Genomic DNA, 57,671 nt, shown 5'->3' with positions numbered 1-57,671 from the left:
TAAAATATGGATTACCGGTGGCGAACAGGATCTAGTGGATAACATCGTTCACCTGGTGTTAGCAAAACTACCCGATGCACCAGAGGGAAGCCGTGGAATTTCACTCTTTTTAGTGCCAAAGTTTCTTGAAGACGGCACAAGAAATACAGCATTTTGTGGTGGCCTCGAACATAAAATGGGTATCAACGGCTCTGCCACCTGCGTAATGAACTTTGAAGGTGCTAAAGGTTGGCTAATTGGCGAGCCTAACAAGGGTCTAAAATGCATGTTTACCATGATGAATGCCGCGAGAATAATGGTGGGTATTCAAGGATTAGGCTTGGCTGAAACCGGTTACCAAGTCTCATTAGCCTTTGCCAAAGAAAGACTACAAAGCCGCTCAATTGCAGGTACTGAATACCCTAATGAAAAAGCAGACCCTATCATTGTTCACCCTGATGTTCGCCGCATGTTATTACGACAAAAAGCGATTATTGAAGGCTCAAGAGCAATGGCTTACTGGACGGGTCTACATCTTGATTTAAGCCATGGGCATGCCGACTCAAGCCAGCGAGAGCGCTCTGACGATATCGTTCAGCTTATGACCCCTATCGTTAAATCATTCTTAACCGATGAAGGCTTCTTTAGCTGTGACCAAGCATTACAGTCAATGGGCGGAGCAGGATTCACGCAAGATTGGCCGGTAGAGCAGTTATTAAGAGACGGCAGAATACCTAGAATTTACGAAGGCACCAATGGCATTCAAGCGCTCGACCTTGTGGGTAGAAAGCTAACACTGAACAATGGAAGACTAGCTCATACCTATCTTTCTGAGATGAAAAACATGCTCGAAGGTGTCAGCAATAGCGGCCATTTAGCCTCAGCAAATAGCTTTATTGAAACACTGCAAGAAACACTAGGTTTGCTGATTATAAAAGCAGCCAAAGACCCACAAGAAGCTGCGGCAGCGGCCACGCCACTGCTAAGAATGTTTGCACTTACAACGCTGGCTGTATTGTGGGCAAAAATGGCTTCTCAGTCAGAAGACGCTGAAACGATGAATAATTATAGTGAAGCCTTTCTTTCCAGCAAGCGTAAAACAGCTAATCACTATTTCCGCTCCTATGAGCCAGAAATGATTGCTTTAGCTAAAGAAGTCGCCGCAGGCAAATCTACGTTAATGGATTTTGCTGAAGACGAGTTTTAAGCTATCAAGATCAAGTGGGGTATCAACCCTTAGATGCCCCACTTGTATTTTAGATTTAACATCACTTAAGCCAAGCGTGACAAATTAACAGGTCTCAGAGGATATGAACAATGTCAGCCCTAAATCGTTACTTCAAAGCAAGTGGACAAAAACAAAGGTTATCAATAAAGAAAAGCATTTTGTTATCACGGCGGTTGAGTTTGATGAAGACCAACGTGTGACTGAATGCATTGTAGAAGCCGTTATGAATAACAATGAATATTCTATTGATTGGCGAGAACTAAAAAATAAGAATGAGTGGCGAATGGGGTGGGTATAAATTACCCCCCCATGCTGCACTATTGAATGTAAACTAGGCTACTCGGAGGGCTTCTTCTTGGCTTGCGAGGTACTCATCGTAAGTACCCTGAAAGTTAACAATGCCTTTGTCTTTTATTTCTATCACTCGGGTTGCTAATGAAGACACAAACTCCCGGTCATGACTAACGAAAATTAATGTACCATCGTAATTTTCTAGTGCTAGATTAAGGGCTTCTATTGCTTCCATATCTAGGTGATTGGTCGGTTCATCCATGATCAATATATTGGTATCCATCATCATCAACTTGCCAAACAGCAATCTATTCTTTTCTCCACCTGAACACACTCTCGCCTTTTTATTGGCATCGTCTGCAGTGAAAAGTAAACGTCCTAGTATTCCCCTCACCATTAAGTCATCAAACTTCGGCGTGCGCCATTGAGACATCCAATCAAATAGGTTCAAATCAGAATCGAAATCAGCCGTGCTGTCTTGTGGGCAATAACCGATCGTGGCGTTTTCAGACCACTTTATAACGCCGCTATTGGCTTTCAGGTCATCCATCAAACAACGTAAAAACGTCGTTTTTCCCACCCCGTTTTCGCCAATCACAGCAAGCTTGGCACCCGCTTCTAATATTAGGTTCCCACCACTAAACAGCGTTTCACCGTCAAAGCCATGAGACAGCTCTTCTAGAATCAACGCTTGACGATGCAATTTCTTTTCTTGTTTGAGACTAATAGAGGGCGTCAATCGACTAGAAGCTTTGACCTCGTCTAACTTGATTTTATCTAACTTCTTGGCACGAGAACTTGCTTGCTTTGCCTTAGATGCATTGGCAGAAAAGCGATTAACAAACCCTTGCAACTCATCAATTTCAGCACTTTTCTTGGCATTTTCTGTATGCAGTTGCTCTCGAATTAGCGTGGATGCTGCTATAAAATCTTCATAGTTACCAGGGTATATACGTAGCTCACCGTAATCTATGTCAGCCATATGCGTACATACTGAATTAAGGAAGTGGCGATCGTGAGAAATAATAATCATGGTACATTTACGCTGATTCAGTACCGTCTCAAGCCATTGTATTGTATGTATATCAAGGTTGTTTGTCGGCTCATCAAGTAGCAATATATCGGGATTAGCAAACAATGCTTGAGCTAGTAGTACGCGCAATTTCCAACCAGGCGCCACTTGGCTCATTAAACCAAAGTGAAGGGATTCTTCAATGCCCGCATGTAGCAGTATCTCACCTGCGCGACTTTCTGCGGTGTATCCATCCATTTCTGCAAACTGACTTTCAAGTTCGGCCACCTTCATACCGTCTTCTTCAGACATTTCGGGCAGACTATAAATACGTTCACGCTCTTGTTTTATCTTCCATAGCGCTACATCGCCCATGATAACCGCATCTACTACGCTGTATTCTTCAAAAGCAAACTGATCTTGACTCAAGGTACCTACTTTCTGTCCAGCGGTAATCGAGACATTCCCCGATGTAGGTACAAGCGCCCCACTCAGAATTTTCATAAACGTCGATTTACCGCAGCCGTTAGCCCCGATTAAGCCATAGCGGTTGCCGTTACCAAATTTAGCGGAGATGTTTTCAAACAAAGGCTCAGCGCCAAACTGCATGGTGATGTTTGCGGTAGATATCAAAGAAGTATTCCTAGGAGCAACGAATAAGAGAGTGGACCAATAGCATGACTATGACACACAGGGGGGCGCACTATAGATAGTTAAGGGCTAAATGTCGAGGGATGCTGTACATTATTTACACAGAAATTGATAAGATATCGACTTAAAATTCGTTTATTCTAGTGTCCATGGGCGGCCTTCACAGCGGTCAAAATTAATGCAACTGGGCAGGCAACCTCTACAGGGCAAGCTCCTTTTGTTTTTTACCTTGTCCGTTAAAGACTGTTTCGAGTTTTGTTTGGTCTGCTGTTTTTCACGATCGTGCTGCATACTGTTTTTCTTCCGAACAATTGATAATATCTGACGAGTTAAAGTCGAGACTAAAAATACTCATACTGAATAACTGCAATATAATTATCCCCTTGCACCCTGCCATCTTTGCGCTTGGCAATATTGGTCAGGCCTTCAAAACGAGTCAGACGTTGTGATTCAATGTGGTAAGTTAACTCAATGGGGTCAACCAGTAAGCTTAAGAAAAAGTTACTCGGTTGTACCACATATACAACACTTTCAGTGGTCCGGCTTTTTTCCTTAACGTCAAGATTGACAAGCATTGCTCGAGATATCGCCAGAAATGCGAATGATATATCCTTATTTTGCAGCAAGGTTTCCCAGTTTTCGTAAATAAAACGATCAAACCCTGCATCAACGACCAAACCGTTTGTTGTTTCAATATTCACACTTTCTGTTGTTTCAATAGCGCCTAATTTAGACGTGAGTTTTATACTTTCTACTTTATTCTGAACGCTGATTTCACTGTTTGTTCTGTGGTCAATAAATGTAAACGAGGGAGCAATAGAATTTGCTTCAAAACTCACCTGCTTTGACGCAAATACATCGCCATTATCATCCAGGTACTGAACGCTACTTGAAGCATATTTGCCCTCTTTGTCTAGCGTGATGGTATGTTTTTCAAGATATATAAACTGTTCTGTTTCGGCATCATAAGCACGACCTTCAAACTGAAGAATATTATTACCATGACTAAAACCTGATATCGAAATTAGAAAAGAAAACGCAAGTGTTCGGATCACAATACCGCCCTCCTTACCATAAACTTGTTAAGCGCCTGCGGCCTTACAAGGTAAATTGTAATCAGCGCTATAGCTATCCACTCGATCGATATAAGGGCTAGTGATTGATTCGAAAAATCAATCACGCCATTGGCTCGCCCGGCACTATATGACATAGGCCCTGCTATTGCGCACCCAACAATAAACAAAGGTGTTTTCTTTACCAGCCAGTTCAAAGAGTGGTTAACCGTCAATGCAAACCCTACCCAGAGAACACACAGCCAAATGGGTACACTTCTTTCTGTTAGCAATAGAACATCACCAAAGCTGTGTATGCCGCTAACTTTAAACAATGTGTCTATTGTGATGCCTGAAAATGCAATAACCGCAACGGTTTTTAATTCGTTCAATTTACGAGGGCTGATCAAATAGTTGTGAAGAATCATTAACAATAATGGCATGACCGCCCAGTACCATTCGCTGAATATGGCTAAAAACCAACAACATTGAAATAATACGGCGTTAATTACAATGTGCTGGGTTTGTTGGTTTTTCATTGTCTACCCCTTACATCTGTTCGTACTAAAACCAACTACTGGATTATTTCTTTACGAAAGTCTGGCTTGGCAAATACAAGGTGAGATACACCAATAGTGCGCTCCATAAAGCCGCCTTCGCAATAACTAAGATAGAAGAACCACATTCTAATAAAGTCTTCGCTGTAACCTTGTGATCGAACTTTATCGAGGTTATCTGCCAGTGTTTTGCTCCAGGTTCGAAGGGTTGTGGCGTAATGCTCTGCAAAATCATCAAGATGAATAAGTCTCATATCACTTGAGTTCATTGAAGCCGTGTTCAATGCATTAATTGAAGGGATGCAGCTGCCAGGGAAAATATACTTTTGTATAAAGTCGACATCGTTCTTAGCTTTTTCATAACGCTGGTCTTCTATAGTGATTGCTTGAATCAACATAGAACCGTTTGGTTTTAATAGTGAAGCGCATTTTTCAAAAAACGTGTCATAGAACTGCCAACCAACCGCTTCTATCATCTCGATAGATACCAATTTGTCGTAGGTGCCTTCAAGCTTACGATAATCTTCCATCAGCAAGGTTATTTTGTCATCTAAACCTGCTTCTTTAACACGCTCTTTGGCTAATAAAAATTGTTGCTCTGAGATGGTCGTGGTGGTTACTTTACACCCATAATGTTTGGCTGCGTAAATGGCAAACCCTCCCCAACCTGTCCCTATTTCGACCACATGATCATCTGCGCTGAGCTGCAGCTTTTCACAAATTCTACGAAGTTTGTTTTCGGAGGCTTCTTGCATGGTTGCACCGGCATAAGGAAAAATGCCAGACGAGTACATCATAGTAGGGTCTAAAAAAACCTTAAAGAAATCATTGCCTAGGTCATAATGCGATGCAATGTTTCGTCTAGAGCCTTTCTCAGTATTTTGATTATGACGATGAAACCACTTCAGCATGGGTTTTGAGATTGAGGCAAACCCACCTTCAATTTGATCGAGAATATCCATATTCTTGGCCATGACTCTGACCAAACTGGTTAAGTCTGGGCTAGTCCAATCTCCGGTCATATAGGCTTCAGATGCACCAATACTTCCACCGGTTAAAATGTCGGTATAACAGTTCATATCATGGATATGCATTTCGCTGTAGAGGTCAGCGCCGGGTAATAAAGCCTCTCCGAAAGAGTGCCTAACGCCCTGCTCATATAACACTATCGAGCCAGTATGAATTTTCTCAAGCTGTCGCCAAACTAATTTTCTGGCTATCTGAGCCATACTGAACCGACTAGTTTTATTATTTTCCAATGCAGCTACTGAACTGTTCATAAAAAGCGCCTTACCTTAAGTCTTTTGTCGAATGAATATTAATGACTTACTCTCTATGTTTTGGGTGATCGTAAAACGGATTACGTTTAACCCAGAGCCTAAAAGCCTGCCAATAAATACCTAATATTACTTTTACGGTAATAATAGGATATTGGATCAGTGTTTTTGAAAGATCGTCTTCAAATGATTTTCTTTCGAGGTTTAACGTCGCATCAAAATGCTTTTCAACCGCATCATTGCCGCTACCCGACAAGGCTTTCATGGTGTTTTCCATATGGACGACTAGATGCGCTTTAGGCACGCCAAACACCCAACGATAGTCCATGTTCATGGGGTTAAACGGCGAAACATGAAACTTTTTACTAAAGCTGAAAATATGTTTATTGTCTCCACCGCTCCGGTAACCCATATCAGCCCGCTCTTCATTAACGGGCAAGACATAATCGTGTCGTTCTGCCCAAGGTGTATTGGTTATCTCTGCAAGAATGGCAATAAGGTTCTGTTGATCATCAAAGCAGTAGTAAAAAACAACAGGGTTAAAAACAATATTAAGGTAGCGCGCATGCATTAACATTCTTACATGGGCTATTTCAGGTGCTGTTTGGCCTTGTGATTTAAAGTCTTCGTTTACACGATTAATGACGGCTTGTTTGAGATCTGGCTGCTCTGGTGAAAAGTAGTCTTTACGCTTAAAGCTCACCAGATTAAATCGCTCTAAAGAGCAAAACCATTTGGTTGAAAAAAGTGCTGGCAGCTCATCTAGATCGATATAAAGCATAAATAGCGGGTAATTAAATGAATGAGCATTAGGCACAAAGCGACGGTGACGAATATTACCTGTGTAAATGGCACTCTGCATATTCTGACGAAGTATTCGTTCACTGGTAACGCTTTTATTCATAATGAAAGACCAAATGCTTCTGCAACTCTCAACCCACTATTAACACCGTCTTCATGAAAACCATTAAACCAATACGCGCCACAATAATGCGTTCGATTATGTCCACTTATTTCTGAGTGTCGTTGCTGTGCTTTTACACCATCAAGTGTGAACACAGGGTGACTATATTGATAACTATCGATAATTTTTGATGGATCGATCTCATGAGATCGATTGAGGGTCACTAGAAGTGTTTCTGGCGCATCGTCAAAGTTTTGTAAAATATTCATATTGTACGTGACCATCGCACAGTCATTGGCCCTTTGAGGAATATGGTAATTCCATGCAGCCCAGGCTAGCTTTTTCTTCGGCATTAGTCGTTCATCAGTATGCAGCACGACTTGATTCATTTGATACGGTAATTGCCCCAGTATCTCACTCTCTTTATCCGTTGGCTGTTCAAGCATTCTTAACGCCTGATCACTGTGGCAACCGAATACAACTTGGTCAAACTGATATTTTTTACCCGCGTCGTCTGTTAACTCAACACCCTTATCATCACGCGCAACAGAAACAATCGCAGTATTAAGTTTAATATTATCTTTGTAAGGGCGAGTAATAGGCTCTATATAAGATCTCGAGCCACCACTGATTACACGCCATTGAGGTCTATCGTCAACGCTCAACATGCCGTGATTGTTGAAGAACCTTAAAAAGAACCTGAGTGGAAATTCCATCATCACATCAACGGATGCTGACCAAATGGCTGCGCCCATCGGTACAATATAATAATTAACAAACGCTTCTGAATAGCCATGTTCTTTTACAAACTCACCTAGCGTTTGATCATCAGTAACCGTTTCGTTTTTCAACGCGTCTACTGTTTGCTTATTAAAACGAATAATGTCGAAGATCATCCTAATAAACGATGGTTTTGCCATATTAAGTCGCTGTGCGAACAAGCTATTTAAGCTGGTACCGTTATACTCTAATCCGGTATTTTCACACCGCACACTGAAACTCATATCCGATACTTCACTCTGTACTTTTAGCTGTGCCATTAGTTCTATAAAGTTCGGATAAGTCCAATCATTAAAAACGATGAAGCCAGTATTCACTGGGTATGTCTTGCCCCCTAACTCAACGTTACGAGTGTGCGTATGGCCGCCCAGATAGTCGTTGGCTTCAAACAAGGTCACATTATGCTTTTTACTTAATAGATAGCCTGCTGTTAAGCCCGCTATGCCTGAGCCGATGATGGCAATGTTTTGTTTCTGACTCATAATAATTCCTAGGGCTTTGTTAATTCTGTCTGTTGATTGTTATCGGTATGTGGCTGATGGTTTACATAGTTTGAGGTTTCTGAGTGACGTGATGCCTTTCCCACCAGTTTGAATCGAAGGCTATCTGGCAATAACGAAATAGTTTTTAAAATTCGTGTAAAGCGAGAGGGAAAGTGAATGTCAAAACGATTGGATTTGAGCCCCTTTACAATTCTTTCGGCGGCATCATCTACTTCGACAATAAAGGGCATGTCAAAATCATTTTGATCAGTCAATGGCGTTTTAACAAACCCTGGGCTAATCACTCTTATATCAATACCTTCATGCTGTAAGTCTAGCTTCAGGGATTCTACAAAATACCTTAATGCGGCTTTTGATGCGCCATAAGCACCGGCTCTTGGCAACGCCTGATAGGTTACGCTACTAGACATAATGGCAAGCTGTGGTGCACAACTGGGGTTCATTGCGCGGGCTGACCGAAGTAATGGTAGCGCTGCATTTATCACATTTAATGCACCCCAAAAATTAGTATCCATCACGCGTTTTACTGCAGCCATATCAATTTCATCTGAGTCAATATATTCACAGGTTCCGGCATTTACGATCACCTGATCAAGCCGCCCTACACGCTGTCGAATGTTTTCTGCCGCTGCAGTAACCGCAAATTCATCAGTAATATCCAAGTCAATTACTTCAACCGTTGCATTGGATTTTTGCGCTATTGATTCTAGTTTTGCTTTATCTCGAGCACTAATAAAAAGGGTGTTACTTCCGTTGTTCAGCTCTCGAAATAACGCTTCACCAATGCCTGTCGAGGCACCGACTATCCATATTGCGCGTTTTTTTTCTGTAGTATTCATACAATCGGCCTTTGGTCTTATGACAACGTTTATTAACCTGTATCACTCGATGCAACTACTTTCTACTTGCCACTTTTTACTTTCTACTTAGCCATGTATTTTTTAAGCTGCTTTATAACGGTTCCCAAAACAGGCACATGCTCATATAACAAGCTGCCGCCATCAAAGTAATCTTTGTGATAAAACACCTTGTCATCAAATCGTATTTCAGTTGAACCATCCATGCTAATATCGCGACCTTTATTTAGCCTGTCATGGGCGTAAGTCATGGTCCAGGTGAGCATGGCGCTGTCGTTTGATATCCACTGATCATGAAACACAAACTCGCTGCTTTTTAGATTTAAGTACAGTGCATTAAAGTACTCTTTCATTTCATCAAGTCCTTCGATACGATGAAAGCTATCTTGGAATAGAACATCTTGCCGGTATACGCCATCGACAATGTCGCTTTTACAGTTACTCGCATTCAATGTTTGGTACAGTGTTTTAAATTGCTCTACAACCTGCTCTGGTGATTTAGCTGAACTTGCCATTACCCTTTCTCCTCAGTACTGTTATCACCCGCCTTCACTCTATTTCGCTGACCTTCTTCTAATATACGAGCAGGCACTGGATTAAGATCACTCACAATACCTAAAAGAGACAAAAATTTTAGAATGTAGTATGAAATATCAACTTCCCACCAGTAGAAACCCTGCCTTGCAGAGACCGCAAAACGATGATGATTGTTGTGCCACCCCTCACCTAAAGTGAGCAGTGTTAACCATGGGTTGTTGCGGCTACGGTCTTTTGTTTCAAACCGACGAGAACCCCACACATGGCCTAAAGAATTGATGGTGAATGTGGCATGAAATAAAAGAGTTGTAGAGACGAAAAACACCCATACCAGCATCTGCCAACCATTCGTACCCGACTCGGGCCAATAATGGGCGATAAACTCACCTAAAAAGTAAATTAATACAGCAAAAATAGCCGGCACTAAAATATCAAAGCGATTTAAAAAGCGAAGCTCTGGGTATCGGGCAAGATCTTTAATCACTGAGTAGTCCGTTTTAAACCCCGCCTCAGACATAAACCACCCCACATGACTAAACCAAAAACCATGGGCAACAGGCGAGTGTAGGTCTTTTTCTTGATCAGAGTATTTATGATGCTTACGGTGATGAGAAGCCCACCATAACGGCCCTCTCTGGCAAGATGAATTACCCAGAACAGCAAACACAAACTGCCATGTTCGATTGGTTTTATAGCTTCGATGAGAAAATAATCGATGATAGAATGCCGTCACTGCAAACATTCTTAACCAAAAAAAGCCTAAACAAAACCACAAAGCGGTTGCGCTCCACCCCGTCCAAATTACCCCCAAACAAGCGACATGAACAGCCAAAAAAGGTATGCATCGAAACCAGTTTATTTTATGTGGCTCAACAGGGTCTGAGTTAGTTGAGCCTGCTTCTGCATCGATCCATCTAACGATATTTCTAAGCAGTTGATTTTTGCTAGACTGTTGAATACTCATGCTAGATGAACCTCTTCATCAGCAAACAAGTCTCTGGTTGGCTCAGACAATTGCTTGAACCACAACTTTGTCTGCGCAACCGCTGTCGCATGATCGACTATCGGCACAGCATAACCAGCGCTTCTAGCTTGCTGAAGACTGGGCTGATGAATTGACTTACTATCTAGCCCTGCGAGTTCAGGGACGTAGCGACGAATAAAATCTCCGTTAGGGTCAAAACGCTCCGACTGTCGTGTCGGGTTAAATATTCTAAAATACGGTACGGCATCAACCCCTGTCGAGGCGCTCCACTGCCACCCACCATTATTAGACGCTAAATCACCGTCTACTAAATTCTCCATAAAATACTGCTCACCCCAACGCCAATCAATGAATAAATGCTTGGTTAAAAACATCGCAGTGATCATTCTTAATCGATTGTGCATCCAGCCAGTCTCAGCCAACTGTCGCATAGCCGCATCAACAATCGGAAAGCCGGTACGCCCTTCAACCCATGAATTAAACAGTGCCTGATCATGCTTCCAAGGAAGCCTGTCAGTATCTATTTTGAACGGCTTGTGTTTGCTTAATCGTGGGTATTCATCCATCAAATGCCGGTAGAATTCTCGCCAGATTAATTCGTTTATCCACACCAAAACGCCGTTTCTCCCACTATCAAAACGACCTTCTGTTAAGCTGAGTGCGGCTTGCATGCATTGCGTTGTACTTAATGCACCCACCGCTAAGTAAGGTGATAACTGGCTTGTACCGTCTACAGAAGGGATATCTCTTTTGATGTCATATTCTTTAATGTGACCTTCAACAAACCTATTCAGTCGATCATGGGCTTCATCTTCACCTGCCGGCCATAGTGATGACCACTTAGACTCAGTAACGACTTCATTTAACGCCGTTAGGTCCATCTCTACATCAATCAAAGCCTGCGCTTTGGGTTTATACAGAATGGGTCGTGAGTAAAGAGCATACTGCTCTATGAAGGCGCGTTTAAAAGCAGAAAAGACTTTGTAGCATTCACCTTGCTTTGTTCTGATCTGACCAGGCATTATCATGCAGCTATCATGAAACTCTTGAGTCATGACATTGACCGATTCTAGTTTTTCTTTGACAGCTTCGGCACAGTGTTTTTCATTAAGCTCATATTCAGCGTTGTAATACACCCGTCCAGAGCCAAGTAGGCAGGCTTGCTCAGTGATAACATCAGCATATTGAGAAAAGTCACTACAAGCGATCACTTTTAAAGGCACATTAAGCAAACTGAGCTGTTCTGCCAATGAAAGAAGTTGTCCGACGATAAGTGATCGTTTTGCCGGTGCTACAGAGTGTTGATCCCATTGTTTCTGAGATAGCAGGTAAATAGCTACTACACTTCCGTTTTGTAGCGCTGCACTTAACGCCGGATTATCATAAACTCTCAGATCACTTCTAAACCAAACAATATTATGCATTTTTTACCACACTCATTTGTTCTTCCTGCCCAACATTATGTTTATGATAGTTCTTACGGTCCTAGGTTAGAATCGGATCACCTTTAAGTTACTTTATTTATGATGTTATACAATATCCTTATTAAATATGTGCTTAATTATGAGTATTACCGAGAGTTTGCCTTTACCAACCGTTACCAATACTTTATATTTTGACTTGGAACATCAATCAATTAAGGCTAAATACTAATCATTGCTTTTCTTACATTTTTGAGATGATCTTAATCTTGAAAATCGTTGGAACCTCAGAATGAGAACGACTTTTTGAAGCAAGCCCAAACTGACATTTCCCAGTCACTCAACGCATTAGTCCTTAAAATTGCGCATGATAAAGACCGAAATGCCTTTATACAGTTATTTGAACAAGTTTCGCCACAGCTAAAGGCTTATGCTATCCGCTGCGGGGCAAGCCCGACGGATTCTGAAGAAGTTGTTCAAGAGGCGTTACTCACTGTTTGGCGTAAAGCGCATACGTTTAACCCTAGCGCGGCCTCTGCGATCACTTGGCTCTATACGATTGTTCGTAATAAGCGAATTGACCTTGTGCGTAAAGAACGTCCAGACCTTATAAGCTCCGATGATCTATGGCCTGAGGCTTTTACCGAAAAAGAACATTTAGAAAATAAAGTAGAAAGTGATCTAAATGTGAACGTCGTTCGTACACTCTTACACGGGTTGCCTGAAACCCAGCGGCAAATTGTTTATAAAGTCTATTTTGAAGGCAAACCTCACAGCGAGATTGCCAATGAACTTGATTTACCGCTCGGAACCATAAAGTCACGGTTGCGATTGGCAATGAAAAAGTTAGACACCTTAGCGAAAGAACAAATGACATGGCTAATTATCATCCTTCTGACGAACTTTTAATGCAATTTTCGGCTGGCCAAATGTCCAATGCACTGGGCATTTTAGTCGCATGCCACCTTGAAAAGTGCCCTGAGTGTTGTCAGCGTATAAGAGTCTATGAGCAGTTAGGCGGTGAGATAATGCAAGAATCTCCCCCTGTTGAAGTTAGCAGCAATGTATTAACACAACTGCTATCGCAATTAGATGAACCTGAGCACGAAGCGACAAAAACTGGACAAAAAACACAGGTTATTGACCCACGTATACCTAAACCGTTAAGTCGGTTTGTGCCTGGTTATTTTGATCAGCTTGAATGGTCAGGTATGACTCGTAGTATAAAAGAATATAAGTTACCGTTTTCTGACGGTCAATACACCGCAAAGCTCTATAAGATTTCAGCAGGCAAAGAACTACCCGTGCATACTCACAAAGGCAATGAGTTTACGTTAGTGATGGATGGGAGTTTCTCTGATAGTGCAGGAGAGTATCATCAGGGTGACTTTATTCTGGCAGACACTCATACCGTTCACCAACCCAAAGCTGCCGAGACGAGTGATTGCATATGTTTTGCGGTACTCGATGCACCGCTTAGAATGACTGGGTTCTTTGGACGAATGTTAAACCCTTTTCTGACTTAACATTCAGAGTGACTGTTTTGTTCAAATCGCCCGGTAAATAATGCCCGGGCGGCATTGGATCATTTCAAACTTATCTGAAAGGCCATTTAATGACTCCGAAGCTCCCAATACCAAATATCCTCCTTTATTCAAGGCTTGATGCATTCGGGACAGAATATCTAATTTGAGTTCAGCCGAAAAGTAAATTAAAACGTTACGACAAAAGATAACATCAAATTTTCCCAGAATAGAATACCGGTCTAGAAGGTTTAATAAACGAAACTCAACGTGCTTCATCAGATCAGGCTTTACTTTCCATACGCCTGGGGCTTTCTCGACAAAATAAGCATTCAGGCGCTCTTTTGATAACCCTCGCCCAATGGCAAGCATCTCATACTCGCCTGATTTGGCATTGGCTAACACCGTCTGAGAGATATCGGTAGCAACGACTTTAATGCCGCTTTTTAGCTTACCCGGTTTTGCTCGTTTAAACTCCTCAGCAACCATAGTCATCGAGTAAGGCTCTTGCCCTGTAGAGCATGCAGCGGACCAGATTCTAACGGGTTTAATACCGCCCCTTTCAGAAAATTCAGGCAACAATATGTCGCTTAATATTCTAAAAGGATGATTATCTCTAAACCAAAGCGTTTCATTGGTGGTCATTGCATCAACCACTGTTTCTTTTAATGCTCTTGATGATGCTTTTTTCAACGTTTGAACAAGCACCCCAAGTGACTCAATACCTTCTTGCTCCATTATTTTTCTAAGCCGACTTGTCACGAGATACTGTTTGTTGTCGCCCAGGAGTATCCCACAAGCCTGCTGAAGAAAATCACGAAACAGCTGGTATTCGTCAACGGACACTGAAGAAGTTGCATTCAAGCGTGCGGTCATAGATGTATGCATCCAAACAAAAAATGTTTTCTAAACATGTTCAATGGTGTAGTTCATCAACAACGGTCATAACTCGCTCAGCCAATTCATCCGGGCTAAACTTTGCCATAAAGTCATCTGCTCCCACCTTTTCAACCATTGCCTTATTGAAAACACCACTCAACGAGGTGTGAAGCATAATATACAGCCCGGCAAGCCTAGGGTCTGCCTTACAATGCGTGGTCAGCGTATAGCCATCCATTTCAGGCATTTCAACATCAGAAATCATTAGCGCTAGATACTCAGTAATATTAACCCCTGCATCGGCCTGTTCTTGCAAGTATGTTAATGCCTGCCGCCCATCATTTTTGGTAATAACTTCAAAGCCCACCGCCTGTAAACAGTTTTGTATCTGTTTACGTGCAACGAGTGAATCATCAACCACTAACACTCTAAAACGCTGCGCTTTTTCGGTTTGAGCTTCAGTAATAATACCTGCAGTAACGGTGTCTTCAACTGGAGATATTTCAGACAGTATTTTTTCTACATCAATAATCTCTACTAGCTTATCGTCTAGTTGAGTGACGGCTGTCAGGTAATTTTCTTTGCCTGCGCCTTTTGGAGGTGGATGAATCTCACCCCAGTTAAGGTTTACAATGCGCTCGACTCCACCGACTAAAAAACCCTGAGTTTTTCGGTTGTACTCTGTAATGATAATAAAGCTACTATTAATTTTATCTTCAGGGATAGGCGTCTGACCTATTGCCATCCCCATATCCATTATAGGTATAGTACCACCACGGATATGAGCAACACCTCTTACAACTGGATTTCGCTTTGGCATCATCGTTAGTTTTGGGCACTGCAATACTTCTTTTACTTTGAAAACGTTTATACCGTATATCTGAACTCCACGTAATCGAAACAATAACAACTCAAGTCGATTCTCGCCAACCAGTTGAGTTCTCTGGTTGACACTATCCATAACACCAGCCATAGGTGTATCCCCTGCACTATTCTGAATTCTTAAATTAAAACCAAACGTAATAAACCCGTTAATACTAAATTATAGATTTTATTCAATGCATAACGGCAACATTAGCTATCGGCACATAGTTTGCTTACTTAACTAGCAATTCCACTCGTTACAACAAATGGTGTTAATGTGCCTTGTTTTAATAAACACAGCCCTGAAAAATACGTCTTACATATCGTTAGCATAGGCCATTTTTTTAAAGTGCGCAGGCCAATTTTAACTCTAGTATTACTTTTATTAGCAATACCGGTGTCTGCATCGTCATTTAGCCAGTGGGTATCCCAAGAGACTCAGCAATATTTAAATACCGTTACTGAAACTTTAGCGGCGGACAAAGGGTTCCGCTCTGACTTCAAAATCGGCAATATCGACCCGCGTTTGAACTTAACAAAATGCGAAATCCCCCTTACTTTTGAGTTTCAGGGCGACCCTTTAGAGCGAAGTAAAAACACAATAAAAGTGACTTGCCATGATAAAAAACGTTGGTCAATCTTTGTAGCAGCCAACATTAATGTCTATAAAGAGGTATGGGTGGCCAGCCAAACATTGCGTAGAGGTCAAAGAGTAAAAGACTCAGATTTAAAACGCGCGGAGTTACAAGTCAACCAATCACGACAAGGTTATTTTATAAATAAACATAATATCGCAGGCATGACCCTACGGCGTTCAATACAGGCAGGGGACGTTTTTTATCCTGGGTTACTGTTACCCCCTAAAGTGATTGAACGCGGGGATTCAGTGGTTATTAGCGCACTCTCTGACACCATATCTGTTCAAATGATGGGCGAAGCACTAAGCGACGGAAAACTAGGGCAACAGATATCGGTTAAAAACAAAAAATCTAATCGGATCATTCGCGCTACCGTTGTTTCGAAAGGGGAAGTAACCGTCCCTATGTAATCTACTCATTAACATTTAAAGCGGGGTATACGCTAAAAATATCAACATAACCTCGTTTATTTAAACAACACATAAAATAAAATACCTTTTAGTGTTAAAGTTTTTTAAAATTAGGTCGATAAGTTAAGCAGAGTCTATAAATTGAAGGTTTACGATCATGGTAATTGATATTAACAGTATTAACCCGAACCAACCGGGTGGCTCAAGAAGCCGAACAGTCGAGGCCCAACAAGCCCGACAAAAAATTGACAGCTCTACGACTGAAAAGCACGAAGCGCCAATAGAAAAGCGCGGCGAGAATGTAAGTTTTAGTGGGAAAGCCAAAAACTTCCAACAAATTGAAGCTAGCTTGAAAGAATTACCGCAAGTTGACTCCGATAAGGTTGCAAAAATTCGTGCAGCACTCGAAGATGGCACTTATAACGTCTCTGCTGAAAATGTGGCTCAAAAAATGCTTAATATGGAGAAACACATTCTATAAGAGTAATTGTTATGCCACTTTCAATTGATCGACTCAAAACTCTGCTACAAGAAGATATACAAGACCTTACCAGACTTAGCGAAATACTTAATAAAGAGCGCACCGCCCTCAAGGAGCGCTCTAACGCCGCAATACAAGAACTTGCCATCGATAAATCCACCTGCATAAAATCAATCGAACACCGAGCTAAAGCAAAAGCATTATTATTCGTTGATGCAGGCTACCAAATCAAAAAAGGCGAGTTTGAAAAAGTCATCGCTGAAATACCTGATGAATCACTTCAATCACTTTGGCGAAAAGTAAATGTAGGATTAAGGTTCTGCCAAGATCAAAACACCATCAATGGAAAGGTGGTCAGCCACTCTCTCAAGCGTGTTAATAAATTGATGGATATTGTAAGAGGCCAGAGCAATAAGCCTAACCTCTACGGTTCTTCAGGTAAGGAAAGCACTATCGGTGGTCTTAACTCAATAGCAAAAGCCTGATCAGTTAACTGACCAGGCTTTTATAGAGGGGAACATGGGAATTAGGAAGCGCTAAGCACGCTTATCTTACGGTGATAGTCACACTAGAATCAGGTGAGAAGCTAATATCGCTCATATACACACTACCAAACGTCGGGCTTGTTGGCCCAGAACCCGCTACACGAATATTTTCCAAGCTAATTCTGTCGATACTGGTAGGGAGTGCGAGCTTCATTTTACCCGTATCCAACATCTCAAATACGGGCTTACTGCTATCGTAAACAACACCTTCTACTGTTGAATCCCACGCTAGCATATTGGTAACGGGCATAAAAACGTTAGTCAAATTCTTTAATACTTTTACCGAGTCTGGTTTTTGTTCGTTATTAACCATCTGCATCAAGCCTTGAATATCTTCTGTGATACCCTGCGCTGATACACCCGCTAAAGACTCATCATCTAGTGCCCTTAGCCCAGACTTAGATTTAAATGCGTTAACTTGTTCTGCGGCTACCGCATCACTGCTTGCACTGCTTGTCTGTGTGGTTGCAGCAAATGCAACCGCTGGCTGTAAAGGCGCGACAACCATCGCCACAAAAGCAGCGGTATAACGATATCTTTTCTGGTGCTTTAACGTCCGCTCTAGGTCTCTTTGTGAGATTAGCCCCTGACAAACAAGCACTTCACCTAGTTTTTGACCTGTAGTACGCTGCTGTACTAACGCACTATCAAGCTGTTGTTCTGTGATATATCCGCGATTAACCAGTAATCGACCAAGACGGGACTTGTCTAGTTGCTTTGTTTTTGTTGATTTCATATCCCCGACCTCTATTATTTGTGTTTTGAGTTAGTAGTGATCCCTAGAGAATAATGGTATGTATTGTATGTTTTGTACACAGTATAATCTTATCGATTGGTTAACAAATGTAAGTACACTTAACATTTTGATACTGCCAGATGTCGACCGAATTAAATGAAGCGTTAAATCAGGTAGTTAGTAGCGATTCTATTTTTCGAAGCTAAACTATATTAAAGAACAAGCCATTCATGCACACTCTAATTTCACCGCTAGAGACAGGAAATATCTTTGCCTTTTGACAATAAAGAGCACAACACATTGATTGATCAGCTTCGAGATGCACAAGCATACTTGCAAAAAAAACGGTTTTATTATCGTTTTAATACTCAGATGGAAGCCAAATATACTCAATACATGCTTTCAAGCTATCAATTTGAGAATCGTCTATACCCTAGCTTAGGGGTACTAGGGCTTATTTTATTTATCGCATCAGATTTAATTGTCATTCCATCGCTGATAGATCAAGCGATCATTATTCGCTCTATTGGTGCAGGTATAATACTCGCAGTTGTGGGAGGGATTTATCTCGACAAATCTTATCGATGGCACCAGATACTCCTCTGTCTAGGCGCATTTATTATCCACCTATCATTGATATTAGTGGGCATACTTGCTGCCGACAGCGGCCAGTTTCATTATCAATTTGGTTCAATTATTACCATTATATTTATATGTAATATTATTCGAGTAGGCTTTTCTTATGCGCTCCCTTTTGCGCTTGTTATGTTGCTTTCTCAGCTATTTGCAATGTCCCAATTGACGGTCATCACGACCGAGCAAATGACAGAAATATTTTTTATCTATTCTTTCGTTACCATTTTAAGCCTAATTGTTAACGGAAGAATGGAGTTTGAGATCCGAAAAAGCTTTGTTCGTTCCCAGCTCCTTAACTACGAGCACGACGAACTTATAAAAACACAAGAGAAGTTAAGAAAACTGTCCACATTAGATGCATTAACAGGCCTTTTTAATCGTCGCTATTTTAATAAGCACATAGAACGCGAGTGGTTGAACGCAGTCAGGCAAAAGACACCTATTTCTGTATTAATGATCGATGTTGATGACTTTAAACGTTATAACGACACCCAAGGTCATGTAGCGGGTGATGAATCCCTCAAAAGTATTGCACAAACATTAAAGCAACATGTTCAACGCCCTAATGATATGGTCGCTCGGTATGGAGGGGAGGAATTTGTAATTACCTTGCCTTATGCTAACGAAGCGGACGCAACGGCGCTTGCTTCCATTATATTAAACGCTGTATTTGAACTAAACATTCAGCACCCCTATGCCACCCATCAAAATAGGCTCACTATTAGCATTGGTTGTTGCTCTCTTATCCCAGATCAGGAATATTCTATAAAAGATCTGCTAAAATGCGCTGACGAAGCACTTTACGAATCAAAACGTAAAGGAAAGAACTGTATTTCAACCGGTAAATGCAGCAAACTAAATAAATCTTAAAACACTAATCAAACAAACTAAGGATACTTTAGATGCGTAGCTACATATCATTTATAAAGCCATTTTTACTCTGTCTATCCCTTATATTGAGTTCTATTGCGACCGCTGCCGATACAAACGCTACGGCTAACGATGTAAAGGTGTTAATAGAAACAAATCACGGTGATATTACCGTGAAGCTAAATCCAGAAAAGGCACCTATCACAGTTAAGAACTTCTTAGGCTATGTTAACAGTGGTTTTTACACCAAAACAGTTTTTCATAGGGTAATTCCAGGATTCATGATTCAAGGCGGCGGTTTTTATAAAAGCATGGATAAACTGCCAACGAGAACCCCCATAAGAAACGAAGCCTCTAACGGGCTTCACAACAACCGTGGCACTATTGCTATGGCCCGAACCAGTGATCCTCATTCGGCATCGTCTCAATTCTTTATCAACGTTGCGAATAATAACTTCCTTGATTACAGCGCTCAAAGCATGGGCTATGCCGTATTTGGTAATGTCGTTGATGGCATGGACGTGGTAGAAAAAATTGAAAATGTTAAAACGACTAAACGAAATATGCATGCCAATATTCCTGTCGACCCCGTTGTGATCAAAAGCATATCGGTAGTGAAATAATAGCGACAATGAAATAATGGGGCCTCCTCACAATACTGTCGATTAATTATTCCTTAATATTAAAGAGTTTCCATTTTGCAATTACCTTCTGTGCCCACTGCCGACCTCATCTGGGATGAGGTCGGCCATCCTATTTCCAAAAATCACAATGACGTTTATTACTCGCGAGAAAGTGGTATTGAAGAAACTCAATATGTATTTCTCGAACACAATCATATCGCTGAACGGTTGCGAGAAATTGATAAACGCAATCACTTAACAGTGGCTGAAATTGGGTTTGGTACCGGGTTAAATTTTTTATGCTGTTGGCTAGAGTGGCATAATCAAAAAATAAATGGTGATGCGGTCCCTCTGCACTTTGTATCAGTTGAAAATGCGCCATTACGTGCCTCAGACTTAACCAAAGCCTTGGCTAATTGGCCCGCTTTAAGCCACCTAAGCGACCAACTGATAGCGCAGTACCCTTTACCCGTAAAAGGGTGCCACCGACTCGTATTTGAACAAGGGCTAGTGACTCTTACGCTTTACATTGGTGATGCGGAAGACCAATATAACCAAGCGTTATTTCTCGCGGACGCTTGGTTTCTTGATGGTTTTGCACCCCACAAAAGCCCAGAAATGTGGAGCCCACACCTATTCGAAATTATCGGCCTGCATAGCGCTCAAGATGCAACCTTTAGTACATTCAGTATTGCTGGAGTTATTAGACGAGGCATGACGAGTGCGGGTTTTAACGTCATAAAAGTGCCTGGCTTCGGGCGAAAAAAAGAAATGCATGCAGGTTATTTTGTCGCAAACAATAATACCAGTGTAAACCAGCTGCTAAATTTACCTTGGTTTAAAGGCAGCCTAGGAACACCCGTTAACCTATCGTCTTGCGATTATGATGCAATCATCGTAGGTGCAGGGCTCGCAGGCGCAACAACCGCAACAGCCTTAGCATCGAGAGGGCTCAACGTCTTAGTTGTTGAAAAGCAAGACGCACCCGGTAATGGTGGTTCTGGCAACCCACAAGGTGCACTTTACAATAAGTTCTCTTCTGATTTTAATGTTCAAACCGAGTATGCACTTAATAACCTTTTATTTAGCCAGCGGTTCTATCATCGAACACAACAACAATTTAAAACTGTTTTTTGGAATCAATGCGGTCTGATTCAAGTTGCTTGGAATGAAAAAGAGAAAAAAAAACAGGCTGATTTTTTAAGTAAAAACCAATACCCCGAAGACCTTTTTACGCCTATAGATGCTAAACAAGCTAGCCAAATAGCGGGTGTAGAACTTAACCGTGGTGGCCTATTCTTTCCAGATTCAGGTTGGGTGGCACCTAAAAAGCTTTGTACGTTACTGCTAGAGAGTAACGACATTTCAACACGTTATAATACTCAAATAAGAGCATTAACCCAAGACACAGTCTCAAAAATCTGGACCGCTATCGATTGCAACAACCAGACGATAGCGACCGCTCAAAATATTATCATTTGCTCAGCATCAGATGCGAAAAACGTCGAGCAGCTTAATCATTTTAAAATAAAGCCCATCAGAGGCCAGGTATCGGTTGTTAATTCAGACGCCGACTATCCGCTTAAAACGGTATTATGTGGCGAAGGCTATATTAGCCCTCAAACCGATCATAAATTTTGCTTCGGCGCTACATTTGACCTTAAGAATGACCATTGCGAAGAGATTAAAGAAGACCATATTAAAAACATTTCCCAGCTAACTGAGTGGTTGGATTCTGCTAAAGCGTTACTTTCAGGCAAACACATTAAGACACTTGAAGGACGAGCCTCACAACGCTGTAGCTCCCCTGATTACGTCCCCATTGTTGGTAAAGCCCCCAACATTAACGAGCAGGTAGATCGATTCTCTAAATTACGCCATGATGCTAAAGCCAAGTTTGACGTCTCCGGCGCGTACTATCAGGGTTTATTTGTCAATATTGCGCATGGTTCAAAAGGCTTATCATCTTGCCCGTTAGCCGCGGAGTTTATTGCAAGCCAACTATGCAATGAGCCGTCCCCTCTTTCTGCCGAGATAGTCAAAGCCATCAGTCCGTCGAGGTTTATCATTAGAGACTTAATAAGGCGTAAGTTATAAACTCGCGTTATCGAAGAGTAATAACCTCAACATAATGCCGATTTTTCTGGTGATAGCACTCCTTTAATCCGGTAACTTCACACTGAATCGGTAGCCTTTTTTTTACTTACGTATCAAGTTGCCAAGCGTAGCCGCAACAGATAGACCAGACCTACAAGGTCTTTTGATTGTAACCGGCATGGACTACAACATATCAATAAACGCTTGTTCGTTCATAACTTGAATGCCAAGTTCTTCTGCCTTTTTAAGCTTAGACCCTGCAGCATCACCTGCAATAACACAGTGTGTTTTTTTAGAGACGCTACCACTCACCTTGGCCCCCATCGCGAGTAATTTTTCTTTGGCTTCTTCTCTAGACATTTGGCTTAACGTTCCAGTAATTACAAATGTCTTACCTTCTAAAACCTTACTCGACTCATCAACTAACACATCAGGCCAATGAACACCGACCTCGATAAGCTGCTCTATGATTTCATTATTGTGGCTTTGTTCAAAAAACGAAACAATATGGTTTGCGACGATAGGCCCAACATCTTGCACTGCTAGCAGCTCTTCGACGTTGGCTGACCGTATTTTTTCTAACGTACCAAATGCATTAGATAAAGTGCGAGCGGTTGTCTCGCCGACCTCTCGAATACCTAAGGCATAAACAAAGCTAGAGAGTTTAGTCTTTTTAGATTTCTCTAGCGCACCCAGTAGATTGTCAGCAGACTTTTCAGCCATTCTATCCATACTGGCCACTTGATAGCGTGTTAGCTTATACAGATCTGCAACACTTTTTATATAACCCTCATCCACCAATGCCTCAACGAGTTTGTCACCTAAGCCGTCTATGTCCATCGCTTTTCGAGATGCAAAATGTTTAATGGCTTCTTTACGCTGTGCGGCACAAAACAAGCCACCTGAACATCGTGCTACAGCCTCTCCTTCTAGCTGTACTACTTCCGACTCACAGACGGGACACTGCTTTGGGAAGGTTACAGCTTTAGCGTTTTCAGGTCTTTTTTCTTCGACTACTTTAACGACTTTGGGGATAACGTCCCCAGCCCTACGAATAATAACCGTATCACCGACCATTAACCCTAACCGCGCAATTTCATCCATATTATGAAGCGTAGCATTACTGACGGTTACGCCACCGACAAAAACAGGCGCTAGTCTTGCCACAGGGGTTACGGCCCCCGTTCGGCCTACTTGAAACTCAACATCAATAACTCTAGTGAGCTCTTCTTGCGCAGGGAATTTATGAGCTATTGCCCATCGAGGCGCTCGCGAGACAAATCCTAATCGCTGCTGGAGTGCTAAGTTATTTACTTTGAATACAACACCATCTATTTCATAAGGTAAGGTATTTCTCTTCTCGCCGATAGATTGATAATAGTCGAGACAGCCTTCAATATCTTCAACCACTTTCATTTCTGAGTTAATTCTAAAACCCCACTGATTTAAGCAGTACAAAGAATCGCTGTGTGTATCCCTCAAAGCCCCACCTTCGACGATGCCAACTGAATAACAGCACATTTCAAGGTTTCGGCTTGCGGTTACTTTTGGGTCTAGCTGCCTCAAACTGCCCGCTGCTGCGTTTCTTGGGTTTACAAAAGGTTTATTTCCCATTCGCTCAGCATCTTTATTAAGCGCCTCAAAGGAGGATTTTGGCATATAAATCTCCCCCCTAACCTCCAGGCGTTCAGGGTACCCACTGCCCAATAGTTTTAGTGGGATAGAGTTAATAGTACGAACATTTTGTGTAATATCTTCACCCGTTTCGCCATCCCCTCGAGTAGCACCCTGCACTAACTGACCGTTTTCATAAAGCAGGCTAACGGCGATGCCATCTAATTTTGGTTCACAAGCGTATTCAATAGCGCCACCAGCACCTAATCGCTCTACAATTCGGCGGTTAAAATCATGCATATCTTCTTGATTGAAGGCGTTCTCAAGTGACAACATCGGCATCTCATGTGTCACCTGTGAGAACCCTGCTAAAGGTGCTCCGCCTACACGTTGGGTGGGTGACTCAGGAACCACTAATGAAGGGTTTTCGCCCTCAATTGCTTTGAGCTCATTCATTAATCGATCATATTCAGCATCGGGCACCGATGGATCGTCCATTACATAATAACGATAATTGTGCTGCTCTAACTCATTACGTAATGCTTCAACTTTTTGAATGATAGCTTCTGAAACTGGCATTTTTGGGATCTCGTAATACGCGATATGTTATTATTCCCGCAACAATCAACGGCTCTGCAAAAGAGCACCTTTGGGTGGGCGAAAATCTAATTACTTTTTAGGGTTTGAATTCCCAGCTTCGCGAGAATCCCCCCAAAATTGTCGTCAAATATTCATAGTAGGATTATCAACAGACAAATAAAAAGCGAAGCATTTGCTTCGCTTTTTAGCTGATACACGATGACTTAATTACTGTTAATTTAACATCTAGCCGTCAACTGTCTGCGTTCAAAATCACGGATACGCTCACGGCAGTGTTCGAGAGTCTGCGGTGTCATGTCGCTTCTTCTCTCATCTTTCATCTCGCCAGACAAGTTTCTTACAACACATTGAGCTGTCTCAACCATATAGTCAAATGCTCTCATGTTATCGTCAGGTCCAGGTAAACTCATAAAAAAGCAGATACCGGGTGTGGACATTGTCTCTAACTGGTCTTTAGGAAAATAACCCGGCTCTACTGCATTCGCTACACTAAATTGAATAGGGCTATCTGCCGTATTTTCACGTCGATGATAGATAGACATATCACCATGCTCTACCCCACACGCCTTTAAAAGGGTATTTAATTCAGTACCGCTAAACCCTTTCTCAGATCGACTCATCACATTTAAGACGATAACTTCCTGAGCCGGTTGAGGGACTTTCTCTGTTTTAGAAGGTTTGGGCTTTGCTTTTGACAGCTTGGCTTTTGATGCAGACGCTTTTAGACCTTCGCCAAAAGTCATCTTAGATTTGAGTTTGTCTTCCTGACTATTAAGTCGACCAGTAGACGACACGGTTTTTGCTGCTCGTATCTCACTACTATCTACCGATATTTTATCATTCGCACGAGACTCATCCCCGTTTACGCCAGAGCCAGTACTGCCGTTTGGGTTTCGAGCAACCACTCTGACTGAAGATAGATTGTCATCGTCAAAATCGTTATTTCCCACTGCACCGGTATCTATAGACGGCTCTTTACGTATATTTATATCAATTCGAGTATCTGTAGTTTCGCTACGAAGTGAATCAGTATTAAAACCACAGCTCTCAACTGTTTCATCTGCTCGGTTGAAATCTGAACTTTCACTACCTACGGGTCTAGCCCCCCCGTTTGGGAGTTCTGGGTTAAAGCCTTCATCCAAGGGTGTGTTTTGTATTTCGCCACCCATTCCGAGTGAAATCTCCATTGAGTCACGTCTGGCACGTCTCATCCGACGAATACCGTCTATTACGATACCAACAATAACCACGCCACCCAATACAACTAACCATTCTCGTAAATTCATATCCATTGTCTTACTTATAACCATGTCGATGTTTGTAGATTCGACTAATATCAGGCTCTAGCACCGTTTAGCTGCACCATTACCGTTTATTCTTACAAACATGTTAAAAAAGATCTCGATAAGCGAGATTAACAAAAAATTACCATTCAATGCCAATTGTAACGGTAGGAAGCACAATTCTGAATAGTAATTGCCAATATACTAGTGATTTTTTTAAATATTAACAGCCATTACACCGTTCTTATTGCTATCAAACACCGGATATCACACTTACATTCGCTAAATTGATAACTCAATCATACCGCAGCAAGTTTAGCAGCTGCTTCTACATCAACAGACACAAGCCTTGATACACCGGGTTCATGCATCGTAACACCCATTAACTGATCAGCCATTTCCATCGCGATTTTATTATGGGTGATATAAATAAACTGCACTTTACTAGACATATCTTTCACCATATTCGCGTAACGAGCCACGTTTGCATCATCTAGCGGAGCATCTACTTCATCTAGCATGCAAAACGGTGCGGGGTTTAATTGAAAAATAGAGAATATTAACGCAATAGCGGTTAATGCTTTTTCGCCACCTGAAAGAAGATGGATGGTTGAGTTTTTCTTACCTGGAGGGCGCGCCATAATCGAAACGCCTGTTTCTAACAGGTCGTCCCCTGTGAGCGCAAGATAAGCACTACCACCACCAAAGACCTTAGGGAACAACTCCTGGAGCCCGTTATTGACTTTATCGTAAGTCTCTTTAAACCTTGCTCGGGTTTCACGGTCAATTTTACGGATAGCAGACTCAAGTGTTTCTAGCGCCTCTCTTAATTCTGCATCTTGGGCGTCTAGATAGGTTTTACGTTCACTTTGAATTTTATATTCATCAATAGCGGCTAGGTTAATCGCACCTAGACGCTGAATACGATTTGCAATTTTTGCTAGCTCATCCTTCCATAACCGCTCTTCGGCATGCTCAGGTAAAATATTCAATACAGCGTCAAGATCAAAGCTATCTTTTTTAAGCTGCTCTTCAACACCTGTACGATGAATCTCAAGCGCTTGAGATTCCATTCGCTCTTGCTCTAACGTTCCCCTTATATCATTGAGTTTTTGTTCAGATTCAATTCGAGATCGCTCTTGATCTCTCATTTGAGCGTCAACACGTTCTAAGGTTTCTCGTGCATTATTAAGCAACGTTTCTTCATTCAGCCTATTTTCAAGTAATTCTTCTAATCTGATTTGAAGCTCTTCTAAAGGGTCAGAGTTTGATTCAGCGCTTTCTAGCAGTAAGCGATGTCGCTCACTAACACGCTCTAACTGCAGTGTGAGCTTATATATGGTGGTTGATAAACCTTCTTTTTGATTTTTTGCCGCTTGTACTTTTAGTTGTAATTGATGCGAGGTATCACGCTGGTGTCGAGCCTGCTGTCGATAGTTATCTAAGGATGCCCGAATATCATCACGCCGCTGCAATTGAATTTCACGCTCGTCAGCATTCTTATCCATATCATCCATGGCCTGCTGCCAAACGATTCTTGACGCTTCGAGTGCCTCCAGTTCTTGCTCTTTCTGAATTGTGAGGTCTGCAAGATCTTCTTTTGTTCTGATCACTCGGGCAAAAAGCTGCTCAAACTTTACTTCAGCTGAGCTTAATTGAGAGGTCAATAATGACTGCGTTTTTTCTGCCTCCGACACTTGCCTTGCCGCCTCTTCAAGCTTTAATTCATTATCTTTTAAGCTCACTCGGTGCTGTTGAAGCTCGCTCTCAAGCGCTGAAATTATTTCACGCTGCTCATCAACGATCACGGTTAATTCATCGATAGCTTTTTGGCGCTGTAACAAACCACTTGCGGCTGAGCCTTGCTTAAATAAGTTAATCCAGTGCCGTCCTATCCACGTACCATCGCGCAATACGATTGATTCATCGGGTAATAACGTCTGTCGAACAGACAAGGCTTCGGTCAAGCTCTCAGCCGTAAAAATTTTATTAAGGATGCCAGAATAAAAACCGCGCCCTTCTACAAATAAAGAAAGACATTTTTTCTCGAAACCACGATCGCCTTTAACGTTTTCGGTAACGTTAGTCGCGTGGATAGACTCAGAATTAGTATCTTCAAACAACGATATTGAGCTAGTCAAATCAGTGGTTTCTACACCTGCCATGGTCTCCAAAGAGGGAACCTTAACCCCTTGAAGAAAGCGCCCTAAGACCACCTCTACAGCAGTATCCCAGCCGCCGCTCACTTTCAGTTGTCGAGCAAGTGTCGCATCTGTATTAATACCTTGCTGCTGAAACCAGCTGATTCGCTCTTGATCATCATCACCAAGAGCGCCTTTTTGAAGCGCTATTTTTGAGGCTAATTCACCGGTATTCTGTTGGTATTTATTGCGATTTTCGGCCAGTATCTGCTCTAGCTGATTAATTGATTCGCGACTCGCTGTAATGATGTCAGACGCGTCTAACCTTAGCTCTCGGGCATCCTCGACTACGATATCTTTTTCTGCAATTTGTTCTTTTAGCTCTTCAAGAATCCCCTGATCACTCTGATCTTCTAGCGTCATCAACTCTTCTTGCAATCGTGTTATTTTATCTCCGATACGCAACAATGACAGTTCACTTTGTTTTATTCTTGACTGCTCTACTTCAGCGCGCTGACGTGCGTCAGACGATAATTGATTAAACTGCTCCCAGTCATGCTGCCAACGCTGCATTTCATCTTCCATGACCGCCAGCCTTTCTGCTGACTCGTCTGACTGCGCGTTACTTTCTTCTAATTCTGGAACAAGCTCTTCATACTCAATCACAATCTCATCGAGACGCAATTGATCGGCATCTAACTCTTCTTTAAGTTCATTAACTGACGACACCACGTCTTGGAGTTCTTTTTGTAACTGTGCTGCTCGCTCTTTTTGGTGCTGAAGGCTTTGCTCAACCCGAGCAATTTCTGCGCCCGACTCGTAATAAAGAGCCTGTACTTTGTTAAACTTTTCGCTAGAATCATGATGCTCGATGCGCAATTGCTCTGATAGTGTATCGTTCGCGGTACGCGCATATAACACTTCTTCTAGCCGAAGCTCTAACCCTTGCACTTGAGTTGATTTTTCACTCAGTTTTCGATCTAGGTCACGCCATTTAAGTGCATTGAGCTGTGCATTTTTAAGCCTTTCTTCTTTCTTTAATTCAGTATACTTTTCTGCGGCCTGAGCTTGTTTGTGTAGGTGTGATAGCTGTCTTTCTAGCTCTTCGCGAATATCGGCAAGGCGGTCTAGGTTTTCTTCCGTCCGCTTCATTCGCCGTTCGGTGTCTTTTCTTCGTTCTTTATATTTTGATATACCTGCGGCTTCTTCTAAAAAAACCCTAAGCTCTTCTGGTTTCGACTCAATGAGTTTAGAGATCATTCCTTGCTCTATGATCGCATAACTTCTGGGCCCTAAACCTGTACCTAAAAACAGGTCAGTAATATCGCGTCGTCGGCATTTTGTACCATTTAAATAGTAAAATGATTGCGCTTCTCGGGTGACTTTTCGTCTGATCGATATCTCATTAAATTGAGCAAACTCTCCGACCAGTTTACCTTCAGTATTATCGAACACTAGTTCAATCGATGCCTGACCAACAGGCTTGCGTCCATTGGAACCATTAAAGATAACATCTGTCATAGATTCGCCCCGCAAGTGTTTTGCTGAACTTTCACCCATGACCCACCTTACCGCATCAATCACATTAGATTTGCCGCAACCATTTGGGCCAACAACAGCAGAGAGATTGGTTGGAAACGACACGGTGGTGGGGTCGACAAATGATTTAAAACCTGCAAGCTTGATCGATTTTAGTCTCATTTATCTACCTTTGAGGATCTTTCTTTCATAAACGGCTATGTTCAATAACGGCACCATTATTGAGTATTTAACGCATTTTTTGACCTAAGAAATAGTCAGGTAAAATAGGCGTTGTGAGTCTCTGTAGTCGCTTTTTTTAGCTCTTGTAGCGCGAGAGACCTTTGAAGCTCACCATACTCGATGACAATACGCTCTATTTCAGCTTGATCTCGTTTTAGTACAGCAGACACTAGGTTATTAAAGAACGCCTTGGTTTTATGGAGCTGCTCTTGTCTTGGTTTCATGGCTAAATAATAAGTTCTACTGACACCAGGCTTAAAGTTCTCAAGCGTTTCTTCAAGATATGAATTATTGACGATAGGATACGTCAGGCTAACTAACTCAAAACCTAATTCTACGATTTCATCAACGGGCTTATCTGGTGATGATGTTAATTTATTAATCGCCTCAATCTTACCTATCATTTCATCCAAGTCGCCTTCTTTCCACAATATTGCAAAGGTTGTCACCAACATTGATAAAAGATTGATATAAATATCATACAGGCAATTAATATGGTGAGCCGATAGCTCAGATACCATCGCGCCCTTTCTAGGAAAGATATTAATTAAATGCCGTCGCTCAAGAATTAATAATGCCTCGCGTACTGATCCTCGACTTACATCAAGATCTTTAGCGACTTTTAATTCTTGAATCCTTTCTTTTGGCTTTAATTCGGCCCTTATTATACGAAGACCTATATGTTGTGCTATCTGTTCGGACAGACTCTCGGGTGCCTGAAATCTCATTAGGGATATTAACCTAGAAACTAAAATTAAGATGATTTTACCACATAGTATTATCACTACGGTGATATAGTTCGCTGATTAGCCGAACAAAAAACATACCACAATAGCGTCATTTTTTTGCCGACCGGCAATAACCGTCCATCCAATAATACCACAACCATCTGTTTTAGATAGATAATACCTTAATGGCATGAATATCGCTTAAACACCCGAAAGTAACGATAACGTGCACTTATAGCAGTAATTTGCCGCTATTCGGGAGTGAGAGAATGACTACATACAAAAAAGCGGACACTATTGACTTTACAAAGGCTCGTCTAGTTTCGACTTATAACGAGCTAACCCAACATTTAAAAGACAGTGATGACATCATTTCCCGTCTAACACGCCGCTTGCAAACGACATTAGACATAAAACATATCATTAATATGTTTGTAGAAGAGGTTGGCAAACTCATTAGTTTTGATCAATTCGAATACAATTGCGAAACCGTCGGCAGTTATATTACGTCTGAGAAACGTGCGGCGCACTCCTGCAATTACAAATTAAAGCTACAAAATGAGAACCTAGGCGAAGTCAGCCTGACACGATCAAAAAAGTTTAAAGAAGAAGAGCTCGCTATTCTTGAGAGATTAATGAGCACCTTGGTCTACCCACTTAAAAATGCACTAATGTATAAACATGCATTAGATGCAGCACTTCAGGACTCTCTAACAAGTTGCGGAAACAAAAGAGCGCTCGATATTGCCTTAACGCGAGAAGCGGAACTATCAAGGCGTCATAACCACCCACTATCCATCATTACAGTCGATATTGATCATTTTAAAAATATCAACGATCAGCATGGCCATGCTGCAGGTGATGGTATATTGAAACAACTGGTAGAGTGTATGATCAACTCTGCTAGAAAAAGCGATTTATGCTTTAGAAGCGGTGGAGAAGAATTTATTGTGCTGCTGAATAAAACAACAGAAGTAGGCGCGCGAATTATTGCTGAACGCTTAAGGCAGTCTGTCAACAAGACTCGATTTGTACATGGCGATAAAATAATACCGCTCACCATCAGCCTTGGCACCGCCACATTTAAAAACAATGAAGATCTAGATTCATTATTAGAAAGATCAGATAAAGCACTCTATGAAGCAAAAAACAGTGGTCGAAACAGGGTCGTGTCTGCAGAATTATCAGGTTCACTTAACAGGATCTCTGACAACAAAGATCAACAGTCGGCCTAATCCAATAGATCTCAGGGGAGTACGTAACGCACTCCCCCGTCCAAATCATCGCAGTGATCAGTCGTTAAATCGAGTCACTCAACCCTAATCTATGTTGAGCTATTTCTTTTTGCGCCCACCTGCCCCTGGCTTACCGCTGCGCCTACCTTCAAATACAGGCTTCGCTTTTTTATTACTTTGTCTTTTTAACTTTTCAATATCTTTTGGCTTCTTCTTAGTAATAGGCTTCGACTTTAAACCGACCATCGCACAAAGGTTATCCGCATCTTTTTGGCCTAACTCTTCAAAATGTCCAACTTTAAGTCTTGACGGCATAAACATACAACCGAATCTTACACGTTTAAGACGGCTAACCGATACGCCTTGGGAAGCCCATAAACGTCTTACTTCACGGTTTCGCCCTTCCATAAGCACGACATGAAACCAATGATTAAGCCCCGTACCACCAGAGTCATGAATATCCGTAAATTTAGCCATTCCATCTTCGAGTAATACACCTTGCTTCAGTCGGGCGATCATCTCGTCATCAACATCACCTTTAATACGCACAGCATATTCACGATCAATCTCGTTAGAGGGATGCATAAGGCGGTTAGCTAACTCACCATCTGTCGTAAACAGTAGCAGGCCCGAGGTATTAATATCTAATCGACCCACAATGATCCAACGTTGGCCTTTAAGTGGTGGCAGTCGATCAAAAACAGTAGGTCTTCCTTCAGGGTCGTTTCTGGTACTCACCTCACCTTCTGGTTTATTGTAAATAAGAATTCTACGGGCAGACATTTCACCCCGATCCATTTTAACCGGCTTGTCATCCAGCGTAATGGTATCAGTGAATACGGCTCTATCACCTAGCTTGGCTGTCTCTCCGTTAAGAGAGATACGACCCGCTTTAATCCAGGCTTCTATTTCTCTTCTGGAGCCTACACCCGCTTGAGCCAATAGTTTTTGTAACCGTTCCCCTGCAAGCGAACTTGAAGAAGTGTTTGTTGATGGGGTGTTCGATGTATCAGACGTCATTTTTAACAACCAAAAAGTTATGTAATATTAGTGAATGGACGAGTCGTCACTATCACTGAATTCTGTTGAACGGGCGGTACTTTCAAAATCGAGAGATTCGTCAGTGCCACCCGAAGACTGCATTTGTTTTTCTATCTCCAAGCCAATCGCTTCGAGATCTCTGATTTCAGAAAGTGGTGGTAATTGGTCAAGCCCCTGAAGATTAAAATAGTCAAGAAATTGCCGGGTTGTTGCATACAGCGCTGGTTTACCGGGTACGTCTTTATGGCCTACAACTCTAACCCAACTGCGTTCCAATAGTGTTTTTATTATATTCGAACTAACAGCAACACCTCGAATATCCTCTATATCACCTCGCGTGATGGGTTGCCGGTAGGCTATTAGCGCTAACGTTTCTAATAAAGCTCGACTATAGCGCTGAGGCCTTTCTTCCCATAGTTTGCTGACCCAAGGAGAAAAATCCTGTTTCACCTGAAATCGATAGCCACTCGCTACCTTAACCAGCTCATACCCTTTATCTTCACAGTCTACAGTAATTTCTTCAAGTGCAACCCTAAGCGCTTGCTTTGTAGGCCGTTCAGACTCATCAAAAAGTTCAGCTAAACGGTCAACTTCTATGGCTTTTCCGACTGATAATAATGCTGCTTCGACGATATTTCTTACTTTGTTACGCGAGGCCTTAGTGCTTCGCGGGGCTTTTTTCTGAACAGACTCTTTAGCAGCGTTACTCATTGCACTCTCGCTTTAAGATGAATAGGCCCAAATGACTCATTCTGAACAAGCTCGACCAACTGTTCTTTAATCAGCTCCATTACTGCTAAAAATGTAACAACAACGCCTAATCGCCCTTCTTCTATATTAAACAGCGTTTCAAAGGCTGTAAATCGGTCCGCTGATAACTGACTTAGCACGTGAGCCATTTTCTCACGCGTTGAAAGCGTTTCTTTTTCTATTTGGTGACTTTCAAACATATCGGATCTTCGTAGTACCTCACTAAACGCGAGCATCAATTCTTGCAATGATAAGTCTGGATGCCTTTTTTGATCATTTAGCGCGGGTGGTGCGACTTCACTAATATACGTATCTCGCCCTACCCGAGGAAGTTCATCTAACTCTTCAGCAGCTTGTTTAAAGCGCTCATACTGCTGTAAGCGCCTAATCAGTTCTGCTCTTGGGTCATCTTCGTCTTCATCACTCCCTTCATGGCGAGGAAGCAACATTCGAGACTTTATCTCAGCTAGCATTGCGGCCATCAGCAGATATTCTGCCGCTAACTCAAACCGCATGGCCTTCATTAAGGCGATGTATTCCATGTATTGCCGCGCAATATTACTGACATTCACATTAAGAATATCCATATTTTGTCGGCGAATTAGATATAACAACAGATCGAGAGGCCCTTCAAATGTTTCTAACATTACCTCCAACGCATCAGGTGGAATATACAGATCTTGCGGTATCTCGGTAATGGGTTTCCCATCAACGAAAGCAAATATCATCTCTTGCTGGATGTGAGGTGTTTCTGTTACGACCTCATTACTTTCATCAACGTTGACTGTCATTTATAACAACCTGTTTTGCTATGGACCCTAGCGATACGATAATCCCATCGCACGTTTAACTTCTTCTAGTGTTGCTTTAGCAGTATCCCGAGCAGTTTCAACACCTTCAGCAATTATTGAGCGAACAAGTTCAGGGTTTTCTTCGTAATGCTGTGCACGCTCATGTATCGGTTTTTGTTCTTCTAGCACCGCATCAATGATCGGCTTTTTACAGTCGATACAACCAATGCCAGCACTACGACAGCCTTCTTGAACCCATGTTTTAACCGAAGTATCTGAATAAACCTCATGCAACTGCCAAACTGGACACTTATCAGGATCACCAGGATCGGTTCGTCTGACACGCTGCGGGTCAGTTTGCATGGTTCTGATTTTTTTCACAACCGTATCTGCTTCTTCCCTAAGACCAATCATATTGCCGTAGGACTTTGACATTTTATTGCCATCTAAACCGGGCATTTTAGCTGAAGGCGTCAATAGAGGTTGCGGCTCAGGAAGTATCACTTTCCCGCCGCCTTCAATGTAACCAAATAAACGTTCTCTATCACCTAGCGTTACATTTTGCTGTTCTCTTACCAATGAGCGTGCTGTTTCAAGGGCGGCTTCATCCCCCTGCTCAAGAAAACGTTTACGCAATGCTCGGTAAACTTTGGCTGTTTTTTTACCCATTTTTTGAATCGCAGCTTCGGCCTGCTCTTCATACCCCATATCTTTACCGTATAAATGATTAAAACGGCGTGCTATATCACGGGTCATTTCAACGTGGGCTATCTGGTCTGCACCTACTGGTACCTGCCCAGCCTGATAGATTAAGATATCAGCACTCTGAAGTAGCGGATATCCTAAAAAACCATAGGTAGCGAGGTCTTTTTCTTTTAAACTTTCTTGCTGGTCTTTGTAGCTTGGCACCCTTTCTAACCACCCAAGGGGGGTCATCATCGATAGTAATAAATGCAGTTCGGCATGCTCTGGTACTTTGGACTGAATAAACAAGGTTGCAGAGCCAGGGTTTATCCCTGCTGCAAGCCAATCGGTCACCATATCCCAGACACTTTGTTCAATAATATAAGGATCTTCATAGTGCGTCGTTAAGGCATGTAAATCGGCTACAAAAAAGAAACATTCAAAATCGTGTTGCAACTCTACCCAATTTTTAAGCACACCATGATAGTGCCCTAGATGAAGTTTACCGGTAGGCCTCATTCCCGATAAAACGCGTTGCTGTGACTCGACGGCACTCAATTATGTATCCTCAAAAAGGTAAAGTTGTATATTAAAAACAATTATAAACTAGAACGACGCTCACTCCACCTGCTTTTCATATAAAGGCGGAAAATCAAATACCCTAAAGAAAAAACCGCCTCACTAAGGAGACGGTTTAATCTACATTTCATCTAAACCCGTAAACAGCCTAGAGGATTGTAACGGTAAACACTACCAGCCAGTAACTTCGGCAAGTGCTTTACCAATATCAGCTAGACTTTTAACGGTTTTAACACCGGCATCTTCAAGCGCTGCAAACTTCTCAGTTGCAGTACCTTTACCGCCTGCGATAATAGCGCCTGCATGTCCCATTCTTTTACCTGCAGGTGCAGTTACACCTGCGATATACGAAACAACTGGCTTTGTAACGTTGTGCTTGATGTATTCTGCCGCTTCTTCTTCTGCAGAGCCACCAATTTCACCAATCATTACGATTGCTTCTGTTTTAGGATCGTTCTGAAACAACTCTAAAATATCAATAAAGCTAGAACCAGGAATAGGGTCACCGCCAATGCCTACACAAGTAGACTGACCATAACCGTAATCAGTAGTTTGTTTAACCGCTTCATACGTTAGCGTTCCTGAGCGAGATACAATACCGACTTTACCCGGTAAATGAATATGCCCTGGCATAATACCAATCTTAGACTCTCCAGGCGTTATAACACCTGGACAGTTAGGCCCAATCAAACGCACACCCAATTCGTCACACTTCACTTTGGCATCAAGCATATCCAGTGTTGGAATACCTTCAGTAATACAAACAATTAGTTTGATGCCACTATTGGCGGCTTCTAAAATAGAATCCTTACAGAAAGGTGCAGGTACATAGATAACAGATGCTTCTGCACCGGTTTGCTCTACTGCTTCTCTAACGGTATTAAAAACAGGTAAACCTAAGTGAGTCTGACCACCTTTACCCGGGGTAACACCGCCGACCATTTGAGTGCCATATTCAATCGCTTGCTCTGAATGAAAAGTACCCTGTGCACCGGTAAAGCCCTGACAGATAACCTTAGTATTCTTGTCGATTAAAACACTCATTATGCTTGGCCCCCTGCTGCCTTAACAACTGAATCTGCGGCATGTTCCAAACTCTCTGCCGCTATAATATTTAGTCCGCTGTCTGCCAGCTTCTTGGTACCCAGTTCAGCATTATTACCTTCAAGTCTTACAACAACAGGCACTTTAACACCCACTTCTTCAACTGCACCGATAACACCATCGGCAATCAAGTCACAGCGAACGATTCCACCAAAGATATTAACCAATACGGCTTTCACGCTATCATCTGACAAAATGATTTTGAACGCTTCTGTAACACGCTCTTTAGTGGCACCACCCCCAACATCAAGGAAGTTAGCCGGTTCGCCGCCACGTAGCTTAACGATATCCATGGTGCCCATCGCAAGACCAGCACCATTAACCATGCAACCAATGTTACCGTCTAATGCTACATAGTTAAGTTCCCACTCTGCCGCTTCAGCTTCACGAGCATCTTCTTGCGAAGGATCTCTCATCTCAACTAGCTTTGGCTGACGGTAAAGTGCATTCGCATCAATATTAATTTTACCGTCGAGACAATGAAGATCACCTTCATCAGTGATAACCAGCGGGTTAATCTCTAGCAATGCCAAATCATAATCATGGAATAACTGAGACAAGCCAAGGAATAACTTAGTAAATTGTTTAACCTGCTTGCTGTTAAGGCCTAGCTGAAACGCTAAATCTCTTGCTTGGTATGGCTGTGCGCCTACCAAGGGGTCGATAATTGCTTGAAGAATCTTTTCAGGCGTTTCTTCTGCTACTTTCTCTATCTCAACACCGCCTTCAGTCGACGCCATAAAGACAACACGACGCGTGCTTCGATCTACTACCGCACCCAAATACAATTCTTGAGCGATGTCAGTACAAGACTCAACCAAAATTTTAGTCACCGGTTGGCCATTAGCATCTGTTTGGTATGTCACCAAATTCTTACCTAACCACTGCTCAGCAAACGCTTTTATTTCTTCTTTTGAGCTAACGAGCTTAACACCACCCGCCTTACCACGGCCACCCGCATGAACCTGTGCCTTCACAACCCATTTATCGCCACCCACTTTGTCAGCAGCTGCAGCAGCTTCTTCGGGGGTATCGCAAGCGTATCCAGTTGATACAGGCAAGCCATACTCGGCGAAAAGTTGCTTTGCCTGATACTCGTGTAGATTCATAGTTTTTTCCGTTTATCCAGACAGTTGTATAATGCCCACTGGTATGTGGACTATTAAGCCATCGGTGAGGATCACTCACCGACAGTCAATTTAGTAGCGCTACTTGCAACGCTTACTTTTTCTTTTTACGGTTAGCAATATGAATAGCATGCCCCGCGACAGCGAGTGTTGCTTCATGAACCGTTTCTGATAACGAAGGATGAGCAAACATGGTTAGCCCAAGATCTTCTGCACTGGAGCCAAACTCCATTGCAATAACTGCCTGTGCAATCAACTCAGATGCTTGTGGGCCAATAATATGAACCCCCAAAATTCTGTCAGTGGTTGCATCGGCAATAACTTTAACCATACCAGCGGTACTGTTTGCTGCCATAGCTCGACCATTGGCCGCAAATGGGCAAGTGCCCACGTTGTATTCTATGCCGTCATTCTTTAGCTGCTCTTCGGTTTTACCGACCCAAGCTATTTCAGGGTTGGTATAGATTACACCGGGAACACAGTCATAATTGACTTTCGTTTTTTGGCCAGCAATTCGCTCTGCGACCATAACACCTTCTTCCATCCCTTTATGCGCTAACATAGGGCCACGAACAACATCGCCCACGGCATAAATACCCGGAACATCAGTACGGCACTTATCATTTACAAAGATGAAACCACGCTCATCTAGGTTAACGCCACTTTCAGGCGATAATAGACCTTCTGTATAAGGCGATCGACCTACTGCCACGATAACCTTGTCGAATTTAGCCTCTTGCTTACCTTTTGAGTCTTCATAAGCAACATTAACGAGTCCGCGCTTTATTTCGCTTCCTGTTACTCGTGCTTTAAGCTTGATATCTAAGCCTTGCTTTTTAAGCTGCTTTAGCGCTTCTTTAGCAATTTGCTGATCTGCTGAAGGCAAGAACGTATCTTGTGCTTCTAGCACAGTCACTTCAGACCCTAGGCGTGCCCAAACACTCCCTAACTCTAAACCGATGACGCCTGCACCAATAACACCTAAACGCTTAGGCACTTCTTCAAAATCAAGTGCGCCCGTTGAGTCAACGATATACCCTTCTGTTAACGGTGTTGGAGGTATTTCAACAGGTCTTGAACCCGTTGCAATGACGATATTTTCGGCATCATAAATAGTCACTTTGCCATCTTTATCAATCACTTCAACTTGCTTACCACCTAGTACCTTACCAGAACCCTGAATAGAGCTAACGCCATTAGCTTTAAACAAAGACGCGATACCACCGGTTAAGTTTTTAACGATAGTGTTTTTTCGATCAAGCATTTTAGCGACATCCATTTTAACGTCGCCAGTATCAATACCGTGAGACGCAAAATCATGCTTAGCTTCTTCAAACTTGTGAGAAGACTCCAACAATGCTTTCGAAGGGATACAACCCACATTTAGGCACGTTCCGCCTAATATTTGCTTACCCGCTTCAGAGACCCACTGTTCAACACACGCTGTTTTTAATCCTAATTGTGCACAACGGATAGCCGCAACATATCCGCCTGGTCCTGCACCTATAACAATGACATCAAATTTATCTGACATTTCACATTCCGCTTAATTTTTAAATAAGAGTTAAAAATTTCTATACGTCGAGGATGATTCGAGCAGGATCTTCAAGTAACTCTTTAATCGTTACCAAAAACTGAACCGCTTCTTTACCATCAATCATCCTATGGTCATAGGACAAAGCCAAATACATCATTGGCAATATAACCACTTCACCGTCAACCGCCATTGGACGCTCTTGGATTTTATGCATGCCCAAGATAGCCGTTTGTGGCGGGTTAATAATGGGCGTCGACAACAGCGAACCAAACACACCACCATTTGATATGGTAAACGTGCCACCTGTCATATCTTCAATACCCAACTTACCATCGCGCGCTTTAAGGCCGTAATTGCGAATACCGGCTTCTATGTCAGCAAGACCCATACCATCTACGTCTCTTAAAACAGGTACAACTAAACCACGCTCGGATGACACAGCAACACCAATGTCTTGGTAACCATGATAAACAATGTCATTACCATCAATTGATGCGTTTACAGCTGGGAAACGCTTAAGGGCTTCTACAGCTGCTTTAACAAAGAATGACATAAAGCCCAGACGTGTACCGTTGTGCTTTTTCTCAAATAAGTCTTTGTATTGATTACGAAGTTCCATTACTGGCTTCATGTTAACTTCATTAAATGTCGTCAACAAAGCTGCGTTTTGCTGAGCACTCACTAGGCGTCTTGCAACACTCGCACGCAAACGGGTCATGGGCACTCGTTTTTCTATGCGACCTTGCCCTGGAATATCAAGACTAGGCATTGATGGTGCAGTGGTCTGCGCTTTGGTTGCTTCAGGCTGGGGCGCAGCAGGCGTTGTAGAACCAGACGATGCACCCAAATAGTTCACAACATCTTCTTTGGTTAATCGACCGCCTTTACCTGTTGCCGGAATCGCAGACGCATCAAGTCCATTTTCGTCCACTAGTTTACGAGCAGCAGGGCTCAGCAGTAGCTCTTCGGTCGACTCAGTGTCAGTAGCGGCTGTCGTTGATGAAGTCTCTTCAGAAGCCGCCGTTGACCCAGTCGCGCCATCAGCAAAGATACCAATGACTTCGCCACTTAAAACAGTATCGCCCTCACCTTTAGCGATGCTTTCAATGACACCATCATTAGGTGCAACTACTTCTAGTACTACCTTGTCTGTCTCAATATCGACAATAAGCTCATCTCTGGCCACCTGTTCACCAGGCTTTTTGTGCCAAGTAGCGATGGTTCCGTCTGCAACAGATTCAGGGAAGGTCGGTGCTTTGATTTCGATTGCCATTTGTTATCCTTTTTCTACAAATTCTTTTCTTGTTTATACGTCTAATGCTTCAGTGACTAACTTATTTTGTTCTTCCACATGAACCGATGCATAACCACATGCAGGTGCAGCGGATGCCGGTCTACCGGCGTAATTTAGGTATAACTTAGGGTTAACTTCCCGTACCACTTCTCTCATATGATGCTGACTACAGTACCAGGCCCCCTGGTTCATTGGCTCTTCTTGACACCATACAACGTCATTAAGTTTTGTATAGACCGATAACACGTCTAATAAGTCATCAGAAGGGAAAGGGTAAAGTTGTTCAATTCGAACGATTGCAACTTCTTCTTTCTCTTCGTTGCGGCGGCGCTCTAACAAGTCGTAATAAACCTTACCGCTACAAAGTACTACTCGCTTAACCTTTTTAGGATCTTGTACATCAACTTCAGGAAGAACAGTATAGAAAGTACCGTCGGATAACTCCTCTATCGTCGATACAGCTTCTTTATGCCTCAACAAACTCTTAGGTGTAATCGCAATAAGTGGCTTTCTTAATGGTCTCTTCACCTGACGTCTAAGCATATGAAAAACCTGCGAAGGCGTCGTGGGCACACACACTTGTATATTATGCTCAGCACATAACTGCAAGTACCGTTCCAATCTGGCAGAAGAGTGTTCTGGGCCCTGGCCTTCATAACCATGTGGTAATAACATCGTTAAGCCGCAAAGACGGCCCCACTTATGCTCACCACTGGTAATAAACTGATCAATCACAACCTGAGCACCATTCGCAAAGTCACCAAACTGAGCTTCCCAAATAACCAACGCACTAGGGTTAGTGGTTGCGTAACCGTACTCAAACCCTAGTACTGCAACCTCAGATAATAAAGAGTCATAGATTTCGATCTTAGGCTGATCGTCTGCCAAGTTAGCTAACGGCATATAGACAGCACCGTCACTTTGACTGTGCAATACAGCATGACGGTGAGAGAACGTACCGCGACCTACATCTTGACCGGTGATTCGAACTTCATGGCCGTCATTGAGCAAGGTGGCGTAAGCCATCACTTCAGCATAGCCCCAGTTAATGGGCATCGCACCTTGGTTCATTTTATTACGATCTTCGATAATCTTTTGAACCTGCCGCTGAACCGTAAAACCGTCGGGCGTTTGCCCTAGTTTTTTGCCTAGCTTCTCTAGCGTTTTACGGTTAATGCTAGTTTTAGCTTTCGCAGTCCATACATGCCCTAAATAGGGTGTCCAGTCCACATGTAGCTCTAGCTTAGGATCTTTAACTAAGCTTTTAACCACGTGTTCGCCATTATCAAGTGCATCACGGTATTCATCTTCAAGCTTTTTAGCCTCTTCTGCACTCAAAACACCCTGATTAATTAGGTTGTCAGCGTAAATATTGCGCGTCGTCGGTTGAGCTTTGATCTGTTTATACATGATTGGCTGAGTGCCAGAAGGCTCATCTGCTTCGTTATGACCTCTTCTTCTGTAGCAGACAAGATCGATCACCACATCTTTCTTAAACTGATGCCGATAATCCATAGCGACCTGCGTCACAAACAACACAGCTTCTGGATCATCACCATTAACGTGTAAGATCGGTGCCTGAATCATTTTAGCAACATCAGTACAATACTCAGTTGAACGAGCATCTTCTTTCTTATTCGTGGTAAAGCCAACCTGGTTGTTAATCACAACATGAACAGTACCACCTGTGTAGTAAGCTCTTGTTTGTGACATCTGGAAGGTTTCCATAACAACGCCTTGGCCTGCAAAGGCTGCGTCACCATGCATAATGACAGGTACAACTGTTTCGCCTTGAATATCCTGACGTCGAGACTGTCGAGCACGCACCGACCCCTCCACAACAGGAGAAACAATTTCAAGGTGAGAAGGGTTAAATGAAAGCGCAAGATGCACTTCACCACCTGAGGTCATAACATTTGATGAAAAGCCTTGGTGGTATTTAACATCACCCGAGCCCATATCATGGAGTCGCTTACCTTCAAACTCGTTAAACAAATCTTTAGGGTTTTTACCTAACGTGTTAACCAACACGTTTAAACGCCCTCGGTGCGCCATACCTATAACAATTTCTTTGGCACCGTAACTTCCCGCACGCTGAATAAGCTCATCAGTAAGCGGAATTAAACTCTCCCCTCCTTCAAGCCCAAAGCGTTTAGTACCTGGGTAGCGAGAGCCCAAATATTTTTCTAGTCCTTCAGCTGCAGTTAAACGTTCCAACAGGTGCTTTTTGGTATCAGCTTCAAATTCGGGTTTGGTTTTGACGGACTCTAGCCTTTGCTGAAACCAACGTTTTATATCAGTATCAACAATATGCATATATTCAGCACCGACACTACCGCAGTATGTTTTCTGCAAGCCGTCAAGAATATCTCTTAACGCCATCGTGTCTGCGCCAAACATCAACGACCCAGTCTGAAACTCAAGATCTAGATCTGCATCACTTAAACCGTGATACGCAAGCCCAAGATCTGCAATTGTTTCACGCTCCATAATACCGAGAGGATCAAGCGACGCATGCTGATGCCCACGAAATCGGTAAGCGTTAATTAATTGAAGAACTTTAATTTGTTTGGTTTCGTGCTCAGAGGTCGCACTAGAGGGTGTAGCTGATTGACTATATTGACGTTGATTTTTGGAAATATGAAGAAATTGTTCGCGGATGGTTGAATGAGGCACATCACGAGAGGTGACGCCTTCTTCAGCCCTGGGAAGCTGGTCAAAATAACTTCTCCACTCCTCTGGAACCTGATTGGGGTCCGTCAGATAAGTGTCGTATAATTGCTCAACGTAAGCAAAATTCCCTCCAGCCAGATGGGAAGTTTGCCATAACTGCTCCATTATGCTTTCGTGCATGTTCTATAGCTCGCCTTGATTAATGCCTAGGAGCTATCTGGTGGCAACCGGTTAAAAACTTACCTTTGATGACTGCTGCCCCACAGATAGCACGGGTGTTACCCGCCAACCAGTGGTTTTTCTTTTTTTCAGCAAAACTGCAACATCAGCTTTTTGAGCTTACATTGCAGGTTCCGGATTATGTGCGTTAAATAAATGCTAGGATATTAGCCATTAGTATCAACAACACATGGATTCATCATTACAGTATAGACATTTTCTGGGAAACCCCTAATTTCTAACGAGTTTCCCAGCAAAATAATCTATCAGCCCGCTAAGTAGCGCGCTGTAGAAGCATATTTCTTATATGGCCAATCGCTCTTGTAGGGTTAAGACCCTTAGGACAAACACTAACGCAGTTCATGATACTTCTGCAGCGGAAAACACTGAAAGGATCATCAAGGTCTGCCAAACGCTCATTTGTCGCAGTATCACGACTATCAGCCAAGAATCGGTAAGCCTGCAGTAGACCTGATGGCCCAACAAACTTATCTGGGTTCCACCAGAACGAAGGACAAGCAGTTGAACAACAAGCGCAAAGAATACACTCATATAGCCCATCAAGCTTCTCTCTATCTTCAGGAGACTGAAGACGTTCAATAGCAGGAGCCGGCTTATCATTAATTAAGAAAGGCTTAATCTTTTCGTATTGCTTGTAGAACATTGACATATCTACAACCAAATCACGAATAACTGGAAGACCCGGTAAAGGACGTAAAACCAGTTTATTATTCTTAACAACAGCAGAAAGTGGCGTAATACATGCCAAACCATTCTTACCGTTCATGTTAAGACCATCTGACCCACATACACCTTCACGGCATGAGCGTCTGTAAGCCAAAGTCGTATCTTGCTCTTTCATCAAACCTAATACATCCAGAACCATTAAGTCCTTTCCATCAGGAATATCAACTTGGACATCCTGCATGTAAGGGGTTTGATCTGTTTCTGGATTATAACGATAAATACTTACTAACATTCTTTAATCCCCCGTTAGTAGCTACGAACTTGGGGCGCAAACGCCTCAACAGTTTTCGGTGAGAAGTTTACATCTCGCTTACCAACACGCTTTTCTGCTGGGAAGTAAATAGAATGTTTAAGCCAGTTCTCATCATCGCGCTCAGTAAAGTCATTACGTGCATGAGCACCACGGCTTTCTTTACGCTCTTCAGCTGAAACAGCTGTCGCATAAGCAACTTCAAACAAGTTATCTAACTCTAACGCTTCAATTCGAGCAGTGTTGAATGCACCCGACTTGTCTTCAAGATGCGTATTGTTAACGCGCTCTCTAAGCTCATCCAGCATCTTAAGACCTTTTTGCATGGTCTCACCGTCGCGGAATACACCAAAGTACAACTGCATCGTGCTTTGAAGATCATCACGAACCGCTGCGACACTCTCTCCACCGGTAGAGTTATTTAAGCGATCTAGGCGAGCCATAGCTGCCTCGATGTCTGCTTCTGTCGCTGCATCAGTACTAAAACCTTCTTTAAGCGACTTTTCGATTTGAATACCAGCCGCACGACCAAATACCACTAAATCAAGTAGTGAGTTACCACCCAATCGGTTTGCACCATGAACAGATACACATGCCGCTTCACCACACGCATATAAACCTTCGATAATCTGATCATTACCATCAGCATCTTGAGTTAACGCTTGCCCACCAATAGTGGTCGGTATACCACCCATCATATAGTGACACGTTGGTACAACAGGAACAGGTGCTTTTACAGGGTCAACGTGTGCAAATGTTTTAGATAGCTCACAAATACCAGGTAAACGTAAGTTAAGAGTTTCTTCACCTAAGTGATCTAACTTAAGCAATACGTGATCTTTCTTAGGACCACAACCACGACCTGCTAGAATTTCCAGAACCATTGAACGAGCTACTACATCACGACCAGCCAAATCTTTGGCGTTTGGCGCGTAACGTTCCATAAATCGCTCTCCGTCACCATTGATCAGGTATCCACCTTCACCACGACAACCTTCCGTTACAAGAACACCCGCACCCGCTATACCGGTTGGGTGAAACTGCCACATCTCCATATCCTGTCCAGGGAAACCCGCACGCAGAGCCATCCCCATACCGTCGCCTGTGTTGATCAAAGCATTGGTGGTTGACTGGAAAATTCGACCCGCACCGCCGGTCGCCATAACAGTTGCTTTAGCTTTAACGTAAACTGTTTCGCCCGTTTCAATACAAATAGCGATAACACCTACGACACTGCCTTTTTGATTTTTGACTAAATCAACAGCATACCATTCGTTAAGGAAGGTTGTACCACCCTTAAGGTTACCTTGATATAAAGCGTGTAAAAGCGCGTGACCAGTTCTATCTGCCGCAGCACATGTTCGTGCTGCCTGCCCGCCTTTACCGAAATCTTTTGACTGACCACCAAAAGGACGCTGATAAATACGGCCTTCTTCGGTACGAGAGAACGGTAGACCCATATGGTCTAACTCGTATACTGCTTGAGGGCCTACAGAACACATATATTCGATAGCGTCTTGATCTCCGATATAATCAGAGCCTTTAACAGTATCGTACATGTGCCAGCGCCAATCATCATTTGGATCATTACTTGCAATCGCACATGTAATGCCACCCTGAGCTGAAACAGTGTGTGAACGTGTTGGAAATACTTTTGTGATACAGGCTGTTTTAACACCTGACTCGGTCAACTGAAGTGCTGCACGCATCCCAGCACCGCCACCACCAATTACGATGGCTTCATAAGTTAAAGTTCGAAGCTTAGACATCAATTACAGTCCCCACAAAATTTGAACGCCCCAGACGAAATAAACAAACATCACGCCGCCGCAGAAAGTTTGAAAAAGGAATCTTACGACACCGTTTTTCAAATAGTCAGTTGAAATGGTCCACATTCCTACCCATGCATGCGCACTAAGCGAAACCAAGGCCAAAATAGTAAAAATCTTCATGCAGCTATTTGCAAATAGAGCGTTCCAATCTGCATAAGTCAGATCAGGTGTCGCTATAAAATAGCCCAATAAAAAAAGAATATATGCAGCAAGAACAACAGCAGTTAGACGCTGTATCATCCAGTCATATAAACCACTTCTTCCTAAACTAGTAACGTTGGCTACCATATCCAGACTCCTGCAAGCAAAATCAATACAATTGAAACTACCAAGGTAATTTTGGCACCCAACTTACCACCTTCTAACGTTTCACCGATGCCTGCATCCATAAGAAGATGCTTAACACCTGCAACGAGGTGATACAACAAAGCCGAAAGGATTCCCCAAAGAATCAACTTGGCTAAAAAACCCTGCATAATGTCTTTAATGACATTAAATCCTTCTTCACCGCTTAAAGACATTTCAAATGCCCACAAGACGAATGCGACTCCAACAAACAGAGCCAAACCCGTGACTCGATGAATTATCGAAGTGATGGCAGGTAGTGGAAAACTAAATTTGGACAGATCTAGGTTAACAGGTCTATTGCTATTCACAGCTTCTTCACACTCTTTTGGGCCCACTTCGGGGCAGTTTACAGGAGAGGTGCTCAAGGCAATTCTTTAGGAAGGCCGTATAGCCTCTCTTTGAGAACAAACTCTGGCTATTTCGGGAACGAGATTATAGAGATATGTCAGGAAAATTACAATTAACCTAACCATTTATCTATCTTTCTTCTTAAGAAATAGCCTCTACTACTATAGTAAGAGGTCATGCTCATTGACAAATTTTTCTCAATCTCTATAGTTGTCCAGCCGACATATTCACGATAATGGCACAAAAATACGCCCAAACAACAAGTTGAGCGATTTAACAACTAAAAATCGCACCTTTTTAATACACAACTACAAATAAAGCGCCAAAATTGGGCGTAATTGCACATTACAACGCATGCTATATACACATGCGCTATAACGCGCTAAATTTTGTAGGTAATCATAATTGGCACTTGTTTAAGGCTTATAAAGAGCCTGCATTAATTATTAATGTAATTCTTTTTTCAATGAACCGAGCCTGATAAGTAGGCACGATACCTAAAATCAGAGGGATTCTACAAAGAATGCACGCTGAACTTAGGTATCGCGCATGAACTTAGGCCATAGCACTGACCATAGGAGAGCACCATGACTGATAAAAAAGCACAGTTATCGGTGGGCGATATCACTGTTGAGTTCCCTGTTTATTCAGGAACCGTAGGCCCAGATGTAATAGATGTACGCGGATTAGTAGCACAAGGTTTGTTCACATACGACCCTGGCTTTGTTTCAACAGCCGCTTGCGAATCAAAAATTACATATATTGATGGCGAAAATGGCGTTCTTTTACACCGCGGCTACCCAATTGAGCAACTTGCAGAAAGCTCTGATTACTTAGAGCTATGTTATCTTCTTGTTCGTGGCGAACTACCAACAGAAGAGCAAAGTAACGAATACAGACAGACTGTAAGCCAGCACACCATGGTTCATGATCAAATGACCCACTTCTTTAATGGTTTCCGTCGCGACGCTCACCCTATGGCTATAATGTGCGGTGTAGTAGGTGCTCTTTCTGCGTTCTATCACGACAAAGACTTCTCAGACCAAGAACATCGTGACATTGCAATGTTCAGACTCGTAGCCAAAATGCCTACCGTGGCAGCAATGTGCTACAAGTACACAATGGGTCAGCCATTCGTATATCCAAAGAATGAATTAAACTACGCTGAAAATTTCTTACATATGATGTTTAGCACCCCTTGTGGCGATTACGAGATCAACCCAGTAATTGCTGAAGCAATGGATAAAATCTTCATGCTTCATGCTGACCACGAACAAAACGCATCAACTTCGACTGTTAGACTAGCAGGCTCAACTGGCGCAAACCCATTTGCGTGTATGGCGTCAGGTATTGCTGCACTTTGGGGCCCCGCCCACGGCGGAGCAAACGAAGCCGTACTAACAATGCTTGAAGAAATTGGCGATATCGAACACATTGACGAGTTTGTTGCAAAAGCAAAAGATAAAGAAGACCCATTCAGACTAATGGGCTTTGGACACAGAGTTTATAAAAACTTTGATCCACGCGCCAAAGTAATGCGTCAAACATGTGATGAAGTACTGGAAGCACTTGGTCTTGAAAATGACCCTCTTCTTAAAATCGCTAAGCGCTTAGAGCAAATCGCACTTGAAGATGAATATTTCATCAAGCGTAAGCTGTATCCAAACGTTGATTTTTATTCAGGTATCATCTTAAGAGCTATCGGCATCCCTGTCTCAATGTTTACAGTCATATTCGCAATGTCTAGAACCATTGGTTGGTTTGCACACTGGAACGAAATGGTTAGCGAAGATTATCGCATCGGCCGCCCTCGCCAGCTGTACACAGGCTACACCAAGCGCGACTATCCTACTAAGTAGTCATTCGCTTACCACAAAAAAAGGGTCGCTTATTAGCGACCCTTTTTTTATCCTTTCAGAACAACCAGCAACTCAAGCCAAAAGAGCCACCCCTTAACATGGCAACTCTTCAAGCTAATTACAACGCACTATTCTTTAGTGGCCTTTTTAGCCACTTTTTTAGTCGTCTTTTTAGTCGCCTTCTTAACCACTTTCTTTTTCGCTTGTGTTTCCACCCACTTTGAATTCTCGTAGTGCGCAGACCAACCACTAGCCTTTCCTTCAACCTCAGTCATCACATACTGCTCTTTATTTTTACGACTGTAGCGAATGATAGCCGGATTTCCATCTGGATCTTGAACCGGAGCAGAAAAGAGAAACTCGTACTTAGGATCTATTTCATCTTTATGAGGCAGTATCTCTGTGACTAAAGGGGCTCGTGTTTCACGATTTTTAGGGAACTTACTTGCTGCCAAAAACAGTCCTGCAGCGCCATCCCTCAACACATAAGTATCTTCCACCTTCTCGCAAGCAAGCTCAGGCATTTGCACAGGATCCATCTTAGGTGGAGCCGCCTCACCACTCCTTAGAAGCTTACGCGTATTTTTACAAGCTTCATTGGTACAACCAAAGTACTTCCCAAAACGTCCTGATTTTAGCTGCATTTCCGAACCGCACTTATCACACTCAAGCGACGGACCATCATAACCTTTAATCTTAAATACGCCCTGCTCCACCTCAAAACCGGAACAGTCAGGGTTGTTTCCGCAAACATGAAGTTTGCGCTGCTCATCAATCAGATAACTATCCATTGCTGTATCACAAATACTGCAACGTTTCTTTTTACGAAGAAGACGTGACTCCCCTTCATCGTCATCATCTACACTAACAACTTCATCACCCAAGACTAAATTGATAGTACTTTTACAACGTTCTTTCGGAGGTAATGAATAACCCGAACACCCCAAAAATACGCCCGTACTAGCGGTTCTAATCTGCATATTGCGACCGCAAGTTGGACAAGGAATATCAGTCTCTGTCGGCTGATTTTCTCGCATCCCACCCTCAGGCGCCTCTGCTTTCTCTAATTGTCCTGTAAACCCTTTATAGAAAGTGTTTAATACACCCTTCCAGTCTTTCTCACCGCTAGCAACATCATCTAATGTTTCTTCCATCTTAGCGGTAAAGCTATAATCCATTAAGTCATCAAACGACTCAACCAAACGCTCTATGACAATATCACCCATCTTCTCTGCATAGAATCGACGATTTTGAAGCCTGACATAACCACGCTCTTGTATGGTAGATATGATCGACGCATAAGTAGATGGACGACCAATGCCGCGTTTCTCCAACTCCTTAACAAGACTCGCTTCAGTATATCTAGGTGAAGGCTTTGTAAAGTGCTGTTTTGGATCAAGCGCCTTAAGATCAAGAGTTTGGCCGACCTGTAAATCAGGCAAAATGATGTCATCATCTTTTTTACCAAATGACGGCAGGATTTTAGTGTAGCCCTCAAACTTCATGACACGACCTTTGGTTCGAAGCAAAAACTCGCCAGCCGAGACCGTGATCGAAGAACTCAGATATTGTGCATCTTTCATCTGACAGGCAACGAACTGCCTCCAAATTAAATCATAAAGTCGTTCTGCATCTTTCTCTAGGCCAGCAACTTGAAAGCCCATCATTTCAACATTTGAAGGCCTGATCGCTTCGTGGGCTTCTTGCGCACCATCTTTACTTGAATATATACGCGGCTGATCATTAAGAAATTCAGCCCCAACGCTTTTGTTAATATACTCCCTACAAGCCTCTACAGCCTCTTTACTTAAGTTCGTAGAGTCAGTTCTCATATAAGTGATGTAACCAGCCTCATAGAGCCTCTGAGCAAGCATCATGGTCTTTTTAACACTAAACCCCAATCGTGTACTGGCAGCCTGCTGCAATGTAGACGTAATAAAAGGAGGGTTTGGCTTAGAACTTGTTGGGCGATCTTCTCGCTTATCAACTGTATAAGTGGCAGAATTTAAAAAATCAGTGTATTGCTTGGTTTCTTTTTCACTGACAGGTCTGAAGTTTTCATTCTGATACTTAGTAACCTGAAAACGCGTTGAAGCATCAGACTTAGCAATAAGGTCTGCATATACCTCCCAAAACTCTTCAGGGTTAAACGCTCTAATTTCTTGCTCACGCTCGACAATCAACCTAACAGCTACAGATTGAACCCTGCCTGCAGACAGACCTCTTGCCACTTTACTCCAAAGTAATGGCGACACCATAAAACCAACCACACGATCAAGAAAGCGCCGAGCTTGCTGCGCATTAACTCTTGATTGATCAAGCTCACCCGGCGTTTTAAACGCTTCTTGAATGGCTTTTTTAGTTATTTCATTAAAAACAACTCGTCTATAGCGAGTCTCATCACCACCAATCGACTCCATCAAATGCCATGCAATAGCCTCTCCCTCTCTATCCAAATCCGTTGCGAGATAGATAGTGTCAGCAGTTTTAGCTAATCGCTGCAACTCACTGACGACTTTTTCTTTACCAGGAAGGATCTGATAATTAGCGGCCCAGTCTTTTTCTGGGTTAACGCCCATCCTGGCAATCAACTGCTCTTTAGACTTGCGCTTTTTATTCTTAATTTTTTCTTCAGGGCTCAGTTTCCTGGTGATAGCAGCAGCTTTCGCTCTTTCTGCTGGCGTGGAAGTGCTTGCCGATCCGCTCGTTGGCAGGTCTCTTATATGACCCACACTCGACTTCACGACAAACTCAGGACCGAGATATTTATTGATAGTCTTTGCTTTTGCAGGAGACTCGACTATTACCAGTGATTTACCCATAAAATTCCGTTAACTTTATTCCGCAACTGATTGAAACATCAGATTAACTAAAATAGATTTGGCGACATATATAAGTTGTTGTAGCCGAAGGGTCAAGTTATTACCAGATTTTTTTAAAATAACTAAGTGGAAAAAAATGACAATTTGACACAAATTAGATGGCTATTTAATTTAGTATTGTTTTAACCATTAGACTAACATTAACAAGATAATACTCAACCAATCAGTGAATTTACTTAAATGATGACCGTAATAATATTTAGCTTTATAGGGGGACTTTTACTGGTTTCAATCATTTTCAGTACCCTCGCCCACAAAAGACAACAAGCTCTTTCAATCAATAGAAGCAAGATCAACCAACTATCAAGAAACATTTACGATCTTGAAGAAGTTCTTAACACACTACTTCACACAGACCCCGCTTACGACCTGATACTCATCTTGCACCAACAAATAATCATGCTTGCTGAAAAAAAATTAGCGCTTGAACCTAACAACAAAAAAACGCAACAACAGCTTGCTCACCTAAAATCTTTGAATGCTAAGTTTTGTAACAAGAAACGAGATAACGACATAAATAGAGTTATGCAGAGCGACGAGGCCATTAATGTTGCCAACTTCCACCTACAGCAAGTTGCGAATTTGCTACACAAATTCACAACAAACAAAAAGCTTTCAAGCGCTAAATTTAATGAGCTCTCAAAACACATACTTAAACTTCAGCTAGATATCGGCGTTGAAAGCCACATAGCTCAAGCTGATCGCTATTCTGATAGCAATGACAACCTTTTAGCTCAATCTCACTTAAAGCAAGCCAGAGAGTCGCTCAGAGCTTTTTCCGGTGACTTCCCCGAGAAGGCAGAACTGATAAGAACGCTTGCGCAACGAATAAAAGAAATGAATCAGCCTCATGATAGCGAGGAAGAACCCCCAACAATTGACACTAATACACCTAACGACAACCTTGAATTAACAACTAACGTCCAAGAAACAAAAGTCTCAGCCAAAGAGAGAACCAAGGAAAGCATTCACTCAACAACCGCCACAGAAAGCCCCTCTCCCACCTCAGCAGACAATGATTTACAAACACCACATAGCAAACCTTAACAGCGCTGCAAACAACAGAGCCTAGCCTCCCTTACCCACAAGCAAAAGACAAACAAAAAAAAGACCGAGCAAGCTCGGTCTTTTTAGACTTTAACAGTCATACACCCTATTTAGAAGCGCTTAGATGCGCTCCCAAACAGTTGAGATACCCTGTCCAAGACCAATACACATGGTAGAAACACCCAAAGTACCGCCTTTAGCCTGCATAACATTCAACAACGTTGTTGAAATACGTGCACCTGAACAACCTAATGGGTGACCTAAAGCGATCGCACCACCATTAAGGTTAACTTTTTCATCTGCAACATCTATCAACTTAAGGTCTTTCATTACAGGTAATGACTGACCCGCGAATGCTTCGTTCAATTCCCAGAAATCGATATCTTCGACTTTTAGGCCTGCACGCTTCAACGCCTTCTTAGTAGCAGGAACCGGACCGTAACCCATGATAGCAGGATCACAACCGGCAACAGCCATTGACTTAATACGCGCAAGAGGCGTTAAGCCAAGCTGCTTTGCTTTCGCAGCAGACATTAGTAGCATCGCAGATGCACCATCAGTCAACTGTGAAGAAGTACCCGCGGTTACAGTACCACCCTTAGGGTTAAAGGCTGGCTTAAGCTTACCAAGAGACTCAACAGTCGTTTCAGGGCGGATAGTCTCATCAGTTTCGATAAGTACCTTGAAACCATTCTCATCATGACCTTCTATTGGAATAATTTCGTTCTTAAAACGACCTTCCAAAGTAGCTTCATGTGCCAAGCGGTGAGAACGAGCACCAAACTCGTCTTGCATTTGACGAGAAATACCGTGCATCTTAGCCAACATCTCAGCGGTTAAGCCCATCATGTTAGACGCTTTAGCAGAGTACTTACTAGCAGCCGGGTTATGATCAAAGCCTTTAGTCATGGATACGTGACCCATGTGCTCAACACCACCCACAACAAATACATCACCGTTACCAGTCATGATCGCTTGAGCCGCAGTATGGATAGAGCTCATAGCAGAACCACACAGACGGTTTACCGTTTGTGCACCTGCAGTATGAGGCACTTTAGTCAATAATGAAATTTGACGAGCAACGTTAAAACCCTGCTCCATCGTCTGGTTTACACAACCCCAGATTACATCTTCAACTTCGTTAACGTTTGCACCTGGATTACGTGCAAATAATGCATCGATAAGCGTCGCAGAAAGTGTTTCAGCACGAACATTGCGGAAACAGCCATTCTTAGCACGACCCATTGGGGATCGCACTGCATCGACTACGACGACATCTTGTGGATTAAGACTCATTAGATACTCTCCGTTCGATAATCTGTTTCAGCTATTAACCGAAATACTTCTTGCCAGCTTTTGCCATTTCTCTCATACCAGCTGTTGGCTGATATAAAGCACCAAGGTCTGCATACTTGTCTGCGATTTCACAGAACTTGTCTACACCCATAGCATCGATATAGCGAAGAGCACCACCACGGAATGGAGGGAAACCGATACCGAAGATAAGACCCATATCAGCTTCCGCTGGAGTCTCAACGATACCATCTTCTAAACAACGAACAGTTTCAATACACAATGGAACCATCATACGCTCAATGATCTGCTCATCGGTAAACTCTTCTTGCTTCTCAACAACAGGCTTTAGCAAGTCATACACTGACTCATCTACAACTTTCTTCTGCTTACCCTTACGATCTAACTCGTACTGATAGAAACCTTTGTCTGTCTTCTGACCATAACGGCCCGCATCAAACATTACATCGATAGCCGTTGCGCTATCATACTTCATGCGATCAGGGAAACCATCAGCCATTACTTCACCAGCATGCTTACCCGTATCCATACCGACAACATCTAGCAAGTAAGCAGGACCCATAGGCCAACCAAACTTCTCCATGATCTTATCAACACGCTGATAGTCTGCACCATCACGAACAAGACCAATAAATCCACCAAAGTATGGGAACAAGACACGGTTAACTAAGAAACCTGGGCAATCGTTAACAACAACTGGGGTTTTACCCATTGCTTTAGCGTATGCAACTGTTGTAGCAATTGTTTCTTCGCTTGTTTTCTCACCACGGATAACTTCAACCAAAGGCATCATGTTAACAGGGTTAAAGAAGTGCATACCGCAGAAGTTTTCTGGACGCTTAAGGCTCTTAGCCAATAAGTTTACAGAGATTGTTGAGGTGTTAGTCGTAAGGATAGTATCTTCACGAACCTGATCTTCAACTTCAGCAAGAACAATACCCTTAACTTTAGGGTTTTCAACTACCGCTTCAACTACAAGATCAACGTTTTTGAAGTCGCCGTAGCTAAGTGCTGGCGTAATGCTATTAAGTACGTCTGCCATTTTAGCCGCTGTCATGCGCTTTCTGTCTACACGCTTAACAAGAAGCTTTTTAGCTTCGCTCAATCCAAGATCGATACCCGCCTGAGCGATATCTTTCATGATGATTGGCGTACCTTTAAGTGCTGATTGGTAAGCGACACCGCCCCCCATAATACCTGCACCAAGAACCGCAGCCAGCTTAACTTCACTCGCTAATGGCTCTAGATCTTTAGCTTTTTTCTTTAACTCTTGATCATTTAAGAACAAACCGATCAATGAAGCAGATACAGACGTTTTAGCCATTTTAGCGAAGCCTTTTGCTTCTACTTCAATCGCTTTATCACGAGACATGCCTGCATGCTTCTGCATCACTTTGATTGCTTCAACAGGTGCTGGATAATGTGGTCCAGCCTGTCCAGCAACAAAACCTTTAGCCGTTTCAAATACCATCATGCTTTCTAATGGATTCAACTTAAGCTTGCTGGTTTTTTCTTCACGACGAGCCTTGTAGTCAACCTTACCATTGATCGCTTGCTTAACTAAATCAACAGCAGCCTCTAAAAGCGTGTCTGGTCCAACTACAGCATCTACAGCACCAAACTTAAGCGCATCTTCAGGCTTGTATTCTTTAGTACCACAGATCCACTCGATCGCGTTATCTGCACCAATTAGGCGAGATAAACGAACAGTACCACCGAATCCTGGGAAGATACCCAACTTAACTTCTGGTAACCCAACTTTTGCTTCTGTTGACATTACGCGATAGTCAGTTGAAAGACACATTTCAAAACCACCACCTAGTGCAACACCATTGATTGCGGTGACAGAAGGAAAAGGAAGGTCTTCAATATCGCTAAATATGCTATTTGCAGCCAAGTTGCTAGCAATCAGCTCTTCTTCAGGGCCAGCAAACAAATCTGTAAATTCGGTTATATCAGCACCAACGATAAAACAGTCTTTAGAACTTGTAACTACAAGACCTTTTATACCTTTAGCACTTTTAAGCTTATCAGTTGCCGCACGCAGTTCTTCGATAGTAAGTCTATTAAATTTGTTAACCGACTCACCGTCTAAATCAAAGTTTAGCTGAGCAATGCTGCCTTCGATCTCTTTAACCGTGATGGCTTTACCTTCGTAAATCATCAACTGTTCTCCAAGCTATTAGTAAGCACTGGCAACCTACATTCATTTACTTCCTTTTGAGAAGTTAAAGTCTGTAATTTAACCAGCATTGGATTAAAACGGGCCGTCTTAGCAATACGAAACTAACCAAAAATAACGTTACAAGATTGCCAGCAAAGTACACCAACGTGTAACAATACAAGGTTAATATCCGCCACTAAAACTAGGCGCTATATTCAAAATTCATACGCTCGTTTGAATCTAGAGCGCACACCATGAAAAAAAATCGACCATTTGTCAATCGTTTCTACAGATTTATACATTTTAGTTGCAATTCAACTCAAATGATAACCTTAAAGAGAATATATTTTAGTTTAATAAATTCAATAAGTTAAAAAATATTAATAATTTGATTTATGAACTTTATCTTCTAACTTGGATATTTATTAATTTTTAATTGGAACATTAATTAACAAAAAAATCTTGCAAGGCTCTAACGCTTGCTTTAGCCTCAGCCATTAAGTATTTGTATGCACTAAATAAAATACTATAATAAAAAATATTCCTGACATAAATGTCAGTCCTATTTTACATAAACCAGATGAGTAGCGTTTACCTTAAGCCTATTTAATGGCATTTCCGGATCAGGTTTCTCTACCCAGCACACAAAATAATAAGACGGAGACTGTCAATGAAGCTATTCGCCGAATACTTTACGACGACTTATCGGCACCTAGCCAAAACCCTGCTTTCAGTTATTCTCTTTTCAGTTGCCATTTCAGCAAACGCGCAAGAAAACGAAGAAGCAGATAACCTTCTAAAAGCCCTCCACCAGGCTCAGATACAATCTTACTTTACCATCAACGCATTTTATAACTTTAGCGCAAACGATGGTGACAAAGCACTGCTAGGCGATGTCAACGAAGCCATTAATGAAGTAAACACCGTACTGAACACGCTTGAATCGTTTAATTCGGTTGAATATATAAAGCCTGACATAACAGCAGCAGCTGAAAAATGGCAGTCATATAAAACGACCCTTAACACCATCATCAATGACATTCTCGATCAGGGCTATGCAGACTTACGACTCATGTCAGATCTTGCACTTCAAAACCAAGAATTTACCGACCAACTCTCTACCAGCTACGCAAAGGTGGAAAGCGAATCAGGCTTCAAACCAGAAGCAATTGCAGAGCAAAGCCGTCAATCAGCGATCATGATGGCAGCGATGATGACTAAGTATTCAGCACGCACCACATCAAATGTAAGCCAGATATTTCAAGGTAGCGCAACCGAGAAGACTATTGACGTGCTCGCGAACGACCTAGACAAAAAATTAAATACACTATTATCAAACAGTTCTGGTGAACAAAAGAAAACCATAAACTCCGTATTAACCAA

47 protein-coding genes (2 of these 47 only partly in view) are annotated in these 57,671 nt (G+C 42.4%); 14 read left to right on the top strand and 33 right to left on the bottom strand.

Features of this window, described 5'->3' with window-relative positions:
* Positions 1 to 1,186: the 3' portion of an acyl-CoA dehydrogenase family protein gene (locus NKI27_RS08605; RefSeq protein WP_265049254.1), read on the top strand. Its footprint begins 581 nt before the window's first position; 1,186 of the gene's 1,767 nt are visible here — the last part of the coding sequence; its start codon lies beyond the left edge, outside the window; its stop codon occupies positions 1,184 to 1,186.
* Between the two features lie 103 nt (positions 1,187 to 1,289).
* Positions 1,290 to 1,505 carry a TIGR02450 family Trp-rich protein gene (locus tag NKI27_RS08600; protein WP_265049253.1) on the top strand — a complete coding sequence of 72 codons (216 nt, stop codon included), beginning with the start codon at positions 1,290 to 1,292 and terminating at the stop codon, positions 1,503 to 1,505.
* Positions 1,506 to 1,538: 33 nt separating this feature from the next.
* Here NKI27_RS08600 and NKI27_RS08595 read toward each other — a convergent pair whose 3' ends face one another.
* The 10 genes from NKI27_RS08595 to phrB all read right to left on the bottom strand — a co-directional run bounded on the left by NKI27_RS08595 (position 1,539) and on the right by phrB (position 12,037).
* Positions 1,539 to 3,143: an ABC-F family ATPase gene (locus tag NKI27_RS08595; RefSeq protein WP_265049252.1), complete on the bottom strand. Its 1,605-nt coding sequence runs from the start codon at positions 3,141 to 3,143 to the stop codon at positions 1,539 to 1,541.
* A 359-nt stretch (positions 3,144 to 3,502) separates the two neighbouring features.
* Entirely contained in the window at positions 3,503 to 4,216 is a 714-nt protein-coding gene (locus NKI27_RS08590; RefSeq protein ID WP_265049251.1) for a hypothetical protein, read from the bottom strand.
* A complete protein-coding gene (locus NKI27_RS08585) occupies positions 4,213 to 4,752 on the bottom strand; it encodes a DUF2878 domain-containing protein (RefSeq protein ID WP_265049250.1) in 540 nt (179 codons plus the stop codon). Before NKI27_RS08585 ends, NKI27_RS08590 begins: the two co-directional genes overlap by 4 nt.
* Positions 4,753 to 4,787: 35 nt before the next feature.
* The gene (locus NKI27_RS08580; RefSeq protein ID WP_265049249.1) at positions 4,788 to 6,050 is read right to left on the bottom strand and encodes an SAM-dependent methyltransferase; all 1,263 of its coding nucleotides are present in this window, start codon (positions 6,048 to 6,050) and stop codon (positions 4,788 to 4,790) included.
* 46 nt (positions 6,051 to 6,096) lie between these two features.
* Positions 6,097 to 6,951, bottom strand: coding sequence for a DUF1365 domain-containing protein (locus NKI27_RS08575; RefSeq protein WP_265049248.1), 855 nt, complete (start codon positions 6,949 to 6,951; stop codon positions 6,097 to 6,099).
* Positions 6,948 to 8,213 (bottom strand): NAD(P)/FAD-dependent oxidoreductase, encoded by a 1,266-nt coding sequence (locus tag NKI27_RS08570; RefSeq protein WP_265049247.1) that lies wholly within the window; start codon positions 8,211 to 8,213, stop codon positions 6,948 to 6,950. Before NKI27_RS08570 ends, NKI27_RS08575 begins: the two co-directional genes overlap by 4 nt.
* A gap of 8 nt (positions 8,214 to 8,221) precedes the next feature.
* Positions 8,222 to 9,073 carry an SDR family NAD(P)-dependent oxidoreductase gene (locus NKI27_RS08565; RefSeq protein ID WP_265049246.1) on the bottom strand — a complete coding sequence of 284 codons (852 nt, stop codon included), beginning with the start codon at positions 9,071 to 9,073 and terminating at the stop codon, positions 8,222 to 8,224.
* Positions 9,074 to 9,156: 83 nt separating this feature from the next.
* Positions 9,157 to 9,606 (bottom strand): nuclear transport factor 2 family protein, encoded by a 450-nt coding sequence (locus NKI27_RS08560; RefSeq protein ID WP_265049245.1) that lies wholly within the window; start codon positions 9,604 to 9,606, stop codon positions 9,157 to 9,159.
* A complete protein-coding gene (locus NKI27_RS08555; RefSeq protein WP_265049244.1) occupies positions 9,606 to 10,592 on the bottom strand; it encodes an acyl-CoA desaturase in 987 nt (328 codons plus the stop codon). The genes NKI27_RS08560 and NKI27_RS08555 overlap by 1 nt, the downstream gene beginning before the upstream one ends.
* Positions 10,589 to 12,037 carry a deoxyribodipyrimidine photo-lyase gene (gene phrB, locus NKI27_RS08550; RefSeq protein WP_265049243.1) on the bottom strand — a complete coding sequence of 483 codons (1,449 nt, stop codon included), beginning with the start codon at positions 12,035 to 12,037 and terminating at the stop codon, positions 10,589 to 10,591. The genes NKI27_RS08555 and phrB overlap by 4 nt, the downstream gene beginning before the upstream one ends.
* Positions 12,038 to 12,340: 303 nt before the next feature.
* Between phrB and NKI27_RS08545 the strand changes: the two genes are divergently transcribed.
* Together NKI27_RS08545 and NKI27_RS08540 are read left to right on the top strand one after the other, a co-directional pair.
* Entirely contained in the window at positions 12,341 to 12,943 is a 603-nt protein-coding gene (locus tag NKI27_RS08545; RefSeq protein WP_265049242.1) for a sigma-70 family RNA polymerase sigma factor, read from the top strand.
* The gene (locus tag NKI27_RS08540; protein WP_265049241.1) at positions 12,910 to 13,560 is read left to right on the top strand and encodes a ChrR family anti-sigma-E factor; all 651 of its coding nucleotides are present in this window, start codon (positions 12,910 to 12,912) and stop codon (positions 13,558 to 13,560) included. The genes NKI27_RS08545 and NKI27_RS08540 overlap by 34 nt, the downstream gene beginning before the upstream one ends.
* A 21-nt stretch (positions 13,561 to 13,581) precedes the next feature.
* Here the strand turns inward: NKI27_RS08540 and NKI27_RS08535 are convergent, their stop codons facing one another.
* Positions 13,582 to 14,433: a CheR family methyltransferase gene (locus tag NKI27_RS08535; RefSeq protein ID WP_265049240.1), complete on the bottom strand. Its 852-nt coding sequence runs from the start codon at positions 14,431 to 14,433 to the stop codon at positions 13,582 to 13,584.
* A gap of 40 nt (positions 14,434 to 14,473) precedes the next feature.
* Positions 14,474 to 15,409, bottom strand: a complete 936-nt coding sequence (locus tag NKI27_RS08530) for a chemotaxis protein CheV (protein WP_265049239.1) — start codon at positions 15,407 to 15,409, stop codon at positions 14,474 to 14,476.
* A 288-nt stretch (positions 15,410 to 15,697) separates the two neighbouring features.
* On the opposite strand from NKI27_RS08530, the gene flgA reads away from it, so the two are divergent.
* The 3 genes from flgA to NKI27_RS08515 all read left to right on the top strand — a co-directional run bounded on the left by flgA (position 15,698) and on the right by NKI27_RS08515 (position 17,314).
* A complete protein-coding gene (gene flgA, locus NKI27_RS08525; RefSeq protein WP_265049238.1) occupies positions 15,698 to 16,348 on the top strand; it encodes a flagellar basal body P-ring formation chaperone FlgA in 651 nt (216 codons plus the stop codon).
* Between the two features lie 157 nt (positions 16,349 to 16,505).
* Positions 16,506 to 16,829: a flagellar biosynthesis anti-sigma factor FlgM gene (gene flgM, locus NKI27_RS08520; RefSeq protein ID WP_265049237.1), complete on the top strand. Its 324-nt coding sequence runs from the start codon at positions 16,506 to 16,508 to the stop codon at positions 16,827 to 16,829.
* Between the two features lie 11 nt (positions 16,830 to 16,840).
* The gene (locus tag NKI27_RS08515) at positions 16,841 to 17,314 is read left to right on the top strand and encodes a flagella synthesis protein FlgN (RefSeq protein WP_265049236.1); all 474 of its coding nucleotides are present in this window, start codon (positions 16,841 to 16,843) and stop codon (positions 17,312 to 17,314) included.
* Positions 17,315 to 17,375: 61 nt separating this feature from the next.
* Here NKI27_RS08515 and NKI27_RS08510 read toward each other — a convergent pair whose 3' ends face one another.
* Positions 17,376 to 18,110, bottom strand: coding sequence for a hypothetical protein (locus tag NKI27_RS08510; protein ID WP_265049235.1), 735 nt, complete (start codon positions 18,108 to 18,110; stop codon positions 17,376 to 17,378).
* A 270-nt stretch (positions 18,111 to 18,380) separates the two neighbouring features.
* On the opposite strand from NKI27_RS08510, the gene NKI27_RS08505 reads away from it, so the two are divergent.
* The 3 genes from NKI27_RS08505 (at position 18,381) to mnmC (ending at position 22,336) form a co-directional block, all read left to right on the top strand.
* The gene (locus NKI27_RS08505; protein ID WP_265049234.1) at positions 18,381 to 19,616 is read left to right on the top strand and encodes a GGDEF domain-containing protein; all 1,236 of its coding nucleotides are present in this window, start codon (positions 18,381 to 18,383) and stop codon (positions 19,614 to 19,616) included.
* Between the two features lie 32 nt (positions 19,617 to 19,648).
* Complete coding sequence (locus NKI27_RS08500) at positions 19,649 to 20,239, top strand: peptidylprolyl isomerase (RefSeq protein ID WP_265049233.1); 591 nt, start codon at positions 19,649 to 19,651, stop codon at positions 20,237 to 20,239.
* 75 nt (positions 20,240 to 20,314) lie between these two features.
* A complete protein-coding gene (mnmC, locus tag NKI27_RS08495) occupies positions 20,315 to 22,336 on the top strand; it encodes a bifunctional tRNA (5-methylaminomethyl-2-thiouridine)(34)-methyltransferase MnmD/FAD-dependent 5-carboxymethylaminomethyl-2-thiouridine(34) oxidoreductase MnmC (RefSeq protein WP_265049232.1) in 2,022 nt (673 codons plus the stop codon).
* Between the two features lie 183 nt (positions 22,337 to 22,519).
* On the opposite strand, the gene ligA is transcribed toward mnmC, so the two are convergent.
* The 4 genes from ligA to NKI27_RS08475 all read right to left on the bottom strand — a co-directional run bounded on the left by ligA (position 22,520) and on the right by NKI27_RS08475 (position 30,463).
* On the bottom strand, positions 22,520 to 24,529 hold the full coding sequence (gene ligA, locus NKI27_RS08490) for an NAD-dependent DNA ligase LigA (RefSeq protein ID WP_265049231.1): 2,010 nt from the start codon (positions 24,527 to 24,529) through the stop codon (positions 22,520 to 22,522).
* A 239-nt stretch (positions 24,530 to 24,768) separates the two neighbouring features.
* Positions 24,769 to 25,836, bottom strand: a complete 1,068-nt coding sequence (gene zipA / locus NKI27_RS08485; RefSeq protein WP_265049230.1) for a cell division protein ZipA — start codon at positions 25,834 to 25,836, stop codon at positions 24,769 to 24,771.
* Positions 25,837 to 26,132: 296 nt separating this feature from the next.
* Positions 26,133 to 29,675 carry a chromosome segregation protein SMC gene (gene smc / locus NKI27_RS08480; protein WP_265049229.1) on the bottom strand — a complete coding sequence of 1,181 codons (3,543 nt, stop codon included), beginning with the start codon at positions 29,673 to 29,675 and terminating at the stop codon, positions 26,133 to 26,135.
* Between the two features lie 95 nt (positions 29,676 to 29,770).
* Positions 29,771 to 30,463 carry a GntR family transcriptional regulator gene (locus NKI27_RS08475; RefSeq protein ID WP_265049228.1) on the bottom strand — a complete coding sequence of 231 codons (693 nt, stop codon included), beginning with the start codon at positions 30,461 to 30,463 and terminating at the stop codon, positions 29,771 to 29,773.
* A 269-nt stretch (positions 30,464 to 30,732) separates the two neighbouring features.
* On the opposite strand from NKI27_RS08475, the gene NKI27_RS08470 reads away from it, so the two are divergent.
* Complete coding sequence (locus tag NKI27_RS08470) at positions 30,733 to 31,698, top strand: GGDEF domain-containing protein (RefSeq protein WP_265049227.1); 966 nt, start codon at positions 30,733 to 30,735, stop codon at positions 31,696 to 31,698.
* A gap of 99 nt (positions 31,699 to 31,797) precedes the next feature.
* Here the strand turns inward: NKI27_RS08470 and rluB are convergent, their stop codons facing one another.
* From rluB to sdhC, 13 genes are all read right to left on the bottom strand, one after another.
* The gene (gene rluB / locus NKI27_RS08465; protein ID WP_265049226.1) at positions 31,798 to 32,718 is read right to left on the bottom strand and encodes a 23S rRNA pseudouridine(2605) synthase RluB; all 921 of its coding nucleotides are present in this window, start codon (positions 32,716 to 32,718) and stop codon (positions 31,798 to 31,800) included.
* Positions 32,719 to 32,745: 27 nt separating this feature from the next.
* On the bottom strand, positions 32,746 to 33,450 hold the full coding sequence (gene scpB / locus NKI27_RS08460; RefSeq protein WP_265049225.1) for an SMC-Scp complex subunit ScpB: 705 nt from the start codon (positions 33,448 to 33,450) through the stop codon (positions 32,746 to 32,748).
* The gene (locus NKI27_RS08455; protein ID WP_265049224.1) at positions 33,447 to 34,280 is read right to left on the bottom strand and encodes a segregation and condensation protein A; all 834 of its coding nucleotides are present in this window, start codon (positions 34,278 to 34,280) and stop codon (positions 33,447 to 33,449) included. Before NKI27_RS08455 ends, scpB begins: the two co-directional genes overlap by 4 nt.
* 27 nt (positions 34,281 to 34,307) lie before the next feature.
* Positions 34,308 to 35,522, bottom strand: coding sequence for a tryptophan--tRNA ligase (locus NKI27_RS08450; RefSeq protein ID WP_265049223.1), 1,215 nt, complete (start codon positions 35,520 to 35,522; stop codon positions 34,308 to 34,310).
* Positions 35,523 to 35,714: 192 nt separating this feature from the next.
* Positions 35,715 to 36,587, bottom strand: a complete 873-nt coding sequence (gene sucD / locus NKI27_RS08445; RefSeq protein WP_265049222.1) for a succinate--CoA ligase subunit alpha — start codon at positions 36,585 to 36,587, stop codon at positions 35,715 to 35,717.
* A complete protein-coding gene (gene sucC / locus NKI27_RS08440; protein WP_265049221.1) occupies positions 36,587 to 37,756 on the bottom strand; it encodes an ADP-forming succinate--CoA ligase subunit beta in 1,170 nt (389 codons plus the stop codon). The genes sucD and sucC overlap by 1 nt, the downstream gene beginning before the upstream one ends.
* 112 nt (positions 37,757 to 37,868) lie before the next feature.
* A complete protein-coding gene (gene lpdA, locus NKI27_RS08435) occupies positions 37,869 to 39,308 on the bottom strand; it encodes a dihydrolipoyl dehydrogenase (protein WP_265049220.1) in 1,440 nt (479 codons plus the stop codon).
* Positions 39,309 to 39,348: 40 nt separating this feature from the next.
* Positions 39,349 to 40,584, bottom strand: a complete 1,236-nt coding sequence (odhB, locus tag NKI27_RS08430) for a 2-oxoglutarate dehydrogenase complex dihydrolipoyllysine-residue succinyltransferase (protein ID WP_265049219.1) — start codon at positions 40,582 to 40,584, stop codon at positions 39,349 to 39,351.
* A gap of 33 nt (positions 40,585 to 40,617) precedes the next feature.
* The gene (locus tag NKI27_RS08425; protein WP_265049218.1) at positions 40,618 to 43,458 is read right to left on the bottom strand and encodes a 2-oxoglutarate dehydrogenase E1 component; all 2,841 of its coding nucleotides are present in this window, start codon (positions 43,456 to 43,458) and stop codon (positions 40,618 to 40,620) included.
* Positions 43,459 to 43,771: 313 nt separating this feature from the next.
* Positions 43,772 to 44,476: a succinate dehydrogenase iron-sulfur subunit gene (locus tag NKI27_RS08420; RefSeq protein WP_265049217.1), complete on the bottom strand. Its 705-nt coding sequence runs from the start codon at positions 44,474 to 44,476 to the stop codon at positions 43,772 to 43,774.
* Between the two features lie 14 nt (positions 44,477 to 44,490).
* Entirely contained in the window at positions 44,491 to 46,263 is a 1,773-nt protein-coding gene (gene sdhA / locus NKI27_RS08415) for a succinate dehydrogenase flavoprotein subunit (protein ID WP_265049216.1), read from the bottom strand.
* Positions 46,264 to 46,266: 3 nt separating this feature from the next.
* Positions 46,267 to 46,614 carry a succinate dehydrogenase, hydrophobic membrane anchor protein gene (gene sdhD / locus NKI27_RS08410; RefSeq protein WP_265049215.1) on the bottom strand — a complete coding sequence of 116 codons (348 nt, stop codon included), beginning with the start codon at positions 46,612 to 46,614 and terminating at the stop codon, positions 46,267 to 46,269.
* On the bottom strand, positions 46,608 to 47,039 hold the full coding sequence (sdhC, locus tag NKI27_RS08405; protein ID WP_406803053.1) for a succinate dehydrogenase, cytochrome b556 subunit: 432 nt from the start codon (positions 47,037 to 47,039) through the stop codon (positions 46,608 to 46,610). Before sdhC ends, sdhD begins: the two co-directional genes overlap by 7 nt.
* Positions 47,040 to 47,609: 570 nt before the next feature.
* On the opposite strand from sdhC, the gene gltA reads away from it, so the two are divergent.
* Positions 47,610 to 48,881, top strand: coding sequence for a citrate synthase (gltA, locus tag NKI27_RS08400; RefSeq protein WP_265049214.1), 1,272 nt, complete (start codon positions 47,610 to 47,612; stop codon positions 48,879 to 48,881).
* A gap of 128 nt (positions 48,882 to 49,009) precedes the next feature.
* On the opposite strand, the gene topA is transcribed toward gltA, so the two are convergent.
* Positions 49,010 to 51,703 (bottom strand): type I DNA topoisomerase, encoded by a 2,694-nt coding sequence (gene topA / locus NKI27_RS08395; RefSeq protein WP_265049213.1) that lies wholly within the window; start codon positions 51,701 to 51,703, stop codon positions 49,010 to 49,012.
* A gap of 240 nt (positions 51,704 to 51,943) precedes the next feature.
* On the opposite strand from topA, the gene NKI27_RS08390 reads away from it, so the two are divergent.
* The gene (locus NKI27_RS08390; RefSeq protein ID WP_265049212.1) at positions 51,944 to 52,810 is read left to right on the top strand and encodes a hypothetical protein; all 867 of its coding nucleotides are present in this window, start codon (positions 51,944 to 51,946) and stop codon (positions 52,808 to 52,810) included.
* A gap of 120 nt (positions 52,811 to 52,930) precedes the next feature.
* Here the strand turns inward: NKI27_RS08390 and fadA are convergent, their stop codons facing one another.
* Positions 52,931 to 54,106, bottom strand: a complete 1,176-nt coding sequence (gene fadA, locus NKI27_RS08385; protein WP_265049211.1) for an acetyl-CoA C-acyltransferase FadA — start codon at positions 54,104 to 54,106, stop codon at positions 52,931 to 52,933.
* A gap of 34 nt (positions 54,107 to 54,140) precedes the next feature.
* Positions 54,141 to 56,288, bottom strand: coding sequence for a fatty acid oxidation complex subunit alpha FadB (gene fadB, locus NKI27_RS08380; protein ID WP_265049210.1), 2,148 nt, complete (start codon positions 56,286 to 56,288; stop codon positions 54,141 to 54,143).
* A gap of 670 nt (positions 56,289 to 56,958) precedes the next feature.
* Between fadB and NKI27_RS08375 the strand changes: the two genes are divergently transcribed.
* Positions 56,959 to 57,671: the 5' portion of a hypothetical protein gene (locus NKI27_RS08375; protein WP_265049209.1), read on the top strand. 115 nt of this gene lie beyond the right edge of the window; the window shows 713 of its 828 coding nt (coding positions 1-713); the start codon lies at positions 56,959 to 56,961; the stop codon falls past the right edge of the window.

The organism is Alkalimarinus alittae, from assembly GCF_026016465.1.
In the GTDB taxonomy this organism is placed as follows: domain Bacteria; phylum Pseudomonadota; class Gammaproteobacteria; order Pseudomonadales; family Oleiphilaceae; genus Alkalimarinus; species Alkalimarinus alittae.
This window is presented reverse-complemented; position numbering and strand designations above follow the sequence as displayed.

Excerpts from the sequence above, each read along its gene's own strand:
- NKI27_RS08600 (WP_265049253.1), top strand. The coding sequence starts at position 1,290 with ATGAACAATGTCAGCCCTAAATCGTTACTTCAAAGCAAGTGGACAAAA.
- NKI27_RS08585 (WP_265049250.1), bottom strand. The coding sequence starts at position 4,752 with ATGAAAAACCAACAAACCCAGCACATTGTAATTAACGCCGTATTATTT.
- NKI27_RS08580 (WP_265049249.1), bottom strand. The coding sequence starts at position 6,050 with ATGAACAGTTCAGTAGCTGCATTGGAAAATAATAAAACTAGTCGGTTC.
- NKI27_RS08575 (WP_265049248.1), bottom strand. The coding sequence starts at position 6,951 with ATGAATAAAAGCGTTACCAGTGAACGAATACTTCGTCAGAATATGCAG.
- NKI27_RS08570 (WP_265049247.1), bottom strand. The coding sequence starts at position 8,213 with ATGAGTCAGAAACAAAACATTGCCATCATCGGCTCAGGCATAGCGGGC.
- NKI27_RS08565 (WP_265049246.1), bottom strand. The coding sequence starts at position 9,073 with ATGAATACTACAGAAAAAAAACGCGCAATATGGATAGTCGGTGCCTCG.
- NKI27_RS08560 (WP_265049245.1), bottom strand. The coding sequence starts at position 9,606 with ATGGCAAGTTCAGCTAAATCACCAGAGCAGGTTGTAGAGCAATTTAAA.
- NKI27_RS08555 (WP_265049244.1), bottom strand. The coding sequence starts at position 10,592 with ATGAGTATTCAACAGTCTAGCAAAAATCAACTGCTTAGAAATATCGTT.
- phrB (WP_265049243.1), bottom strand. The coding sequence starts at position 12,037 with ATGCATAATATTGTTTGGTTTAGAAGTGATCTGAGAGTTTATGATAAT.
- NKI27_RS08540 (WP_265049241.1), top strand. The coding sequence starts at position 12,910 with ATGGCTAATTATCATCCTTCTGACGAACTTTTAATGCAATTTTCGGCT.
- NKI27_RS08535 (WP_265049240.1), bottom strand. The coding sequence starts at position 14,433 with ATGACCGCACGCTTGAATGCAACTTCTTCAGTGTCCGTTGACGAATAC.
- NKI27_RS08530 (WP_265049239.1), bottom strand. The coding sequence starts at position 15,409 with ATGGCTGGTGTTATGGATAGTGTCAACCAGAGAACTCAACTGGTTGGC.
- flgM (WP_265049237.1), top strand. The coding sequence starts at position 16,506 with ATGGTAATTGATATTAACAGTATTAACCCGAACCAACCGGGTGGCTCA.
- NKI27_RS08515 (WP_265049236.1), top strand. The coding sequence starts at position 16,841 with ATGCCACTTTCAATTGATCGACTCAAAACTCTGCTACAAGAAGATATA.
- NKI27_RS08510 (WP_265049235.1), bottom strand. The coding sequence starts at position 18,110 with ATGAAATCAACAAAAACAAAGCAACTAGACAAGTCCCGTCTTGGTCGA.
- NKI27_RS08500 (WP_265049233.1), top strand. The coding sequence starts at position 19,649 with ATGCGTAGCTACATATCATTTATAAAGCCATTTTTACTCTGTCTATCC.
- ligA (WP_265049231.1), bottom strand. The coding sequence starts at position 24,529 with ATGCCAGTTTCAGAAGCTATCATTCAAAAAGTTGAAGCATTACGTAAT.
- zipA (WP_265049230.1), bottom strand. The coding sequence starts at position 25,836 with ATGAATTTACGAGAATGGTTAGTTGTATTGGGTGGCGTGGTTATTGTT.
- smc (WP_265049229.1), bottom strand. The coding sequence starts at position 29,675 with ATGAGACTAAAATCGATCAAGCTTGCAGGTTTTAAATCATTTGTCGAC.
- NKI27_RS08475 (WP_265049228.1), bottom strand. The coding sequence starts at position 30,463 with ATGAGATTTCAGGCACCCGAGAGTCTGTCCGAACAGATAGCACAACAT.
- NKI27_RS08470 (WP_265049227.1), top strand. The coding sequence starts at position 30,733 with ATGACTACATACAAAAAAGCGGACACTATTGACTTTACAAAGGCTCGT.
- rluB (WP_265049226.1), bottom strand. The coding sequence starts at position 32,718 with ATGACGTCTGATACATCGAACACCCCATCAACAAACACTTCTTCAAGT.
- scpB (WP_265049225.1), bottom strand. The coding sequence starts at position 33,450 with ATGAGTAACGCTGCTAAAGAGTCTGTTCAGAAAAAAGCCCCGCGAAGC.
- NKI27_RS08455 (WP_265049224.1), bottom strand. The coding sequence starts at position 34,280 with ATGACAGTCAACGTTGATGAAAGTAATGAGGTCGTAACAGAAACACCT.
- sucD (WP_265049222.1), bottom strand. The coding sequence starts at position 36,587 with ATGAGTGTTTTAATCGACAAGAATACTAAGGTTATCTGTCAGGGCTTT.
- sucC (WP_265049221.1), bottom strand. The coding sequence starts at position 37,756 with ATGAATCTACACGAGTATCAGGCAAAGCAACTTTTCGCCGAGTATGGC.
- lpdA (WP_265049220.1), bottom strand. The coding sequence starts at position 39,308 with ATGTCAGATAAATTTGATGTCATTGTTATAGGTGCAGGACCAGGCGGA.
- odhB (WP_265049219.1), bottom strand. The coding sequence starts at position 40,584 with ATGGCAATCGAAATCAAAGCACCGACCTTCCCTGAATCTGTTGCAGAC.
- NKI27_RS08425 (WP_265049218.1), bottom strand. The coding sequence starts at position 43,458 with ATGCACGAAAGCATAATGGAGCAGTTATGGCAAACTTCCCATCTGGCT.
- NKI27_RS08420 (WP_265049217.1), bottom strand. The coding sequence starts at position 44,476 with ATGTTAGTAAGTATTTATCGTTATAATCCAGAAACAGATCAAACCCCT.
- sdhA (WP_265049216.1), bottom strand. The coding sequence starts at position 46,263 with ATGTCTAAGCTTCGAACTTTAACTTATGAAGCCATCGTAATTGGTGGT.
- sdhD (WP_265049215.1), bottom strand. The coding sequence starts at position 46,614 with ATGGTAGCCAACGTTACTAGTTTAGGAAGAAGTGGTTTATATGACTGG.
- gltA (WP_265049214.1), top strand. The coding sequence starts at position 47,610 with ATGACTGATAAAAAAGCACAGTTATCGGTGGGCGATATCACTGTTGAG.
- topA (WP_265049213.1), bottom strand. The coding sequence starts at position 51,703 with ATGGGTAAATCACTGGTAATAGTCGAGTCTCCTGCAAAAGCAAAGACT.
- NKI27_RS08390 (WP_265049212.1), top strand. The coding sequence starts at position 51,944 with ATGATGACCGTAATAATATTTAGCTTTATAGGGGGACTTTTACTGGTT.
- fadA (WP_265049211.1), bottom strand. The coding sequence starts at position 54,106 with ATGAGTCTTAATCCACAAGATGTCGTCGTAGTCGATGCAGTGCGATCC.
- fadB (WP_265049210.1), bottom strand. The coding sequence starts at position 56,288 with ATGATTTACGAAGGTAAAGCCATCACGGTTAAAGAGATCGAAGGCAGC.